53 protein-coding genes (1 of these 53 running past the window's edge) are annotated in these 56348 nt (G+C 64.3%); 9 read left to right on the top strand and 44 right to left on the bottom strand.

Annotated elements, in window-relative coordinates; translation table 11 throughout:
• The 3 genes from RIN56_09505 to RIN56_09495 form a co-directional block, all read right to left on the bottom strand.
• Positions 1–352, bottom strand: partial view of a GntR family transcriptional regulator gene (locus RIN56_09505; protein MDR7867047.1) — the 5' portion only. It extends 311 nt beyond the left edge of the window; 352 of the gene's 663 nt are visible here — the first part of the coding sequence; the start codon lies at positions 350–352; the stop codon falls past the left edge of the window.
• Between the two features lie 223 nt (positions 353–575).
• A complete protein-coding gene (locus RIN56_09500) occupies positions 576–851 on the bottom strand; it encodes a hypothetical protein (protein ID MDR7867046.1) in 276 nt (91 codons plus the stop codon).
• Between the two features lie 30 nt (positions 852–881).
• Positions 882–1040: a hypothetical protein gene (locus tag RIN56_09495; GenBank protein ID MDR7867045.1), complete on the bottom strand. Its 159-nt coding sequence runs from the start codon at positions 1038–1040 to the stop codon at positions 882–884.
• A gap of 374 nt (positions 1041–1414) precedes the next feature.
• Here RIN56_09495 and RIN56_09490 point away from each other — a divergent pair, with 374 nt between their 5' ends.
• Both RIN56_09490 and RIN56_09485 read left to right on the top strand, forming a co-directional pair.
• Entirely contained in the window at positions 1415–1714 is a 300-nt protein-coding gene (locus RIN56_09490; GenBank protein MDR7867044.1) for a zinc-ribbon domain containing protein, read from the top strand.
• A gap of 155 nt (positions 1715–1869) precedes the next feature.
• Positions 1870–3342 carry a DEAD/DEAH box helicase gene (locus RIN56_09485; GenBank protein MDR7867043.1) on the top strand — a complete coding sequence of 491 codons (1473 nt, stop codon included), beginning with the start codon at positions 1870–1872 and terminating at the stop codon, positions 3340–3342.
• A 294-nt stretch (positions 3343–3636) separates the two neighbouring features.
• On the opposite strand, the gene RIN56_09480 is transcribed toward RIN56_09485, so the two are convergent.
• From RIN56_09480 to RIN56_09380, 21 genes are all read right to left on the bottom strand, one after another.
• Positions 3637–3984, bottom strand: coding sequence for a cupin domain-containing protein (locus RIN56_09480; GenBank protein ID MDR7867042.1), 348 nt, complete (start codon positions 3982–3984; stop codon positions 3637–3639).
• A gap of 63 nt (positions 3985–4047) precedes the next feature.
• A complete protein-coding gene (gene hyi / locus RIN56_09475) occupies positions 4048–4833 on the bottom strand; it encodes a hydroxypyruvate isomerase (GenBank protein ID MDR7867041.1) in 786 nt (261 codons plus the stop codon).
• Positions 4834–4864: 31 nt separating this feature from the next.
• Positions 4865–5926: an ABC transporter ATP-binding protein gene (locus tag RIN56_09470; protein MDR7867040.1), complete on the bottom strand. Its 1062-nt coding sequence runs from the start codon at positions 5924–5926 to the stop codon at positions 4865–4867.
• Positions 5923–6627 carry an ABC transporter permease gene (locus tag RIN56_09465; GenBank protein MDR7867039.1) on the bottom strand — a complete coding sequence of 235 codons (705 nt, stop codon included), beginning with the start codon at positions 6625–6627 and terminating at the stop codon, positions 5923–5925. The genes RIN56_09470 and RIN56_09465 overlap by 4 nt, the downstream gene beginning before the upstream one ends.
• A gap of 249 nt (positions 6628–6876) precedes the next feature.
• Positions 6877–7608, bottom strand: coding sequence for a HesA/MoeB/ThiF family protein (locus RIN56_09460; protein ID MDR7867038.1), 732 nt, complete (start codon positions 7606–7608; stop codon positions 6877–6879).
• Position 7609: 1 nt separating this feature from the next.
• Positions 7610–7846 carry a MoaD/ThiS family protein gene (locus tag RIN56_09455; protein MDR7867037.1) on the bottom strand — a complete coding sequence of 79 codons (237 nt, stop codon included), beginning with the start codon at positions 7844–7846 and terminating at the stop codon, positions 7610–7612.
• Between the two features lie 2 nt (positions 7847–7848).
• Positions 7849–8148, bottom strand: a complete 300-nt coding sequence (locus RIN56_09450; protein ID MDR7867036.1) for a MoaD/ThiS family protein — start codon at positions 8146–8148, stop codon at positions 7849–7851.
• 17 nt (positions 8149–8165) lie between these two features.
• Positions 8166–10130: a molybdopterin biosynthesis protein gene (locus RIN56_09445; GenBank protein MDR7867035.1), complete on the bottom strand. Its 1965-nt coding sequence runs from the start codon at positions 10128–10130 to the stop codon at positions 8166–8168.
• Between the two features lie 12 nt (positions 10131–10142).
• Positions 10143–11384, bottom strand: a complete 1242-nt coding sequence (locus RIN56_09440; protein MDR7867034.1) for a molybdopterin molybdotransferase MoeA — start codon at positions 11382–11384, stop codon at positions 10143–10145.
• 81 nt (positions 11385–11465) lie between these two features.
• On the bottom strand, positions 11466–13187 hold the full coding sequence (locus tag RIN56_09435; protein MDR7867033.1) for an aldehyde ferredoxin oxidoreductase C-terminal domain-containing protein: 1722 nt from the start codon (positions 13185–13187) through the stop codon (positions 11466–11468).
• A gap of 207 nt (positions 13188–13394) precedes the next feature.
• A complete protein-coding gene (locus tag RIN56_09430; protein MDR7867032.1) occupies positions 13395–15395 on the bottom strand; it encodes a sigma-54-dependent Fis family transcriptional regulator in 2001 nt (666 codons plus the stop codon).
• Between the two features lie 304 nt (positions 15396–15699).
• Positions 15700–16875: an FAD-dependent oxidoreductase gene (locus RIN56_09425; protein ID MDR7867031.1), complete on the bottom strand. Its 1176-nt coding sequence runs from the start codon at positions 16873–16875 to the stop codon at positions 15700–15702.
• Positions 16872–17171, bottom strand: a complete 300-nt coding sequence (locus RIN56_09420; protein MDR7867030.1) for a (2Fe-2S)-binding protein — start codon at positions 17169–17171, stop codon at positions 16872–16874. Before RIN56_09420 ends, RIN56_09425 begins: the two co-directional genes overlap by 4 nt.
• Positions 17168–17677: a 4Fe-4S binding protein gene (locus RIN56_09415; protein ID MDR7867029.1), complete on the bottom strand. Its 510-nt coding sequence runs from the start codon at positions 17675–17677 to the stop codon at positions 17168–17170. Before RIN56_09415 ends, RIN56_09420 begins: the two co-directional genes overlap by 4 nt.
• Positions 17667–18776 (bottom strand): FAD-dependent oxidoreductase, encoded by a 1110-nt coding sequence (locus tag RIN56_09410; protein MDR7867028.1) that lies wholly within the window; start codon positions 18774–18776, stop codon positions 17667–17669. Before RIN56_09410 ends, RIN56_09415 begins: the two co-directional genes overlap by 11 nt.
• Positions 18773–19090, bottom strand: coding sequence for a (2Fe-2S)-binding protein (locus RIN56_09405; GenBank protein ID MDR7867027.1), 318 nt, complete (start codon positions 19088–19090; stop codon positions 18773–18775). Before RIN56_09405 ends, RIN56_09410 begins: the two co-directional genes overlap by 4 nt.
• 57 nt (positions 19091–19147) lie before the next feature.
• The gene (locus tag RIN56_09400; GenBank protein ID MDR7867026.1) at positions 19148–20596 is read right to left on the bottom strand and encodes a sodium:solute symporter family protein; all 1449 of its coding nucleotides are present in this window, start codon (positions 20594–20596) and stop codon (positions 19148–19150) included.
• Between the two features lie 38 nt (positions 20597–20634).
• On the bottom strand, positions 20635–21426 hold the full coding sequence (locus RIN56_09395; protein MDR7867025.1) for an aspartate/glutamate racemase family protein: 792 nt from the start codon (positions 21424–21426) through the stop codon (positions 20635–20637).
• A 33-nt stretch (positions 21427–21459) separates the two neighbouring features.
• Entirely contained in the window at positions 21460–22353 is an 894-nt protein-coding gene (gene dapA, locus RIN56_09390; GenBank protein MDR7867024.1) for a 4-hydroxy-tetrahydrodipicolinate synthase, read from the bottom strand.
• Between the two features lie 2 nt (positions 22354–22355).
• Positions 22356–23573, bottom strand: coding sequence for an aspartate kinase (locus tag RIN56_09385; GenBank protein ID MDR7867023.1), 1218 nt, complete (start codon positions 23571–23573; stop codon positions 22356–22358).
• 13 nt (positions 23574–23586) lie between these two features.
• The gene (locus RIN56_09380) at positions 23587–24612 is read right to left on the bottom strand and encodes an aspartate-semialdehyde dehydrogenase (GenBank protein MDR7867022.1); all 1026 of its coding nucleotides are present in this window, start codon (positions 24610–24612) and stop codon (positions 23587–23589) included.
• 265 nt (positions 24613–24877) lie between these two features.
• On the opposite strand from RIN56_09380, the gene RIN56_09375 reads away from it, so the two are divergent.
• Positions 24878–26557, top strand: a complete 1680-nt coding sequence (locus tag RIN56_09375) for a sigma 54-interacting transcriptional regulator (protein ID MDR7867021.1) — start codon at positions 24878–24880, stop codon at positions 26555–26557.
• 10 nt (positions 26558–26567) lie between these two features.
• Here RIN56_09375 and RIN56_09370 read toward each other — a convergent pair whose 3' ends face one another.
• The 10 genes from RIN56_09370 to RIN56_09325 form a co-directional block, all read right to left on the bottom strand.
• On the bottom strand, positions 26568–27134 hold the full coding sequence (locus tag RIN56_09370) for a glycerol-3-phosphate responsive antiterminator (protein MDR7867020.1): 567 nt from the start codon (positions 27132–27134) through the stop codon (positions 26568–26570).
• A 42-nt stretch (positions 27135–27176) separates the two neighbouring features.
• Positions 27177–28382: an anaerobic glycerol-3-phosphate dehydrogenase subunit C gene (locus tag RIN56_09365; GenBank protein MDR7867019.1), complete on the bottom strand. Its 1206-nt coding sequence runs from the start codon at positions 28380–28382 to the stop codon at positions 27177–27179.
• Positions 28369–29637, bottom strand: coding sequence for an anaerobic glycerol-3-phosphate dehydrogenase subunit GlpB (gene glpB / locus RIN56_09360; GenBank protein ID MDR7867018.1), 1269 nt, complete (start codon positions 29635–29637; stop codon positions 28369–28371). Before glpB ends, RIN56_09365 begins: the two co-directional genes overlap by 14 nt.
• A complete protein-coding gene (gene glpA / locus RIN56_09355; protein MDR7867017.1) occupies positions 29624–31225 on the bottom strand; it encodes an anaerobic glycerol-3-phosphate dehydrogenase subunit GlpA in 1602 nt (533 codons plus the stop codon). Before glpA ends, glpB begins: the two co-directional genes overlap by 14 nt.
• 108 nt (positions 31226–31333) lie before the next feature.
• The gene (gene glpK / locus RIN56_09350) at positions 31334–32830 is read right to left on the bottom strand and encodes a glycerol kinase GlpK (protein MDR7867016.1); all 1497 of its coding nucleotides are present in this window, start codon (positions 32828–32830) and stop codon (positions 31334–31336) included.
• A 65-nt stretch (positions 32831–32895) separates the two neighbouring features.
• Positions 32896–33621, bottom strand: coding sequence for an MIP/aquaporin family protein (locus RIN56_09345; GenBank protein ID MDR7867015.1), 726 nt, complete (start codon positions 33619–33621; stop codon positions 32896–32898).
• Between the two features lie 313 nt (positions 33622–33934).
• The gene (locus tag RIN56_09340) at positions 33935–35185 is read right to left on the bottom strand and encodes an NAD(P)/FAD-dependent oxidoreductase (protein ID MDR7867014.1); all 1251 of its coding nucleotides are present in this window, start codon (positions 35183–35185) and stop codon (positions 33935–33937) included.
• A complete protein-coding gene (cybH, locus tag RIN56_09335) occupies positions 35172–35870 on the bottom strand; it encodes a Ni/Fe-hydrogenase, b-type cytochrome subunit (protein ID MDR7867013.1) in 699 nt (232 codons plus the stop codon). The genes RIN56_09340 and cybH overlap by 14 nt, the downstream gene beginning before the upstream one ends.
• Positions 35871–35891: 21 nt before the next feature.
• Positions 35892–37778 (bottom strand): nickel-dependent hydrogenase large subunit, encoded by a 1887-nt coding sequence (locus RIN56_09330; protein ID MDR7867012.1) that lies wholly within the window; start codon positions 37776–37778, stop codon positions 35892–35894.
• An 18-nt stretch (positions 37779–37796) separates the two neighbouring features.
• On the bottom strand, positions 37797–38891 hold the full coding sequence (locus RIN56_09325) for a hydrogenase small subunit (GenBank protein MDR7867011.1): 1095 nt from the start codon (positions 38889–38891) through the stop codon (positions 37797–37799).
• Between the two features lie 222 nt (positions 38892–39113).
• Between RIN56_09325 and RIN56_09320 the strand changes: the two genes are divergently transcribed.
• On the top strand, positions 39114–40505 hold the full coding sequence (locus tag RIN56_09320) for an FAD-linked oxidase C-terminal domain-containing protein (GenBank protein MDR7867010.1): 1392 nt from the start codon (positions 39114–39116) through the stop codon (positions 40503–40505).
• Positions 40502–41743 carry a (Fe-S)-binding protein gene (locus RIN56_09315; GenBank protein ID MDR7867009.1) on the top strand — a complete coding sequence of 414 codons (1242 nt, stop codon included), beginning with the start codon at positions 40502–40504 and terminating at the stop codon, positions 41741–41743. The genes RIN56_09320 and RIN56_09315 overlap by 4 nt, the downstream gene beginning before the upstream one ends.
• 42 nt (positions 41744–41785) lie before the next feature.
• Here the strand turns inward: RIN56_09315 and RIN56_09310 are convergent, their stop codons facing one another.
• The 4 genes from RIN56_09310 to RIN56_09295 form a co-directional block, all read right to left on the bottom strand.
• The gene (locus RIN56_09310) at positions 41786–42100 is read right to left on the bottom strand and encodes a hypothetical protein (GenBank protein ID MDR7867008.1); all 315 of its coding nucleotides are present in this window, start codon (positions 42098–42100) and stop codon (positions 41786–41788) included.
• Positions 42093–42386, bottom strand: coding sequence for a NifU family protein (locus RIN56_09305; protein MDR7867007.1), 294 nt, complete (start codon positions 42384–42386; stop codon positions 42093–42095). The genes RIN56_09310 and RIN56_09305 overlap by 8 nt, the downstream gene beginning before the upstream one ends.
• A gap of 25 nt (positions 42387–42411) precedes the next feature.
• The gene (locus tag RIN56_09300; protein MDR7867006.1) at positions 42412–43350 is read right to left on the bottom strand and encodes a helix-turn-helix domain-containing GNAT family N-acetyltransferase; all 939 of its coding nucleotides are present in this window, start codon (positions 43348–43350) and stop codon (positions 42412–42414) included.
• Between the two features lie 185 nt (positions 43351–43535).
• The gene (locus RIN56_09295; protein MDR7867005.1) at positions 43536–44648 is read right to left on the bottom strand and encodes an HD-GYP domain-containing protein; all 1113 of its coding nucleotides are present in this window, start codon (positions 44646–44648) and stop codon (positions 43536–43538) included.
• A gap of 284 nt (positions 44649–44932) precedes the next feature.
• Between RIN56_09295 and RIN56_09290 the strand changes: the two genes are divergently transcribed.
• Positions 44933–45223: a DUF5665 domain-containing protein gene (locus RIN56_09290; GenBank protein MDR7867004.1), complete on the top strand. Its 291-nt coding sequence runs from the start codon at positions 44933–44935 to the stop codon at positions 45221–45223.
• Positions 45224–45255: 32 nt separating this feature from the next.
• Here RIN56_09290 and RIN56_09285 read toward each other — a convergent pair whose 3' ends face one another.
• From RIN56_09285 to RIN56_09270, 4 genes are all read right to left on the bottom strand, one after another.
• The gene (locus tag RIN56_09285) at positions 45256–46206 is read right to left on the bottom strand and encodes a bile acid:sodium symporter (GenBank protein ID MDR7867003.1); all 951 of its coding nucleotides are present in this window, start codon (positions 46204–46206) and stop codon (positions 45256–45258) included.
• Positions 46207–46322: 116 nt separating this feature from the next.
• A complete protein-coding gene (locus tag RIN56_09280; protein ID MDR7867002.1) occupies positions 46323–47852 on the bottom strand; it encodes a sensor domain-containing diguanylate cyclase in 1530 nt (509 codons plus the stop codon).
• Between the two features lie 72 nt (positions 47853–47924).
• Positions 47925–48359: a hypothetical protein gene (locus RIN56_09275; GenBank protein ID MDR7867001.1), complete on the bottom strand. Its 435-nt coding sequence runs from the start codon at positions 48357–48359 to the stop codon at positions 47925–47927.
• A 174-nt stretch (positions 48360–48533) separates the two neighbouring features.
• Entirely contained in the window at positions 48534–49514 is a 981-nt protein-coding gene (locus tag RIN56_09270; GenBank protein ID MDR7867000.1) for an NAD(P)-dependent oxidoreductase, read from the bottom strand.
• Positions 49515–49633: 119 nt separating this feature from the next.
• On the opposite strand from RIN56_09270, the gene RIN56_09265 reads away from it, so the two are divergent.
• Positions 49634–50536 (top strand): LysR substrate-binding domain-containing protein, encoded by a 903-nt coding sequence (locus RIN56_09265; GenBank protein ID MDR7866999.1) that lies wholly within the window; start codon positions 49634–49636, stop codon positions 50534–50536.
• Between the two features lie 46 nt (positions 50537–50582).
• Here RIN56_09265 and RIN56_09260 read toward each other — a convergent pair whose 3' ends face one another.
• Together RIN56_09260 and RIN56_09255 are read right to left on the bottom strand one after the other, a co-directional pair.
• A complete protein-coding gene (locus tag RIN56_09260; protein ID MDR7866998.1) occupies positions 50583–53081 on the bottom strand; it encodes a diguanylate cyclase in 2499 nt (832 codons plus the stop codon).
• 165 nt (positions 53082–53246) lie between these two features.
• Positions 53247–54014 carry a DUF3794 domain-containing protein gene (locus RIN56_09255; protein ID MDR7866997.1) on the bottom strand — a complete coding sequence of 256 codons (768 nt, stop codon included), beginning with the start codon at positions 54012–54014 and terminating at the stop codon, positions 53247–53249.
• 186 nt (positions 54015–54200) lie between these two features.
• On the opposite strand from RIN56_09255, the gene RIN56_09250 reads away from it, so the two are divergent.
• Positions 54201–54692 (top strand): histidine phosphatase family protein, encoded by a 492-nt coding sequence (locus RIN56_09250; protein MDR7866996.1) that lies wholly within the window; start codon positions 54201–54203, stop codon positions 54690–54692.
• A 12-nt stretch (positions 54693–54704) separates the two neighbouring features.
• On the top strand, positions 54705–56225 hold the full coding sequence (locus tag RIN56_09245; protein ID MDR7866995.1) for a CHAD domain-containing protein: 1521 nt from the start codon (positions 54705–54707) through the stop codon (positions 56223–56225).
• The last annotated feature ends 123 nt before the right edge of the window (positions 56226–56348 follow it).

Here is a 56348-nt window from a genome sequence, read left to right as displayed (position 1 = left end):
TGCGGGTGTGTTCGACGATGTTGGCGGCGAGTTTTTCGGCGGTGGCGGTGTCGAAGTTGCGGATTATCTGGCTGGCGTAGTAGGTTTCGAACATCAGCCGGATGTCCCACAGTTCTTCGATCTCGTCCCATTTGATATCCCTGACTTTGTGGCCCCGGCGGGGGGTGCTTTCCACAAGGCCTTCGGTTATCAGTCTGTTGAGAGCCTGTTTGATGGGGGTTTCGCTGATGCGGTATCTTTCGTTGAGTTCACGGGTGATGAGTTTTTGGCCGGGGATCAGAACGCCTTCCGCGATGTCTTTCTTGAGCGCTTTGTAAGCCACGTCGACGAGTGTCTGGGTCGGGTAATGCATTGTTTCCAATCCTTAAAGCCTCCTAAACCGTGTCGCTGAGCGCGAGTTTATATAAGAAGTTTAATTTTTAGATTTAAAATCTAAAATGTATTTCGGTGGTTGTTGCCAATTATCCTGCCTATTTCCCTGAATAGTTCCAATTATTGTGCAATGGCGGCGAGGCGAGCGGGCGATTAGACGCAAAAACAGCCCCGGAAGGGGCTGCCTGTGAACCGAAACTATGTTATTCAGCACGGGGCGAGGTGAACACGTACCGGAAGGTGCCGTTGGCGTTCGCCCGCGCTATGACTTCGACGGTTAGGTCAAGTTTGTCTGCGAGATATTCCTCAAGCGGGCCGAAGACGGCCGGCCCAGGGCCGACGACGAACAGACGGACGCTGGCTACAGGCTTGTATTCGACGTTGGTGGAGACCAATCCCATCTGGGTGACGGCGAATTCTTCCCTGAGGTAGGCTTCCATGGTCTTCAGCTGGTCGATGATGTCGGCGTGGGTTTTCATGCCGGGAACTCCTTTCCGCTCCGAAAACGATTAGCCGAGGTAGCCGCTGAGCTTCGCGTGGGCGATGCAGTCTTCTTTGCTGGGATAGCCAGGGGAGTAGCCGACGATTTTGCCGACGAAGGTTGTCCGTTTCCACCGCCACTGCCCTTTCGAGTCCTGATAGAACCACCAGTTGTCTGTGCTTTTCATTATATCCTCCTGTAATGGTCGGTTGCGACGGTAGTCATGTTTATATTTTACACTATTAAAGCGGCGGGGGCAATGTTTTTCCTCGATTAGCAAATCGAGTATTAATTCTTTATATTATTAGGCTTGCCACCGCTAATTCTTACATTTTTTATTCGAAATCCGCCGGCGTTTACCGGCTCGGCGAGGTTGTTTTCCGCCGCGAGGGCGGCGGCGGAAAATTTTTTCTGGTTTTTCCTTGACTATCGCCCAAAATTAGGTTATAGTTTAAGAGCCCATATAATAGGCTAGGGAAGTTTCATTAGTCCTTCTCAAACGGGAAGCCCGATGAGTTCTCAATTATCTATTTGGGTAAAAATTTTGAGGAGGCTATTGATATGAGTCAAGACAAAAACCTTACCTGCCGCGATTGTGGCGCCGAGTTCGTGTTCACCGCTTCGGAGCAAGATTTCTTCGCCGAGAAAGGCTTCACCAACGAGCCGGGCCGTTGCCCCGAGTGCCGTGCAGCCCGCAAGCAGCAGAACCGTGGCATGAGCCGCGGCGGCAGCTACCAACAGCGCGAAATGCACGACGTTACCTGCGCCGCCTGTGGCGTGCAGACCCAGGTTCCTTTCCGTCCGAGCAGCGACCGTCCGGTTTACTGCCGCGACTGCTTCGCCGCCAACAAGCGTTACTAGGATTTCAAAATCCCCCGCCGTTTGGCGGGGGATTTTTAGTTTTTGTAATCTTTTCGGCCGGAGAATTCCCTGCCGCACGGCAGGGAATTCTCTTTTTTCTGCGGGGAATACTAGCGGTACCTACATAGATACAAGAATATAAGGAGGAAGTTAATTTGGATAGATTTAAAGCACTGGGGATAAGCGACAAGATAGCGAGGGCGCTGAACGAGATGGGGTTCGAGGAGCCGACGCCGATCCAGGTGGAAACGATCCCGGTGCTGATGACCGGCCGGGATCTTGTCGGCCAGGCGCAGACGGGGACGGGAAAAACGGCGGCTTTCGGCATTCCGCTGCTGGAGACGGTGGGCCAGAGCGCCGCGCCTCTCCAGGGGATCGTGCTGACGCCGACGCGCGAGCTCGCCATTCAGGTGGCGGAGGAGCTTAATAAGATCGGGCAGTTCACGGCTGCCCACGCGCTGCCGATATACGGCGGCCAGGATATCGGGCGCCAGATCAAGGCGCTGAAAAGAGGGCCGCAGATTATCGTGGCAACGCCGGGACGGCTAATGGACCATATGGATCGGCGGACGATCAGGCTGAACGATACGCGGATGGTGATTCTCGACGAGGCGGACGAGATGCTGAACATGGGCTTTATCGAGGATATCGAGAAGATCCTGGCGACGATCACCGCCGAGCACCAGACGGTTTTATTTTCGGCGACCATGCCCCGGCAGATTCAGAACCTGGCGCAGCGGTTCCAGCGCGATCCGGCGCTGATCAGCGTGAAAAATAAGGAGGTTACCGCGCCGCTGACCGAGCAGCGGTATGTGGAGCTGCACGACCGCGAGAAGTTCGATGTGCTGTGCCGCCTGCTCGATATTCAGGATCCCGAGTTGTCGATCGTTTTCGGGCGGACGAAACGCCGCGTGGACGAGCTGGCCGAGGCGCTGAAGAAGCGCGGTTATTCGGCGGAGGGCATCCACGGCGATTTGACGCAGACGAAGCGGGATATGGTGCTGCGCCAGTTCCGCGAGGGGATAACCGATATTCTGGTGGCGACCGATGTCGCTGCCCGCGGCCTGGATGTGAGCGGCGTGAGCCATGTGTATAATTTCGATATCCCCCAGGACGCGGAGAGTTATGTGCACCGCATCGGCCGCACCGGCCGGGCCGGACAGACGGGGATGGCGGTGACGTTCGTCATCCCCCGCGAGCTCGATCATCTCCGCTCCATCGAGTATACGACGCGGCGCAAGATCGCCAAGATGGCCGTCCCGACGCTTACGGACGCGATGGCGGGCCAGCAGCGCCTGGCTGTTGAGCGGCTGCTGCAGCAGGTGGAGGAAGGCGGCGCCGAGCAGTACCGCGGCCGGGCCGAGGAGCTTTTAGGGGAGCTGGATTCGGTGTCGCTGCTGGCGGCGGCGCTGAAGATGCTGACGAAGGAGCCGGTGACGACGCCGGTGAAGATCACGGAGGAGGCGCCTTTAAGGCCGCGGTATGGCGGCAACCAGCGGCGTTCGGGCGGCGGGTTCGCGCCGCGGGCGAAGGCCGGCCCCGGCGGCTTTATGCCGAAGGTGAAGGCCGGCGCGGGCGGGTTTATGCCGAAGGCAAAGGCCGGCGGCGAGAAGGCGTGGAAGTATTAAAACAACGTATTGCCGCGGCCGTTCAGAAGTGCCCAGATGCAAGGCGCACCGGAGGCTGACACCACCGTTTCCTCCGCGACAATGTTTAGACGCGTTGTTTGCACAGGATCGGTTTAACAGCATCGCGCGTACACGAACGTACGCTGAGGATGGCAGCCGAGGAGCAAGTGCGCTAGTTCTTAGCGCGTAAGCGCTTAGAACTGCGGCCTGCCCCTTGCGGGTACGCCGCAGATGGGCGCTGCTGGACGGCCGACATGAGAAGAACCGCAACCGGGAGGTTGCGGTCCTTTTGTGTTAGCTGAACAGTATCAGGGCGACGAGTTCGAGGGTGGTGTCGCCGGTGTTGGCGATGGCGTGGCTTTCGCCGTCTTTGGTGAGGACGACGTCGCCGGGGCCGACGAGGGTTTCGGCGCCGTTGTCGTTGACGGTGCCCTGGCCGCGGAGGATGTAGTAGACCTCCATTTCGCCGGTATGGGTGTGGAGGCCCAGGGAGCAGCCCGGCTCGAGGGCGGTGATGGAGAATAATCTGCCCTTACCCTGGAAGTCGTCCTTCTCGATTATTCTGGTGAACTTGACCTCGCCGTTGCCGCCGAAGCGGTTGGCAAATACTTCGCTGGGCAGACTCCCGTTGCGTTTGATCATATTATCGCCCTCCCCGGATGTTTTCGCGCTGTTTTATTTCTCCGTCGCGGCGGCTTTTCCTGCTCATAGCGTGTAGCCGAACTGTTTTAGCCACCCGAGGGAGGCCGCGGTGTCGGGGCTGGGGATGTATTCGAGGCCGATGTGGCCTTCATAGCCAAGGGCGTCGAGTTCGGCAAAGATGGCGGGGTAGTCGATTTCCCCCGTGCCCGGCTGGTGACGGCCGGGGTTGTCGGCGATCTGGATATGGCCGATGCGGGCGATATGGCTGCGCAGGGTGCTGATAAGCCCGCCTTCTTCCCGCTGGGCATGGTAGATGTCGTACTGGAGGAAGACGTTGGGCATGGCTACTTCTGCGATGAGTTCTAGTACCTGGGAGGTTTTGTTGAGGAGGAAGCCGGGCATGTCGAAGCGGTTGATGGCTTCGACGACGAGGCTGAGGCCGTTGGCGTGGAAGGCTTCGGCGGCGTAGCGCACGTTGGCGGCGAGCGTCTGCCGGTGCTCGGCTTCGCTGTGGCCTTTTACCATGATGCCGGCCAGGCAGTTGACCCGCGGCACGCCTAAAGCGCAGGCGTATTCGACGGCTTTGCCCACCCCGGCCCGGAATTCCGCACTTCTACCGGGGACGGCGGCAATGCCGCGCTCGCCTGAAGCCCAGTCGCCGGGCGGCAGGTTGAAGAGGACCTGGCTGAGGCCATTGGTCTGGAGGCGCTCTTTGAGGGCGGCCGGGCTGTAGTCGTAGGGGAAGTGGTATTCGACGGCGGTGAAGCCGGCCGCGCGGGCGAGGGCAAAGCGCTCCGGGAACGGGACTTCGGTGAAGAGGAAGCTTAAGTTGGCGGCGAATTTCGGCACGGTACTCCCCCACTTCTGTAGACAGATCAGATTAAACTATATGGGCATCCGCAGGGTCGAAGGCAAGTTTTACGGTATCGCTTTCGGGGGCAAAGGCGCGCGGTACGCGGGCGCAGAGGGTTAGTTCGCCGGCGCGGACGAACAGTTTGCCGGCGCCGATGCCGGGCAACAGGCGCTGGACGCGGCCTTCGACGGCGACCCACGGCACGGTGGAGGCGGCGAGGCGGTCGTCCCAGAGTTGGAGGGCGTCGCCGGGGAGGCAGCAGGCGGAGACCGGCCCGCTGACGGCGGCGGGATAAGGGAAGCGCAGGCCGCCGGCGAGGGTGACGCAGGTCTCTTCTCCCACCCTTTCGAGCCGGCAGGGGAGGATGTTGTCCATGCCGACGAGGCGGGCGATCTGTTCGTTGGCGGGGCGGCGCAGGACGGTTTCCGGCCTGTCGTCCTGGACGATGCGGCCGGCTTCCATGACGACGGCCCGTTCGGCGAAGTGGAGGACGTCGGCGAAGCTGTGGCTGACGAGGATGACGGTCATGCCTCTTGTTTCGGCCAGGTGGCGGATTTCGCCGATGAGTTCGTTCCTGGTCGCCGGGTCGAGGGCGGAGAAGGGTTCGTCGAGGAGGAGGAGGTCGGGGTCGACGGCGAGGGCACGGGCGAGCGAGACGCGCTGGGCTTCGCCGCCGGACAGGGATCTGGCCCGCCGTTCTCCGAGATGGTCGCAGCGGAAGTCGGCGAGGGCGCGGCGGACGCGGGCTGTGATGTCATGAGGCCCGATTCCCCTGATTTTGAGAGGCCAGGCGACGTTGGCGAAGACGGTGTCGTCGAGGAGGAGGGCGTCCTGGAAGAGCATGGCGCAGCGGCGGCGCAGGGCGGTTTTGTCGGCGCGGCGGGCGTCCTGCCCGAAGAGGGCGATGGCACCGCGGTGGGGATGGAGAAGGTTTATGACCTGGAGGAGGGTGCTTTTGCCGGCGCCGTTGGGGCCGACGAGGGCGACGAGTTCGCCGCGGCTGACGGCGAGGCGGTCGATGTCGAGGACGCGTTTGCGGGGGCCGCGGTCGAAGGTGACGTTTTCAAGGGAAACGAGGATTTCGGTCATCGCCCTTCCCCCTTTCCGCTGTGCTGGAGGTATGTGAGCAGAGCGACGACGCTGTAGGCGACGAAGAGAAGGACGAAGGCGATGGCGATGGCGATGTCGTAGTTGCCTTTGCCGACTTCCATGACGGTGGCGGTGGTGAGGACTCTGGTCTGGCCTTTGATGTTGCCGCCGACCATCATCGAGGCGCCGACTTCGGAGACGACGCCGCCGAAGCCGGCGATGACGGCGGCCATGAGGCCGAGTTTTGCTTCGCGGATGAGCTGCCAGTTGACCTGCCAGCCGGTCGCTCCGAGGGAGAGGAGCTGAAGGCGGAGTTTGGGGCTCAAGCTGCCGATGGCGGCGAAGGAGAGGCCGGCGATGATGGGGCTGGCGATGACGGCCTGGGCGATGATGATGGCCCAGGGGGTGTACATGAGGCCGAGGGCGCCGAGGGGACCGTAGCGCCACAGGAGCAGGCTGACGAACAGGCCGACGACGACCGGCGGCAGGCCCATGGAGAAGTTGACGAGGCTGACGAGGAGGCGTTTGCCGGGGAATTCCCTGAGGGCCAGCCACAGGCCGACCGGCAGGCCGATGAGGACGCTGATGACGGTCGCCAATCCCGATACCCTGAGGGTGAGGAAGATGACGTCATATAGTTCGCTGTCGCCGCCCGCGAGCAGGGAGAAGGCCTGCCCGAGGCCCTGCCAGATGTCGTGCATAGGCGCTCCTTGGTGTTGTCTTTGTTGTTCCGGCGGTCTGCCGGGGCCTGTAGGGAAAACTCAGGCTGGCTAGAAAGGTCCAGATGCAAGGCGCACCGCAGGCTGACACCGGAAGCGTACACGAACGTACGCTGAGGATGGCAGCCGAGGAGCAAGTGCGCCACTCTTGGCGCTTCAGCGCTTAGAGGGGCGGCCTGCCCCTTGCGGGTACGCCGCAGATGGGCCTTTATCGACAGCCGGGGCCGGCGGTCAGCCGAGGGTGAAGATTTCGAAGAGGTTAAGCTCGGTGTCGAAGTAGAGCAGTTGGCGGCTTAGCGGCCGGCCGACGCCGGTGAGGAGTTTGACGACTTCCTGCACCTGGAGCGAGGCGGCGAGGGCCGGGGTGGCGGCCGGGTTGCCGAGGGCGTTTTCGATGCCTTTGGCCTGGCCGGCGCACAGTTTGTAGATTCTGTCGAGTCCGGGGTCGCCGGGGAGGATGGTGGCGATCTGGCCGGTGAAGCCGGCGATGGCGCCATGGACGAGGGGGATGCCGAGGTCGCGGGCGGTTTGGCCGAGCAGCAGCCGGGTGGCGATGTTGTCGAGGGCGTCGACGACGATGTCGATGCCGGCGAGGAGGCCGGCGGCGTTGTCGGCGTCGAGCATGCGGGGCACGGCGTCGACGGCGACGTCGCTGTTGATGGCCGCGACCCGCGCGGCGGCGGCGATTGCTTTATTCGCGCCGAGGTTGTTTTCGGCGGCCAGGAGCTGGCGGTTGAGGTTGTGGGCGGCGAAGGCGTCGCCGTCGATGACTTTGAGGTACCCTATCCCCTGCCTGGCAAGCAGTTCGACGATGGTGCCGCCGAGGCCGCCGGCGCCGACGACGGCGACTTTGGCTTCAAGCAGGCGCGCCTGGCCGGCGGCGCCGATGGTGCCGATGTTGCGCAGGTAGCGTTCGGGCACCTGGCCGGCGGCGAGCATGGCGAGCGTTTCTGCGCGGCCCATGTCAGCCACCGCCCAGCGGCGGGAAGAGGCCGAGGCGGTCGCCGTCCCTTAGTGTCTGGCCGAGTTCGGCGGCAACGCCGTTGACCATTATCATGCGGACATCGGCGGGGTCGATTTTGATGAGGCCCAGCACCTGGGCGACGGTGGCGCCGTCGGGGATGTCGAGGGGGACGACGCCGTCGGGCGAGGCCGGGACCGCCTGGCGCAGGGTGGCGTATAGACGTATTTCGAGCCGCATGGCTATTCTCCTTCGCCAGGCAGTTTGCGTTTGAAGCCGAGCAGCACGCGGTACGGGCCGGGGATGCCTGGCGGCGCGAGGGCCACGCGGTCGCCGGGGTTGACGACGGCGACGGGCGGCAGGGAGACTTTGCCGTTGATGAAGATGCCTTCGACTTGCTCGACGGGGATGTCGAGCATGGCGAGGAGTTCGTAGCCGCTGGTGGGGCCGTCGAGGCCGACCTGGCGGGGGTTGTCCCAGCCGCGTTCGCGGAAGGTGTCGGCGAGGCCCATGAAGGCCCTGAGCTCGATTGTGCCTGTCATCAGTATCCCTCCTTGGGTTATCGGCGGTCCGGCACTCCGCCGGCGCCGGCGGCGATTATCCGGCCTGCGCCCTCCAGGTCGTAGCCGCCGAGGGCTTCGATCTCGCGGCGGAATTCATCGCTGCGCAGGATGTCGATGATGTACTGGCCGCGCGCGTCGTCGGCGGCGAAGTTGAGGATGAGGTCGTATTGTTCCTGGGCGACGGGGATGAAGTCGAGGCCGAGGGCGAGGGCGGCTGCCTGGACGCCGAGGCCGGCGTCGGCCGCGCCGGCGGCGACTGAGGCCGCGACGGCCATGTGGGTGCCGACTTCTTTTTCGTAGCCGGCGATCGCCTCCGGGTCGATGCCGGCCTGGCCGAGGCGGTAGTCGAGCAGCATGCGCGTGCCTGAGCCGCGCTGCCTGTTGACGAAGACGACGCCGGGGCCGGCGAGGTCGGCGAGGTCGGTTATGCCCCGCGGGTTGCCGGCGGGGACGATGAGGCCCTGCTGGCGCATGGCCATGTGGACTAGCCGCCAGTCGCCGCCGGGAAGGAATTTTGCGACCTGGGAGATGTTGTATTCCCCGGTGGCGGCGTCGAGGAGGTGGATGCCGGCGATATGGGCTTCGTTGTTGCGGATGGCCATCATGCCGCCCATGCTGCCGACGTTGGCGCAGGCGAGGGAGAGGTTGCCCGACCGGCGGCGGAGGTGGACGCCGAGGATGTCGAGGGCCATGTCGTGGCTGCCGACGGCCAGGATGGTGTCGGCGGCCCGGACGCGGCCGAGCGGCGTCACGGGCAGGACGGCGCCGGCGGCGAGGCCGGTGCTGGCTTCGTCGACGACGATGAGGCCCTGGGCTTTTGTAAGGGAGGATATGAGGCCGGCGCCCCGCGCCTGGGGAGCGGCGACCGTTTTGCCGCGTATGCTGCCGAGCGATACTCTGATGTATTCTTCGACGCCGATGGCGGAGGCGACTTGTTTGACGAGGGCGGCTTCGACGGGGGTCGGCTCGGGGACGGGCAGTTTCTGCCGGGCGAGCAGGATGTCGCGGACGAAAAGTTCGGCGGTGAGCATGGCGGAGACGGGGTAGCCGGGCAGGCCGATCACCGGTTTGCCCTGGCAGAGGGCGAGGACGACGGGTTTGCCGGGTTTGATGGCTACGCCGTGGACGAGGACTTCGCCCAGCTCGGCGAGGACGTCGGCGGTGTAGTCTTCGCGGCCGGCGGAGGTGCCGGCGTTGATGACGACCATGTCGCAGGTCTGGAGGCTGGCGAAGACGGTTTGTTTGATGGCCTGGCCGTTGTCGCGGACGATGGGCAGGCGGACGGGCTCGCCGCCCCAGGAGAGGACGGCGGCCGCAAGCATGTGGGAGTTGACGTCGAGGATGGCGCCGGGCCTGAGTTCGGCGCTGGTGGCGACGAGTTCGTCGCCGGTGGGTATTACGGCGACGCGGGGTTTTCTGACGACTTCGATCGTTTCCAGGCCGGCGGCGAGCAGGGCGGCGATGTCGACCGGGGTGATGACGCGGTGTTCGGGGACGACCATCTCCTGGGCGACGATGTCTTCGCCGATGATGCGGACGTGCTGCCAGGGAGAGGCGGCGGCGGTGATCTCGGCCGCAGCGCCGTCGATGTGGACATCTTCGATCATTATGACGGCGTTTGTGCCGGCCGGCATGGCGTCGCCGGTGTCGACCATGTAGCAGCCGCCGGGTGCGAAGGGCTTGGCGGCGCTGAGCAGGGTGAGGCGGCGAGGGGCGGTCTCTTGGGCGCCGAAGGTGTCGGGGGCCCAGACGGCGATGCCGTCCATGGCGGCGCCGTTGTAGTGGGGCACGGAGTTTTTGGCGTAGACCGAGGAGGCGGTGACTCTGCCGAGGGCGGCGTCAACGGCGATTGTTTCGGTGGGTGGCGCGGCGAAGCAGCCGCCGGCTTCGAGGCTTTGCCGCCAGAGTTCCTGCGCCTGCCGGCGCGATAGGCAGTTGAGGTAGGCTTTGTTTTTGCGCATGTTCCCTCCCGGTTACTCCGCGGTCCGGATGAGCGTCACTTCGACGGCGTCGCCGCCGTAGAGGCCGCTCTTGTCGGCCGGGATATGGATAACGCCGTCGGCTTGGGCGATGGTGCTGATGAGCCCCGATTTGCCGAGGATGGGTTCGGCGCTGTATTGTCCGTGTTGTTTGTCGAGGCGGACGTTGACGAAGTCGTCGCGTCCGGGCGAGGAGGCGATGTTGCGGGCGAGGCTGGCGGGAAGGCCCGGCGGGCCGCCGCCAGTGCGGCCGAGGAGCAGGTGGACGGCCGGTTTGACGAGCTGATCGCAGACGGTCATGGCGGCCACGGGGTGGCCGGGGAGGCCGAAGACGGGTACGCTGCCGACCATGCCGAAGACGGTGGGGCGGCCGGGTTTGACGGCGACGCCGTGGATGAGGACGCCGGGCGCGCCTAATGAGCCGATGGCTTTGACGGTGTAGTCGCGCGCCCCGACGGAGCTGCCGCCGGAGATGACGACCATGCGGTGGGCGGCGACGGCCTGGGAGAGGACGGCAAGAAAGTCTTCGTAGTTGTCTTTTACGATGCCCAGCCGGACGACGCGGCAACCGGCCTGGGTGAGCATGGCGGCGAGGGCGTAGGAGTTGACGTCTCTTATCTGGCCGCCGGCGGGGGCGCAGTGGATGTCGACGAGTTCGTCGCCGCTGGAGATGACGGCTACGGCCGGCTGCTCGCGGACGGGAACGCGGGCGATGCCGCAGGCGGCGAGAATGCCGATGTGCTGGGGGGCGATGAGCTGGCCGGCGACGAGGATGACGGCGCCGGCGGCGATGTCTTCGCCTCTGGCGACGACGTTTTCGCCGGGGACGGCGACTTTGAGGATGAGCAGGGTGTCGGCGTCGGGCCGGTCGGTGTGCTCGACCATGACGACGGCGTCGGCGCCGGGCGGCAGCATACCGCCGGTGGGGATGGCCACGGCCTGGCCGGGGCGAAGGGCGGCGTCGGCCGCGTCGCCCATGGCGATTTCGCCGACGACGGCGAGGAGGGCGGGAACGGTTTCGCTCGCGCCGAAGGTGTCGGCGCTGCGGACGGCAAAGCCGTCGACGCTGGAGCGGCTGAAGGGGGGCTGGTCTTCAAGGGCTGCGATGTCAGCGGCGGCCACCCGGCCGAGGGCAGCGGGCAGATCGACGGTTTCCCGGCCGGTTTCGAGCCCCGCCAGGCTGGCGGCGATTTTTTCGCGCGCTGCGGCGAGCGGCATGTATTGGAAAAAGTCCACGGCTGACTCACCCCGTCATTGTCTTATTTAGAAACGACCCGGCCGGGGTTAACCCGGCCAGGTCGGTCTCCGCGTTTATTGTCAGAAGTTGAATACGGTGTCGAGGTCTTTTTTGGGGATGTCGAAGACGACGTTGTGGGGCGGCAGCGGCTCTTTGCGGAAGAACTCGGGCAGGTCGTCGTCGCCCGCGCCGATGCCGGCGCCGGCGTTGAAGGCGCGCTCGTCGCGCAGCACTTGTTTGCCCATTTCGAGGTAGTCGCCGGCGGTCTTGTTCCAGCCGAAGCGGGCGTTGCACATTTCGACGATGCCGTCGAGGGCTTCGGGGATGTCGAGGACGGCGAAGGCTACGAACAGGCAGAGGGCGGTGCTGTCGATGAAGGCGGTCGCGATCTGGAGGTTGCGGGACAGGTCGACCTGGCCTTCGGGTTTGAGCGGGTCGACTTTGCCGCCGACGCTGAGGATGTTGGCGGTGACGGAGTAGCCGGCGGTGTGGTCGGCGCCCATGGTGGTGGTGGCGTAGGTGACGCCGACGCCTTTGACGGCGCGCGGGTCGTAGGCGGGGATGGCCTGGCCCTTGACGGTGGGCACGCGGCGCACGCCGTAGGTTTTGCCGGTCAGTTCGGCGCCGCCGCCGAGGATGCGGCCGAGCGGGGTGGCTTTGCCGACTTCTTTGATGAGCTCGATGGCCGCCTTGCCGTCGCCGAATTTGGCTACGCCGCCTTCCATGGCCACGCCGATGGTTACGCCCATTTCGATGGTGTCGACGCCGATGTCGTCGCACAGTCTGTTCATGATGGCGATGTCGTCGAGGTTGTCGACGCCGAGGTCGGCGCCGAGCGACCAGCAGCTTTCGTATTCAAGGCCGCCGGTGACGACTTCGCCTTTTTTGTTTTTGTAGATGTTGGAGCAGCGGATGATGCAGCCGGGCGAGCAGGCGTGACCGGTTTTGCCGCCGCGCTCTTTGGCGGTGGCGTTGAGCGTCTCGCCGCCGATGTTGTTGGCGCCTTCGAAGCGGCCGCTGCTGAAGTTGCGGGTGGGCAGGCCGCCGGCTTCGCTGAGGATGTTGACGAGGACGTCGGTGCCGTAGGTGGGCAGGCCCTGACTGGTGACGGGGTGGGTCAGGAGGGCGTTGGCCAGTTTTTTGGCGCCGGCCCGGAAGGCGGCTTCGTCGGCGAAGGGGACCATTTTGGTGCCGCTGTCGTCGGCGACGATGGCTTTAACGTTTTTGCTGCCCATGACGGCGCCGAGGCCGCCGCGGCCGGCCTGGCGCGTGGGGGCGCCTTCCATGTCGGTGAAGCCGACGCAGGCCGAGGCCATTTTGTTTTCGCCGGCGGTGCCGATACAGCCGATGGCGACTTTTTCGCCGTATTTCTGCTGGAGTTTGGCGACGGTGTCGTAGATGTCGAGGCCTTTGAGTTCGGGCATTTCCTCGACGACGAGGCCGGCGGCCGATACTTTGAGGACATAGGCGGTGTCTTTGGAGGCAAGGCCTTCGACGATGATGCCGCGGATGCCGAGGCGGCCGAGTTTGTTGCCCATGGCGCCGCCGACGTTGCTTTCCTTGATGGTGCCGGTCAGCGGGCTTTTGGCGCCGAGCGACATGCGGCCGGCGTTGGGGGCGCCGGTGCCCGAAAGCAGGCCGGTGACGAAGACGAGTTTGTTGCTGGCTCCCAGCGGGTGGGCCTGGGGATCTACTTCGGCGCTGACGATGCGGGAACTGAGGGCCCTGCCGCCCAGCCCCTCGTATTGCGCGCCGTCGTCTTTGCTCACCGCCAGGGTGGCCATGTTGACCCGGTAAAACATGCAATCTCCTCCTTGTTGATTACCTTAACTCCGCGTGTTGGCTAACGCTGGTCGTCCGTTTTAATAAATGCAAGAGCCGTGCCAATCCGCGGGCGTGGTAACAGACGCCGCCCCATCCGGCGAAGAGGGTGTTTTAAGTCAAAAGTGTTCTATTTGTGTAACAATATTGTCATTTTATCGATACACTAATGTGACACATTTGTGCCATTAATTGTCGATAGCGTACTGCCGCATTTTGCGGTAGAGGGTATTGCGGGAGATGCCGAGCTCCCTGGCGGCGAGGCTTACGTTGCCGCCGCTCGAGGACAGGAGGAGCAAGATGCGCTGCCGTTCGGTCTCGCCCGCCAGTTGCCGCCGCTGCTCGCGGCCGAGGTCGGCCAGCAGGGCTGCGGGAAAGAGCTGCTGGTGGGAGGCGTCGGGTAGACCGTATATTTCGTCCGGCAGGTTGGCGGGGGTTATCTTGCCCCCTTCGGCCAGGCTGACCGCCCGCTCGACGACGTTCTGGAGTTCGCGGACGTTGCCCGGCCAGTTGTAGCGCTGGAGGATGCCCATGACCTCGGGCTCGACGAGGTAGCTGCAGCCGCGGTCGCGGCCGATCTTGTCGAGGAAGTGCCTGAAGAGGAGCGGGATGTCGCGGACATGGGCGCGCAGCGGCGGGATGCCGATGGAGATGACGTTGAGACGGTAGTAGAGGTCCTGGCGGAAGCGGCCTTTTTCGACTTCCTGGAGGAGGTTCTGGTTGGTGGCGCAGATGATGCGCACGTTGACGGGGATTACTTTGTCGCTGCCGATGCGGGTGACTTTTTTCTCCTGGAGGACGCGCAGGAGGGCGATCTGCTGCTCGAGCGGCATGTCGCCGATTTCGTCGAGGAAGAGGGTGCCGCCGGAAGCGAGCTCGAATTTGCCCGATTTGCCGCTCCGTTTGGCCCCGGTGAAGGCGCCTTCGACGTAGCCGAACAGTTCGCTGCCGATGAGTTCGCGGGGGATGACGCCGCAGTTGAGGGCGACGAAAGGGCCGCTATGCTGCTCGCTGCGGTTGTGGATGGCCTGGGCGAAGATTTCCTTGCCGGTGCCGCTCTCGCCCTGGAGGAGGATGTTGGAGGAGGTGGTGGCGGCGAGCTTGGCCATGCGGACGGCTTCGAGGATTTCGACGCTTTCGCCGACGATGTCGCTGAACTGGAGGGTGGCGTGGTAGCCGCTGTAGCGGTTTACAAGGTTTTGGATCTGCTTGATCGGCCGCAGGATGATGACGCCGCCGATGATTTTTTCCTGCTCGTCGGTGACCGCCTCGCCGGAGGCGAAGCAGTGGAACATGCCTTTTTTGCCGTCGACCATGAGTTCGGCGTCTTCGAACGGTTCGCGGGCGCTGAGCATGCGCCGCGGCAGGCCGGCGTTGCCGCCGAAGAGTTTTTCGATGTTGATGCCGAGCACTTCGCGCCCGCTTTTGTCGAGGATTTTCTTGGCCGCCGGGTTGACTTGGCTGACGACGCCGCGCTCGTCGACCATGAGCACGCCGTCGGACATGGTGTTGAAGATGTTGGTGAGCCGGTTGTTGGCGAGGGCCAGCTCGCGGTTTTTCTGGCGGATGGCGAGCTGGGCGTTGATGGCTTCGGCGGCGGCGACGACCATGCCGAGGGTGTGGAGGTGGGAGGCGTAGGAGGCGCCGGACATGTCGAGGATGCCGACCATCCGTCCGTCGGCGTCGAAGATGGGCGCCGAGGAGCAGGTGAGGCAGTGGTGCTTCTGGCAGTAGTGCTCGGCGCCGGAGACCTGGATGGGCTCGCGGAGAACGAGGGCGGTGCCGATGGCGTTGGTGCCAGCTTCTTCCTCCCGCCAGCTGGCGCCGCGGAAAAAGTTGTTGGTCATCGGGCCGCCGAGGGTGTCCTCGTCGGCGAATATTTCCATTATGTAGCCGCGCTCGTCGGTGAGGACGACGACGAAACCGGAGCCGGCGACGAATTTGTAGAGGTTGGCCATGAAGGGTTTGGCGATTCTGATGAGTTCCTGTTTTTCGGCGAGCAGCGCTGCCATGGCTTCGCTGTCGAGGCGGCTGTGGAGTGCGTTGTCATAGGGGTTGACGCTGGCCCGGGCGCAGCGGGCCCAGGAGTCGACGATCCGGGGGCGGATGGCGGGGAGCTGCTTTTTGCCGGTGGTGAAGTCCTGCCAGGCGGGAAGCGCTACGTCCCGGAAGTTGTTTGCCGCTGTCATCTTGATCCCTCCGTCGCTGATAAGATTTCGCCGCTCCCCTCCTCTTCCCTGCCGCCTTGTCCCCTTTTTTGCGTACGGGAGATGTAAATATGTGGTGGCCGCAACGGCCGTTCCTCTTTGATGTGCCGCGGCCGTTCAGAAAGCCCCAGATGCAAGGCGCACCGGAAGAGCGCGCCGCGACGCGTACTTTGGGCGTACGCTAGCAAGCGCTCTGAGGAGCAACGCCGCAGATGGGGCTTTATCAACGGCCGACAAAGAAAAGTTATCCCCCGGTTGGCCGGGGGATGACTTTTCGGTATTGCAACTAAACCTGTTGGAAGCGGCTGAGGGTCAGCTGCCGCAAGCGTTTGTCGGTTTCGGCGCCGGCGATGTAGGCGGCGATCATTTTGCCGGTTATCGGCGCGAGGGCGATGCCGTCGCCTTCGTGGCCGGCCGCCATGACGAAACCTTCGAGCCCTTCGACGGGGCCGAGGATGGGCATGCCGTCGGGGGTGTAGGGCCTGAGGCCGGCAAAGGTGCGGATGACGTGGACTTTGGCGAGGAAGGGCAGGATGCTGACGGCGTGCCGCAGGACGGCGGCGGTGGCTTCGGGGGTGACGGCGGTGTCGTAGCCGACGAATTCCCTGGTGCCGCCGATGAGCAGCGTGCCTTCGGCGGTCTGCCCGGCCGCCAGCCCTACGCCGAGGTCGGCGGCTTCGGGGTCTTCGCTGCGGATCATTTCGGGGTTGTATTTGGCGACGATGTAGCGGGCGCTCCAGATTTCCCCGTGGACCATGGGGGGCATGGGTTCGGTGACGATTATCTGGCCGCGCCGCGGTTTGATGGGCAGCTCGATGCCGGCCATGCTGCCGATGGCGGGAGCGAACACGCCGGCGGCGTTGACGACGACGCCGGCCCTGATATCCCCTGCCTGGGTGACGACCCCTTCCACCCTGCCGTTGTTGACCAGCAGACCGCGCACTTCCGCGCCGGTTCTGATGTCGGCGCCGCCGCGGCGCGCGGCGCGGGCAAAGGCGAAGGTGAGTTTGAGGGGGCTGACTTCGGCGTCGGCGGGGCTGTAGGTGGCGGCGATGACGGACGGCGCGAAGGCCGGCTGGCGCCTGCGAGCTTCGTCGCCGCCGAGGATTTCGACGGGCAGGCCATGGTTTTTCTGGCGCTCGACGAATTTTTCCATGATGGCCATCTGGCGTTCGTTTTCGATGGCGATCATGCCGCCGTAGCGGTGGTAGTCGAGGTCGGCGCCGAGTTCTTCGCCGAGGGCGGGGAACATGGCCGAACTTTCCAGCGCGAGGTCGAGGTGCAGGCCGGGGTTCTTGGACTGCATGCTGATCGCTTTGTCGCAGGCCCCGGAGGTGCCGGCGCAGATGTCGCCGCGCTCCAGGAGAACGGACTTGAGACCCAGTTTTGTGAGGTAGTAGGCGATGGAGGCGCCGATGACCCCGCCGCCGATGACGATTACGTCTGCGGTGCGTTCGTTCATTTGTTTTCCTCCCGGCATTTGCAGCCTGCCGACCCGCCGCCGGGGCTAAGGAGCGCTTCGACGGTGACGGGGCGCACGGGCGGGCGGACGGAGGATGTTTCTATCTCGGCAGGATTTTGGCCGGTTTCGGCGGCGATAAGGCCGACGATGAGGCGGCGGCAGGTCCGGCCCTGGCAGAGGCCCATGCCGGCTCCGGTGCGTCTTTTGACGCCGGTGACGGTGGTGGCGCCTTCGGCGATGGCCTGGCGGATTTCGTCTTCGTTTACTTCTTCGCAGCGGCAGATGTGTTTGCTCATGCTCCGTCCCTCCCTTCGACGCTGATTGCCCTGACGGTGTTGAGCAGTTCTTTGGGGACGCGGACGGTGACGACGGCGGTGTGGTCCTGGGTTTTCGAGGCCAGCACTTTTTCGACGGCGCCGGCGCCGACGCGGCGGCCGGTGCGGTCGAGCGCGTTGACGGCGTCGCCGGGCTCGGGCAGCGGCCAGGCTTCGTAGGGCAGTTGGACGGTGCCTTCGTCGCCGGGACGGGAGGCGTCGACGACGAAGATGGCGAGCCCCGGGCACCTGGCGATGCAGACGCCGCAGCCGATGCATTTGGCGGCGTCGAGTACGGGCAGCGAGGTGATGGGCAGGCCGACGGTGATGGCGCGGACGGGGCAGGCTTCCTCGCAGGGGTTGCAGGGGATGTCCTGCACGCATTCGATGACGGCTACCGGGCCTTTGGCCATTCGTTCGTGCGAGGGCAGGCAGGCCGCGAGTTCGTCGGCCGAGAGGTAGCCGCAGGTGGCGAGGTTAGCTGACATGCGCTCCCCTCCCTTCGGCGGTTATCTGCTCTTTGGCGTCACGGCGGGCTTGCCCGAAGCGGCCCGTCCTGAGGGCGTTGAGCCTCGCCCACACAGCTTGTTTGAGGGCTGCGGCCTCTTGCGGGGCGACGCGGCCGAGGGCTTCGGCGGCGGCGATGCCGGCGAGGCGCCCTTCTTCCATGGCGCTGCTGGCTTCTTCGACGCCGGTGATGTCGCCGGCGACGTAGATGCCGGCGGCGGTTGTTTCCATGTTGTCGTCGTGGACTGGCAGGTGGCCGCCGAGCTTCGGGATGTAGGTGAATTTGCAGCCGCACATGAGGGCGAGCTCGGCCAGCGGGGTGAGGCCGACGGCGATGGCGACGCAGCCGACGGCGACGTCGCGTTCGCTGCCGGGCACGGGCCGGAAGCGGTCGTCGAGGGCGACGAGGGTGACCCCTTCGACGCGGTCGACGCCATGGACGCATTTTACGGTGTGGCCGGTGAGGATGGGGACGCCCAGCCGGGAGATTTTGGCGGCGTGGACGCCGTAGCCGCCGATGGCGGGGGCGGCTTCGACGAGGGCCGCGACCTGGCCGCCGGCCTGGCGGATCTGGTAGCTGACGATGAGGCCGACGTTGCCGCTGCCGATCATGATTGTCTTTTCCGCGGGCAGCACCCGGTGGAGGTTGACCATGGTCTGGACGGCGCCGGCGCTCATGACGCCGGGCAGGGTGCAGCCGGGGAAGGCGAGGGCGTTTTCGGAGGCGCCGGTGGCGAGGATTATTTTTTTCGGGTTGAGGAGCAGGCGTCGCTGGTCGGCGGTGATGACGGCCACGCGACGATCGGGGTAGATGGCGTAGACGACGGCGCCGAGTTCGATGCGGGCGCCGAGCCGGGCGGTTTCCGCGAGCAGCGAGTCGCCGATGGCGTAGCCGCGGACGCCGGCCCGGTGGTCTTTGGAACCGAAGAATTTGTGGATCTGTTTGAAGAGCTGGCCGCCGGGACGGTCGTTTTCGTCGAGGACGAGGACGGCGGCTCCCAGCCTGGCCGCTTCGGCGGCGGCCGACAGGCCGGCCGGACCGGCGCCGATGACGATAATGTCTGTGTCTGCCTGGGTCATTCTTTCGCCTCCCGTGCCGCCTGAGCGTCCTGGGTGGCGATTTTCATGCCGGCGCGCACCGGGGTTACGCAGGTGCGGACGTTGGCCTGGCCGTCAACGGTCATGACGCAGTCGGTGCAGCGGCCGATGCCGCAGAATACGCCGCGCGGTTCGCCGCTCTTGCGGGTGTGGCGCAGTTTGAGCCGGCCGGCGGCGATGATGGCGGCGGCGATGGGTTCGCCTTCGCGAGCGGGGATGGGTTCGCCGTCGACTTCGATGAATACCGGCGGTTGTTCTTCAAGGGGTCCGAGGATGGGGTGCCGGAGGATTCTCATGTGTTCACCTCTTGTTGGCCGCAAGGGGGGGGATGGCCCCCCCACGCGGCGGTCGTGTTAGTTGCTGACGCTTTGGGGCGCGTCTTTTCCGGTGTCGCGGGTGAGCATGGATACCACGACGATGAGGACGATGGCGGCGCCGAGGGCGATGAGCACCCGGTTGGGCCCGAGGGCGGTCACCTGGGTGAGGACGGAGCCGACGACGAGGCCGACGCGGGCGCCCCACGGGGTGACTTTACAGTTTTTGCGGCCCATCTGGAGCGGCTCGCTGCTGCGCTCGCGCCACAGGAAGCCGACGAGGAGCAGCGGCACGAGGCCGCCGCCGGCCATAGCGTAGGCTTTGGCGAAGAGGCCGAGGATGGTGGAGGCCTGAATCGCCGCCCAGCAGGCGAAGACACCGACGACGACGGTGAGGCCTTTGGCAAGTTTGACGAGGGTCTGGTCGTCGAGGTCGGGCCGGAAGGGCTTGATGAGGTCGTTGACAATGAGGACGGTGGCCGAGTTGAGGTTGGAGTCGGCGGAGGACATGCCAGCGGCGAGGATGAGGGTGAAGACCATCGCCGACAGCCACACCGGCATATAGTGGGTAAGCATCCAGGGAATGGCGTCGTCGGCCTTGAGGTTGGGGTTGAGGGTGAGGATGATCATGCCGACGAGGCAGGTGAGGAGAACCATGATGAGGGCGGCGCAGCCGCTGAACAGCAGGCCGGTGCGGGCGGTGCTGGCGTTTTTGGCAGCGAAGCAGCGCTGCCAGTAAATTTGGGCGGAGAGCACGCCGACGGTGGCGGTGACGAAGTTTACGACCATGGTCATGGGGTTGACCTTGTTGAAGCTCCACAGATCGCCTTTACCCATGGCGGTCAGCCTGTTGCCCAGTTCGGTGAAGCTCCAGTTGACTGGCTCGAAGGCGAAAAAGTAGAAGGCGACGCCGAGGACGAGAACGAGGACGCCCTGGAAAAGGTCGGTCCAGACGACGGAGTGGATGCCGCCGATGGCGGTGTAGATGATGAAGACGGCGGAGAAGAAGATGATGATGGGCAGCGGGTCGGCCCCGGTGGCGATGTTGAAGATGGCCCCGAAGGCTTTGCCCTGGCCGCCCACCCAGGCGATCATGATGCAGCAGGCGAGAATGGCGGCGATGGCCCGCGTCCATTTGTCGCGGACGAAGAGGTCGTCGGCCATTTCGGCGACGGTGTTGTAGGTGAAGCGGCCGGCGATGCCGGCGAACAGCAGGGCGAAGAGGATCTTGGAGCCTTGTTCGCCGAGGATGAAGGCCATCCACGGCAGGCCGAGGGTGTAGCCCCGCCCGGCGTGGCCGACGAAGTTGCCGACGCCCATGATGGTGGCGAATTCGGTGAAGAGGATGAGGTAGAGGGGGAAACTGCCGCCGCCGATGGCGTACTGGGAGAAGGATTCGCCGGCTTTGCCCTGGACCCGCCAGGAAATCCAGAGGAAAAAGCCGCAGAGCACGATGGTAATAATCCACAAAGAAGTGCCGAGATCCATATACCTACCTCCTTTTTTTGGGTAACCCTACCAAAATATTATTGTTTATCGGTATTATATATGTCAGCCGGAAGGCTGCCGGCGGGAAGGGGCTCGGCGGGGTTCTGCCAGGCGTCGGCGGCGTCCGCCGGTCCGCGGGCGAATGCGAGGGAGCCGATGAGCGACAGGATGTCGTATACCGGCCGGCCCGAGATGCGGGCGAAGATGCGCCGGAAGGGCGGCAGGTTGGTGCATTCGAGGACGAGCGCGCCGGCGTCGGGGAACCTGTCCCTGATCTCGCGGGCGGCTTCTTCCATTTCGTTTTGCAGGGCGGCGACGTCGAGGGTGGTCTTCTGGCGGACGAAGGTGGTGTAGAATTCCTCTTTGTCTTCGAGGCCGAAGATTATATGACGGTCGCTGTCGATGCCGGCGCCGGCCAGATGGCGGGGCGAAAGGCGCTCGCTGTTGGCGGTGACGATGACGATCTTTTGCGCCGACCCGAGCGTTTTTTCGACCGCAGGTACCTGCAACAGGCTGGAGGTGAGCACGGGAATGTCGACGGCCGCCGCCAGCTCGCGCTGGAAGACGGCGAGGAAGCCACAGCTGGTGGTGACGGCTTTGACGCCTTCGGCTGCGAGTTCCCGCGCCCCTTCGACGAAGGCGGCCAGCAGCCGACTGTCGTTCTGCTCGACAACCCTGGACGGCAGGGCGCCGCGGACTACTTTGTAGCGGACGGGGAAGGGGAAGGTGCGGGCGTTGCCGATGTCGCCCACCAGACGGGGGAAGACGGTATCGAGCATGAGGATGCCGATATCCTGCCCGTAGTTGGTGTATCCTCCGGTGAGCTGCATTGGCCCATCCTCCCTTTTTTCGCTCCTGACGGGTTATGTATTGACCGGCAGGTCGAGCTTGCGCATTTCGGCGCGGATTTTGTCCAGGTCGGCCGCGCCGGGGGCGACAAGCGGCAGGCGGACGTCGCCGGCCGCGAGGCCGAGCATGTTGACGGCGGCTTTGACCGGGGTGGGGTTGGTGGCGATGAACATGGCGCGGAAGACCGGGATCAGCTTTAGGTGCAGTTCCCTGGCCCGGGCAAGGTCGCCGGCGAAGAAGGCGGCTATCATGGCTTTGATTTCGCGGCCGACGATGTGGCCGGCGACGCTGATGACGCCGCAGCCGCCGACGGCGAGCGCCGGCAGGGTGAGGGCGTCGTCGCCGGAGTAGAGGTCAAAGCCTTCAGGGGCAATGCGGATTATTTCGCTCATTTGCTCCAAATTCCCGCTGGCTTCTTTGACGGCGACGATATTTTTTATCGCCGCCAGTCTTAGCACCGTTTCCGGCAGCAGGTTGACGCTGGTGCGGCCGGGGACGTTGTAGACGATGAGCGGCAGGTCGGGGGCGGCGGCGGCGGCGGCGGCGAAGTGCCTGAAGAGGCCTTCCTGGGAGGGTTTGTTGTAGTAGGGGGCGACAAGCATCGCGCCGTGCAGGCCGATGCGGGCGGCTTCCCTGGTCAGGTGGATGGACGTGGCGGTGTCGTTTGTGCCGGTGCCGCCGACGACATAGGCCCGGTCGCCAACGGCCGCCAGTACGACTTCAAAAAGTTTGAGCCGTTCCTGGTCGGTGAGGGTGGCGGCTTCGCCGGTGCTGCCGGCGACTACCAGGCCGTCGTTGCCGTGGTCGACGAGGTAGGCGGCCAATTCGGCGGCCTTGTCGTAGTCTACGGCCATGTTTTTGTCGAAGGGGGTGACCATCGCGGTGAGTACTTGTCCGAATTTACTCATAATCATTCTCCTTTGCCTCGTTGCCCGAGCACGCCGGCGTGCAGGGCCCTGAGCGCCGCTACGAGGTCGGCCGTCGCCACGATGCCGGATACGGCGTACGGACCGGTGTAGGTCTGCAGGACGCCGATCTTGGCCTGACGGAGCAGGTCGACGAACATGTTGACGACGGCCGCCGCCGGGGCCGAGCAGCCGATGAGCGATATTTTGGCGCAGTCTTCCGCCTTGGCGGCGACACTCAGACCTGCGGCCGCGGCCTGGGCGGCGGCGAGCTCGATGTCGGCCTGGGCGGCGATGATTTCGACGCCCTGCGGGGTTAGGTTGATGAGGTCGGCATCAAGGCCGGTGGCGGCCAGACGGCCAAGCACAGCCGCGCCCGCCCCCCCTTTTCCCCAGGTGAGCCTGATGACGCCGTAGCCGTTTTTGTGGGCCAGGCCGACGGCTACGCGGCCCCGCAGGCGCTCGATGGTGCCGTCGCGGTCGCCTGTCACGAGGGTGCCGTCGGCGTCGCCGGCGGTGCTTTTGATCCTGAGCGGCAGGCCGTGGCGGAGGGCTATTTCGACGGCGCGGGGATGGATGACCTTGGCTCCCTGGATGGCGAGCTGGTAAGCTTCTTCGTAGGAGATGACGGGGATGGTGCCGGCTTCGGGAACGACCCGCGGGTCGGCGGTCATGATGCCGTCGACGTCGGTGTATATCTCGGCCGCCTCGGCTTTGACGGCCGCCGCGAGAGCGGCGGCGCTCGTGTCGCTGCCACCGCGGCCGAGGGTGGTGATCTCGCCGTTTTCGCTGGCGCCCTGGAAGCCGGCGACGACGACGATCCTGCCGGCGGCGAGGTGGTCGGTTACGCCCCTGGGGTCGATGCGGATTATTTGGGCGTCGCCGTGGGCGGGGGTGGTGATGATGCCCGCCTGCTGGCCGGTGAGGAATACGGCTTCCAGGCCGGCTTTTTTGAGGGCGCCGACGACGATCACCCCGGCGACGATTTCGCCGCAGGCCATGATGAGGTCTTGTTCGCGCTTGCCGATGGCGGAGCATTCCTCTTTGGCCAGGGTGAGGAGGGTGTCGGTGGCGTAGGGTTCCCCGGCCCGCCCCAGGGCGGAGACGACGACAAGCGGCGCATAGCCGGCCGCCTTGGCGGCGGTGATCTTCGCCACGACCTGTTGGCGGCGCTCGGCGGTGCCGACGGATGTGCCGCCGAATTTCTGGACGAGTATCCGCATGGGGTTCACCCTCCTAGACGAGACGTCGGGCGATGAGTTGCTCGGCGATCTGGATGGCGTTAAGGGCGGCGCCTTTGCGGATCTGGTCGCCGACCACCCAGATGTTGAGCCCGGCCGGTATGGTGCGGTCTTCGCGGATGCGGCCGACGAACACTTCGTCGCGGCCGGCGGTAAAGGCCGGCATGGGATAGATCTGGCGGTCGGGTTCGTCGAGGACGGACACGCCGGGGGCGGCGACCAGTATCCGCCGCGCTTCTTCAACCGATAGTTTGCGCCCGGTTTCGAGGTTGAGGAATTCGGAGTGGCTGCGCAGGACGGGGGCTCTTACCGTGGTGGCGGTGATGGGCAGCGACGGCAGGTGCATGATTTTGCGCGTTTCGAGCACCAGTTTCATTTCTTCTTTGGTGTAGCCCTCGTCTTCGAAGATGTCGATCTGGGGAATGAGGTTGAAGGCGATGGGGTAGTGCGCACCGAGGGCGGCCACGGGCAGGATGGCTGCCGAGGGCTGGCGGCCGTCCAAAAGTTCGCGCAGTTGGCCGTTAAGTTCGTCGACGGCCGCTTTGCCGGCCCCTGAGACGGCCTGGCAGGTGGAGACGATGACCCGTTTGAGTTCGGCGTGCTGGTGGATGGGGTTGATGGCCAGGGCCATGATGATGGTGGAGCAGTTGGGGTTGGCGATGATGCCGTTGTGCTTGTCGAGGTCGCCGATGTTGACTTCGGGCACGACCAGCGGCACGTTCGTGTCGAGGCGGAAGGCGCTGCTGTTGTCGATGACGACCGCGCCCGCTTTGACCGCTTCCGGCGCCAGGACCTTGCTGATGGGGCCGCCGGCGAAGAAGGCGATCTGGATGTCGCGGAAGGCTTCGGGTGTGGCTTCCTCGACGATGTGGTCTTCGCCCCGGAATGTGATGGTCGTGCCCACCTCCAGGGCCAGCAGCTTCAGCTTGCCGATGGGAAAGTCGCGGCTGGCGAGGATGTCGAGCAGTTCGGCGCCGACCGCTCCTGTCGCCCCCAAGATGGCTACATTGAATTTCTCCATTCGTATCCCCCTTTGTACCCGCAGTATTGAATTGAAAAGACCGCGCTTTTTTTATTACGCAATATCCGTGCCAGGGGCGGCGAGCCCTTATACCGCGGGCGTCGGGGCGAGAACAGGCCAGACGGTATTATTTCAAATATTGAAAAAAAAGCCCCGCAGCCGCCGCAGTTGGCCATTTGTCATAATTACGTTTTCTGAAAATCGGAAGGTATTTTCTGTCTCGGCGGCAAAGTATTAAGGAAAATATTTCTTGCCGGAGGTTGTCATGCCACTTAAGGTCGGGATTGTCGGTTCGGAACGGCAGTGTCTGCTGCTGCTTGATTTGTTGGCCGCCCAGGACGAGCTGAGCGTGTGCGCCGCTCTGCCGCTGCCGCGCGAGGCGCTGTCCGCAAAGCGGTTCGGACCGCATCGCGCCCTGATGGCCGCGTCGTGGGACGATCTGGCCGGCCGGGGACCGGAGGCGGTTTTCAGCTTCGTGCCGCTGTCCGAGCTGCCCGCGGGCTGGCCGCCGGCCGGCGTGGAGCTGATCGGCTTCCATACCGCCCACGCGGTGAGCAGCTTGCTGAGTTTTCTGTCCCGCCAGCTGACCCAGTGCGAGGAGCAGCGGGTGAAGTATCTCAGCGCCCTGAACGCTGTCACGGAGGGCATCCAGATCATGAATGAGGCGGGGATCATCGAGTATATCAATCCGGCCTTTTCGACGATCACAGGCATCCATCCGGCAGAGCGGATCGGGACGAATGTTTTTCAGGTTTCCCCGGACGGCGCGGCGGCGCGCGTGCTGCTGTCCGGCAAGGCGGCCAGGGGGGTCCGCAATCAGGCGGTGGGGTCGTGCGCCGATGTTATTTCCAACGGGGCGCCGATTTTCATGGCCGGGACGCTGCGCGGGGCGGTGGTCGCCTTCCAGGAGGTGACCGATATCATGCGCCTGTCGGAGGAGCTGAGCACCACCAAGGAGCTGGTCGAGTCGCTGAGCCGCGAGCTGGGGGCGGCCAAATACACGTTCGCGGATATGATCGGCGCCAACCGCAAGGTGCTGGAGGCGATAAATTTAAGCAAGCGGGCGGCGAAGAACGATTCGACGGTGCTGATAACCGGCGACAGCGGCACCGGCAAGGAGATCGCGGCCAACGCTATCCACCACGCCAGTCCCCGCTGGAATAAACCGTTCATCACCGTGAATTGCGCCTCAATCCCCGAGTCGCTGCTGGAGAGCGAGCTGTTCGGCCACGAGAAGGGGGCGTTTACGGGCGCCCATAAGGCCAAGGCGGGCAAGTTCGAGCTGGCGAACGGCGGGACGATCTTCCTCGACGAGATCGGCGATCTGAGTTTCAGCACCCAGGCCAAGCTGCTGAGGGTGCTGCAGGAAAAGGAGGTCGAGCGGATCGGCAGCAATCAGCGCCAGGCGGTGAACGTGAAGATCCTCGCCGCTACGAACAGGAACCTGCAGCGCATGGTGGCCAAGGGGTTGTTCCGCGAGGATCTCTATTACCGGCTGCAGGTGATTAACGTCACCCTGCCCCCGCTGCGGGACCGCAAGGACGATATCCCGCTGCTTGTCGACCACATCCTCCGCCGGGTGTGCCAGGAGTCGGGGCGGCCGACCCTGCGGATGAGCGCGGCCTGCCTCGAGCTGCTGACGGCCCATTCGTGGCCGGGCAATATCCGCGAGCTGCAGAATGTGCTGACGCGGGCGGTGATGTTGTGCGACGGCGACAGCCTTCATCCCGGCAACTTCCGGTTTATGTCCAGCAACGCGCCGGCGGAGGCGCTGCCCGGCGACGAGCCGATCCTCCCGCTGCACGAACTGGAGAAGAATATGGTCGTCAGGGCGCTGAAGAAGTACGGCTGGTCGACGGCCGGAAAAAAAAGCGCCGCCCAGGAGCTTGGTATCGCTCTGGGGACGCTGTATTACAAGATCAAGCAGTATCAGCTCGGCAAGTGACGCCGACCGGCTAGACCCAGAGGTCGCGCCGGCTGGTGCTGACGGCGTAGACGCCGTTGCCGATGGCGTAGGCCACGTCGTCGGCTGTGCGGATGAGGCCGCCGGCGAGGACGGGGATGTCGGTCTCGCGGATGATCTCATGGACGATCGCCGCCGGGACGAGGGCGGGGAGGATTTCGACCGCGTCGGGTTTGAAGCCTTTAAGCATGTGTATCCCTGTGCGCAGCGAATCGGAGTCCATGAGGAAGAGGCGCTGGATGACGAGCAGGCCTTCTTCGCGGGCGATTTTGCCGAGGTGGGGCTTGGTGGTGATGAGGGCCGTCAGGCCGGCGCGGGCGAGGAATCTGATGCCCGACTTGTCTTTGCCGATCCCTTCGAACAGGTCGAGGTGGACGATGAGCTGCTTTTTGCATTCCTGGCCGCGGCGCACCAGCCGCGGCAGTTCGTTTATGTCGCCGAAAAGGACGATGACGGACGGGGAGCTTGTGCGCATCGCCGCCTCGAAGTCTTCGCCGGACCGGGCCGCGGGAATGACGGCCCCTTTTTTTGTCAGGGCGGCGATTGTCATTCGCGTCATGCTTTGCACCCCTCTCTTACCGCATGTGCGGGTCAACGGGGGTTACAGTTTATACTCCGGTTCGTAGGCTTTTCTTATGACTGATATCGGGTGCAGTACCTTTGCCCCCGTGCCGTGGGCGATCTGCAGCCGGCACGTCCCGCAGTCGGCGAGGACGGCGTCGGCCGGTTGGGCCTTTATTTTCGCGAACAGTTCCCGGCCGATGGCCATGGAGATGTCGTAGCGGTCGGCTTTGAAGCCGTAGCTGCCGGCGATGCCGCAGCAGCCGGCGTCGAGATCGGCGACGGTCACGCCGGGCAGGGCGGCGAGCAGTTCGAGGGCCGGCCGGCCGATGCCCTGGGCGCGCAGGTGGCAGGAGGCGTGGTAGAGATATTGGCCGCCGACAGGCGTGAAGGCGGTGTTGAGGCGCCCCCGGTCGTGAAGTTCGAGAAGGAATTCCATAGCGTCGTAGGTGCGGGCGGCGACTTCGCTCGCGCCTTCGGCGCCGAGCAGTTCGTCGTACTCCTGCTGGATCATCAGGCCGCAGCTGGTGCAGGCGGTGAGGATGGGGACGCCCTGGCGGGCGTAATCGGCGAGGGCGGCGAGGTTGCGCTTCGCGGCCGCCGCCGCTTCTTCGAGGTAGCCGCCGGTGACGAGCGGCACGCCGCAGCAGGCGAGGCCGGGCGGGACGATGACCTGGTGGCGGTTGGCCTGGAGGACGGCGATGAGGTCGAGCCCAACCTGGGGGTCGTTGTAGTTTATGAAGCAGCCGGGGAAGAAGACGACTTTGTCGGCAAAGGGCTGTTGGCGCAGTTTACCGTACTGCCTGAGGAAGGTGCGGGGGGCGTAGCGGGGCAGCGGCCGGCTGCCGGAGATGCCGATGGCTTTGAGCATCTGGCGGGTGACGGGGTTGGCCATGCCGAGGTTGGTGAGGGGCTGACCGGGCATGGCGAGTTTGGCCATGTGCTCGCCGTGGGCGAGGATCCAGTCGCGCAGGCGGCGGCCGTGCTTTTTGACGTGCTCGGCCCTGGCCCGCATGTTGAGCGCCGCCACCGGCACGCCGGAGGGGCAGGTGATGTCGCAGTTTTTGCAGTTGGTGCAGTAGGCAAGGGCGGCGTCGGTGGGCGCGCCTGCTTTGCGGAAGCGTTCGGCGGCCGGGCCGGCCATTTTGGGGCCGGGGAAATCGCGCACGACGGCGGTGACCGGGCAGAGGGCGGTGCAGGCGGCGCACGTGGTGCAGGCGTCGATGTTATTATTACACGTTTTCACGGCTATTCCTCCCCGCCGCCACGCCGGCTTTGTAACCGCTGACGAGGGCGACGCCGTTGCCGGATTTTTCGTAGCTGTAGTCGCAGCCGGCCAGGATGGCGCCGGCGAAACGGACATTGTCGAGAAGGGGCCGGCCGGTGGCGTCCACGGGCCTGAGCTCGCCGTCGGTCGCGACGCCGAAGGTGGCGAAGGGCTGCGGGCCGGACGCGAGCAGGCGGGGCTGGCTCCAGGCCTGCTGGTCGGCGGGGACGGCCAGGGGCAGTTTGAAGACGCTTTCGCGCGCGGCGCCGGCGAAGCTTTCGAGGCCGCCGCCGAGGAAGCCGCCGGTGGCAAAGACGAAGGAGCGGGCCCGGTAGCTGCGCTCGCGCCCCTGGCGGCCGGTGACGATCGCCTGGCAGCGGTCATCCGCTGCTTCGGCCCGGATGACTGCGGCGTGTTCGAGGATGGCGACGCCCTGTCGCCTGAGGTGGGCGAGCAGCAGCGCGCGCAGGCGGAGGCCGGTGACGGCGGGCGGGGCGCCGGCGATTTCGACGAGCCGGCAGCCGGAGGCGGCCTCCAGGTCTTCCCACGCCGCGCAGCCGGGCTGCGTGCCCAGGACAGGCGGCATGATTACGAACCGACCGGAGGGAAGGCGCTTTTTCAGCTGGGCGGCGCACGCCGCGCGGCCGGCTTCGCTGTCGAGCCAGCGGGCGACGTCGAGGGCGGTGGCGTCGCGGCCGCCGGTGAAGCCGCAGTCGATGGCGACGACACTGTAGTGTTTGTTGTAGCCGGGGCGGCTGGCGAGCCCCTGGGCGATCATTTCCGGCCGGTAGTCTTTGAGGCCGGCGAAGCCGAGGATGACGATGCCGTCGGCGGCCGACACCCCGACGGTGTCCATTGTCCTGGGCACCAGGCAGGCGGGTTTGAGTGTGCCGGCGGCGGTGGGCAGCCAGCGGTTGGCCGCAAGCGAGCCGCAGTACGGGTAGCCGCCCTCCTCGCACAGGGCGAGGAACCAGTCCGCCGCCTCCCGGACGGCCGGCAAGCCGAGTTTGCCGTAGGGGTGGCTTTCCGGCAGGGCGGCGATCGCCGCCGCCAGGTCGGTTACCGGCCGGCCGTCGGGGCCGTAGCCGAGGATGTCGATCGTGCCGCCGCCGATGGTGAGGGCGCCCGCGCCTTTGGCAGCCAGCAGCACCCGCGCGCCTTCGCCGGCGGCCGCGGCCGCGGCGGCGAGGCCGGCCAGGCCGGCGCCGACGACGATTACGTCATATTCCTTCATCGTTCATCGCTCCATCTATATTGAGACTCGCGCCGTATATGCCGCGGAGCAGTTCTTCTTCTCTGAGCTGTTTGCCCCACAGGACGGGCCGGATGCCCGACCAGCGTTCCTCGAGGAAGTCGCGGAGCAGTTCGGCCGCGCCTTTGTCGGTCAGGCCGGCGGCACAGACGGCGCCGACGCTGCGGAAGCCGCAGAACGCCCCCTGGCAGGTGCCCATCCCCAGCCGCGTCCGGCGGCGGATGTCGCTGAGGCCGTGGGTGGTGGCGCGGGCGGCGATTTCTTTGATTTCCCCCAGGGTGACGAGTTCGCATTCGCAGATCAGCGCCCGGTCGGCGATGTCGTCTTCGAGCCTCCGGACGACGGCCCCGAAGGCGTCGCCCAGCCTGGCGGCCGCCAGTTCGGCCCCGCCGGCGGGGAAGTATTTCTGCGCCGCGGCCAGCAGGCCGGGGTCAGGGTCGGCGACGAGCGGCTCGTCGGCGGTGCGGCAGGGTGCGTCGATGCCGAGGCGTTCGCAGGCGAGGTCGGCCGCTTTTTCGGCCATCAGCCGGTAGGTGGTGAGTTTGCCGCCGACGACGGTGATGAGGCCGTCAATGCCTTCGGCGCGGTGGTCGATGACGGCGAAGCTGCGGGAGGCGGCGCGGCCTTCGGCGGCGCTGTAGAGGGGGCGCGTGCCGGCGAAGGCGCGGAGGATGCGGTAGTCGGCCAGGTTTGCGAACAGGTCCTGACCGATGCGCAACAGTTTGAGGACTTCATCGCTGCGGGGGGCGGTGTCGTCGGGCCGGTCGGCGGCGACGGAGGTGGTGCCGAGGATGGTGATCGAGCCGTGGGGCACGAAGATATCGCCGTCCGACGGCGGGCGGAGGCGGTTGATGATGCGGCTGGTGAAGCGGTGGTTGAAGGCGACGAGGGTGCCGCGGTCGGGTTTGACGTGGACCTCGGCGCCGGCGAGGGCGGCGACTTTGCCGACCCACGAGCCGGCGGCGTTGATGACCAGGTCGCACGGTATGATTCGCGTCTCGCCGCTGAGGACGTCGCGGACGGTGACGCCCGTGACCTTGGCTGCGTCGCGCTCGATGCCGACCGCTTCGGTGTAGGTGAGGACTTCGCCGCCGTGGCGGGTGGCGGCGGCGGCGTTCTGCCAGCAGAGCCGGAAGCCGTCGATGGCGGCGTCGGGGACGCGATAGGCGGCGGCGATGCGCGGGGTGAGGTTGGGTTCGAGCCGCACCGCCTCCTCAGGGGCTACAGCCGCGGCCGGCAGGCCGAGCGCGCGGCAGGCGGCGAGCCACTGCTGTTCGAAGGCGGCGTCGTCTTCGGGCAGGCGGACGAAGAAGCCTTCGGTGTCTTCGACGCACTGGTTGGCGATTTTTCGCAGGATCCGGTTTTCGGCGATGCATTCCGCCGCCGATTCCGGGTCTTTGACGACATAGCGGCCGCCGCTGTGGAGCAGGCCGTGAAAGCGCGAACTGGTGCCGTAGGCGAGGTCGCGCTGCTCGATCAGCACGGCTTTGACGCCCCGCATCGCCAGGTCGCGCAGGATGCCTGCGCCGGTTGCTCCGCCGCCGATGATGACGGCCTGCGTTTTGGTCATGTTTCTCCCACTCCCGGTGTCATTAATTATTGAAAAAAAGGTAGAGAAGTCCCTTTGTCCTCGCGGCGCAAAGGGACTTCTCTTATACTCCAGCCCCTGTTTATGCTGTTATTCTTCCCAGTCGAGAGCCCGTGTGACCGCTTTGCGCCAGCCTTTGTAGAGTTTGGCGCTCCGCTCGCCGTCCATCTGGGGCGCGAAGCGGGTGTCGAGCTTCCAGTTGCTGACGAGGCTGTCGCGGCCGTTCCACACGCCGGTGGCGAGACCGGCCAGGTAGGCGGCGCCGAGGGCGGTGGTTTCGGTGACCTGGGGACGGTCGACAGGCACGCCGAGGATGTCGGCCTGGAACTGCATGAGGACGTTGTTGCCGACGGCGCCGCCGTCTACCTTGAGCGCCTGCAGGCTGATGTCGGAGTCGGCCTCCATAGCGCTGAGGACGTCTTTGGTCTGGTAGGCCATGGCGTCGAGGGTGGCGCGGATGACGTGGGCTTTGGTGCTGCCGCGGGTGAGGCCGAGGATGGCGCCGCGGGCCTTCATGTCCCAGTAGGGGGCGCCGAGGCCGACAAAGCCGGGTACGACGTAAACGCCTTCGGCGTCCTTGACTTTTCTGGCGTAGTATTCGGAGTCGGCGGCGGTCTCGATGAGCTTGAGGCTGTCGCGCAGCCACTGGACGGCCGCGCCGGCGATGAAGATGCTGCCTTCGAGGGCGTATTCGACTTTGCCGTCCAGGCCCCAGGCGATGGTGGTCAGCAGGCCGTTCTTGGACTCGATGACCTTCTCGCCGGTGTTCATGAGCATGAAGCAGCCGGTGCCGTAGGTGTTTTTGGCCATGCCGGGCTGGAAGCAGGTCTGGCCGAAGAGGGCGGCCTGCTGGTCGCCGGCGGCGCCGGCGATCGGCACGGCGGCGCCGAAGAAGACGCCGGCGTCGGTGAAGCCGTAGACCTCGCTGGAGGGGCGCACGGCCGGCAGCATGGCGGCCGGGACGGTGAGCTCGGCAAGGATTTCTTCATCCCATTTGAGGTCGCGGATGTTGTACATGAGGGTCCGCGAGGCGTTGGAGTAGTCGGTGACGTGGACGTTGCCGGCGGTCAGTTTCCAGATGAGCCAGGTGTCGATGGTGCCGAAGAGCAGGTCGCCGTTTTCGGCCTTCTCCCTGGCGCCGGGCACGTTGTCGAGGATCCATTTGACCTTGGTGCCGGAGAAGTAGGCGTCGATGACGAGGCCGGTTTTGTGGCGGAAGGTGTCCGCCAGGCCTTTGGCCTTGAGGGCGTCGCAGATTTCCATCGTTTGGCGGGATTGCCACACGATGGCGTTGTAAACGGGCTTGCCGGTCGTTTTGTCCCACACGACCGTCGTTTCCCGCTGGTTGGTTATGCCGATGGCGGCGATGTCGCCGGGGCTGATGCCCGCTTTGGCGACGGCTTCGGCGGCCACGCCGATCTGGGTGCCCCAGATTTCGTCGGCGTCATGCTCGACCCAGCCCGGTTTGGGGAATATCTGGGTGAATTCCTTCTGGGCGACGGCGACGATGTCGGACGCGTCGTCGAAGATGATGGCCCGCGAGCTGGTCGTGCCCTGGTCGAGAGCCAGCACGTATTTTTTACTCATTCTGCTCTACCTCCCATTGTATGCCATTGACAGGCTTCCGGTCAACATTTGGCGATTTTTGTCCGCTAGATCAGGCCGACCGCTTTGCCGATGAAGTAGGCGAGGCCGCCGCCGATGAGCGGGCCGACGACAGGCACCCAGGAGTATTCCCAGTCCGAGCCGCCCTTGCCGGCGATGGGCAGGACGAAGTGGGCAAGACGCGGGCCGAGGTCGCGGGCGGGGTTGATGGCGTAGCCGGTCGGCCCGCCGAGGCTGACGCCGATGCCCCAGACGAGGAAGCCGACCAGGAAGGGGCCGAAGCCGGGGGCGATGCCGCCGACGCCTTTGGAAAAGATGGCGAAGATGGGGATTATGAGGGCCAGTGTGCCGATGATCTCGCACAGCAAGTTGGCTGGATAGTTGCGGATGGCCGGGCCGGTGCAGAAGATGCCCAGCTTGGCGCCTTTGTCGTCGCTGACTTCCCAGTGGGGCAGGAAGGCCAGCCAGACGATGATGCCGCCCACGAAACCGCCGGCGAGTTCGGCGAGCATGGTGACGACGGCGTGGGAGGCGCTGTAGACGCCCAGCATCGTTTTGGCGAGGGTGACGGCCGGGTTGAGGTCGGCCTGGGGGGCGCCGGTGGCGATGGCGGTGAAGACGCCCATGACGACGCCAACGGCCCAGCCGAGGGTTATCGTCAGCCAGCCCGCGCCCTCGGCCTTGGATTTTTTCAGCAGTACGTTGGCGACAACACCGGAACCAAATACAATCAGGACCATGGTGCCGAGGAATTCACCCAACAGGTTTGTCATGCATTTTCTCCTCCTTGTTATTTCTCCGCGGTGTTACTCTTTCCCCTCTCCTCTCCCCTGTCGCCCCCTCCCTCCTTGTCCTTTTGCGGGAAAATTAAAAAGCCCGAATAACCCTGACGTGCAGGGGGTTTTCGGACTCTCTCCATCTCTCGTCCACGCTGTGCGGTTAGTACAACTTATTCGCCCGGCGGCGAATTATGCGCGGACAGGTAAATTATTATTTTCACTTTAACGGGGGAAAGAATGCGTCGCAGAGGGATTTTCCGGCAGGCAGAATGATGGTAGGCGGACTTTCTATGGAGCGAAAGAATGTCTAAATTCGCAAAATAAGTCTTATTGCTCTTTCATAAAAGAAATAGTCCCACGCCCAGTTGATCGTGACGATGAAGCGGTTGCGGAAGCCGACCAGGCGGATGAGGTGGATGGCCAGCCACAGCAGCCAGGCGGTGAAGCCGGCGAAGCGCCAGCGGCCGACGGTGGCCACGGCCGAGCTGCGCCCAATGGTCGCGAGGGTGCCTGGGTCGCGGTAGTCGAGAGCGGCCGGCTGCCTGCCGGCCGCGAGGGCGGCGATGTTGGCGGCGGCGAGGGAGGCCTGCTGGACGGCGACAGGGGCGATCATCGGCAGTGGTTGGCCGTCCTGCTCGCGGCAGGCGGCGTCGCCGGCGACGAAGACCTCGGGGTGGTCGGAAAGCTGGAGGGTTTCGGCGACGATGGCCCGCCCGAGGCGGTCGGTGGGAACGCCGAGGGTGGCTATGAGGGCGGCGGCCTTGACCCCGGCCGCCCAGACGAGGGTGCGGGCGGGGATGGCGGCGCCGTCGGCGAGGGTTATCGTACGGCCGTCGAAGCCGGCCACCCGGGCGTGGAACCGGGTTTCGACCCGCTTTTTCCTGAGTTCGCGGGCGGCGAAGGCCGCCAGGGGCGCAGGCAGGGCGAGCAGCAGGCGGTCGCCGCCTTCGAGGAGGATGAGCGTCACTTCGGCGAAGTCGAGCTCGGGATAGTCTTTGCTGAGGACGAGGTGGACGAGCTCGGCCAGCCCGCCGGCGCTTTCGACGCCTGTGGCCCCGCCGCCGGCGACGACGAAGGTCAGAAGCTCGCGCCTTATGGCGGGGTTTTCTTCCTGGGAGGCGAGCTCGAACATGTGGAGGATGTGGTTGCGGAGGGTGAGGGCGTCGGTGAGGTTTTTGAGGCCGACGGCGTTGGCGGCGACCGAGTCGAGGCCGAAGAAACTGGTCTCGGCGCCGACAGCCAGCAGCAGGTAGTCGTAGCATATCGCGCCGCCGTCGGTGAGGACGCGGCGGCCGGCGAGGTCGACGCCGCAGACGTCGGCCATGCGGAAGACGATGTTGTCGTGGCCGCGGAGGATGGCGCGGAGGGGGTAGCTGATGTCCTCGGGGCCGAGGCCGGCGGTGGCGACCTGGTAGAGGAGAGGCTGGAAGAGGTGGTAGTTGTTGCGGTCGAGGAGGACGACGCTGAGCGGTTTGCCGCTCAGGTCCTTGGCGGCCTGCAGGCCGGCGAAGCCGCCGCCGACGATGAGGACGACGGGGTCGGCGCTATTTGAGGTCATCGAGGTCCTCCGGCTGTTCGCGGTAGAATTTGACCCCGGAGATGATGCCGGAGACTTCGCCGCCCTTCTCCATCCAGTCGGCGCGGGTGGCCATGTAGATGTGGACGATGGCGAACAGGACGATGAACCAGGAGACATAGTGGTGGATAAGATGGACGAAGTATTCGCCGTACAGGAGGTGGTTGAGGGGGCCGAGGATTTTCGCCGCCAGCGAGGCCGGGTTGACCATGACGTAGAGGGCGAAGCCGGTGAGGAGCTGGATGAGCAGCATGACGTAGACGGCGAGGTAGCTGGTGCGGGCCAGCGAGTTGCGCAGGTACGGCCGGTGCTGGGGGCGGAGGAACATGTAGTGGAGGGTGGTGTCGGCAAGCCCTTCCCAGTAGCCCCTGGTCCAAAAGCGCGGCAGCAGGCGGTCGCCTTTGCTGATGAGCCAGCCGTAGACGCGCAGGATGCAGGACGCCAGCAGCAGGTAGCCGGCGACGAAGTGGTAGAGGCGCATCATTTCCATGGAGAAGACCCTCTTGACGGCGGCAGTGGGCTCGATGCCCTGGGCGCCGATGAAGAAGGGGTCGCCGATGTAGAGGCCGGTGAAGAAGAGGACGCCGACGGCAACCACCGTCACCCAGTGGAAGAGGCGGGTGGCGCCGCTGAAGACGTAGTATTCGCGCAGTTTTCCATCGTGCATGGCTTCCGGTCCGCGCCGGTCTCAGGCGTACTGGTCGGTGCGGACTACGGCCACCTCCTCCCCGTCGGCGTTATAGAGATGGGTGGCGCAGGCCAGGCAGGGGTCGAAGGAGTGGATGACTTTGAGTATTTCCAGCGGCTTGTCGGCCACCTTGACCCTGGTGGCGAGCAGGGCGGCTTCGTAGGGGCCGTGCCCGGCGGCGTCGTCGCGCGGGCAGGCGTTCCAGGTGGAGGGGACGACGGCCTGGTAGTTGGCGATGCGGGCGTTTTTGATCGTCACCCAGTGGCCGAGGGCACCCCGCGGCGCTTCGTGGATGCCGACGCCTTGGGCTTCTTTCGGCCAGGCGGCGGGGTCGAATTTGGCGGTGTTGGCGACGGCGGTGTCGCCGTTCCGGATGTTTTTGACGAGCTTGTCCATGAAGTATTTGCCGATATAGGCGCTGACCTGGGCTTCAAGCCCCCGGCAGGCGGTGCGGCCGAGCATGGTGGGCATCCAGACGTGGGGCGGCAGGCCGAGCACGGCGGACACGGCGTCGATCTGGTCGACGATCATCTTTTCCACCCAGGTGGGCTGCAGCAGCCCCTGCTTTACTTTGGTATAGACGATGATGTAGCGGGCCAGGGGGCCGACTTCGGCGAGGCGGCCGCGCCATTTGGGCGTCTTGACCCACGAGTATTTGCCGGTTTCGTCGAGGAATTTCCAGTCGGTCCTCGTTCCTTCCTTGGGCCCGGTGAACTGGGGTTTGGTGACGCCGCTCCAGGGGTGGAGGTCGCCCGGCTGGGGGTAGGAATACCAGGCGTGGGTGACGCCTTCGGCGACAATGGCCGGGTCGGCGAGATCGGCGCCGGCGAGGTCGTGGTATTTGGCCACCGCCACGCCCTGGGCGAAGTTTTCGACGACGCCGTTGGATCTTAAGAGCAGGTTTTTGTAATAGTCGTTGTTGGCGATGCCACCGTAGGTTTCATCGGGGTATTCGCCGCAGCCGAGGACGACCTTGCCGGCGATGCCGCCGCCGTCGGTCATGCCTTTCTGGGCGTAGATGTGGCCGATGGCGAGGAGGTCGGGCAGGTAGTAGTAGTTGACGGCCTCGATGCCGAAGTTGATGGAGGTGTCGGCGACGGCCAGCCGCTGGCTGTTGACGGGGGCGTTCATGTCGCTCATGGAGATGGCGCAGGGCATGCCGCCGACGAGGTAGTGGGGATGGGGGTTTTTGCCGCCGAAGATGAGGTGGGCGTCGACGAGTTCGCGCTGCCGGTCAAGCATGTTGAGGTAGTGGGAAACAGCGAGGAGGTGGACCTCGGGCGGCAGCAGGGCGTAGTCGGGGTGGTCCCACCAGTGGGCGGCGAACAGGCCGAGCTGGCCGCTTTCGACGATGCGCCGCACCTTGGCCTGGATGTCGCGGAAGTAGGCGACGGTGGCCCGCGGCGGGTTGTGGGGGAAGGCGGCGGTGTCGAGCTCGACGGGGCCGGCAAGCGGCAGGCGGTATTTTTCGAGGATGGCGTTCTGAAGGACGCCGGTGGCCGCGGGGTCGGCCTTGAGGGCTGCCACCGGGCTGACCCAGTCGAGGGCGTGAAGGTGGTAGAAGTGGATGATGTGGTCCTGCACGGTTTGGGTGGCGGCGATGATGTTGCGGATGTAGTTGGCGTTGCGGGGGATGGCGATGCCGAGGGCGTCCTCAACGGCCCGTACTGAGGCGAGGGCGTGGACGGTGGTGCATACGCCGCAGAAGCGCTGGGCGTAGAGCCAGGCGTCGCGGGGGTCGCGGTTTTGGAGGACGAGCTCGAGGCCGCGCCAGGCGGTGCCGCTGGAGAGCGCCTCGGTGACCCGGCCGCCGGCCTCGTCGACGACGGCTTCGATGCGCAGGTGCCCCTCGATACGGTTCATCGGGTCGACGACAATTCGTTTCATTGTTTCCTCCCCTCCTCCCTATTCATCGTCTTTGCCTTCGCGGCGATCCTTTTCCTTATGCCGCCGGTGCTGGGCGACCGACAGCAGGCCGTGGGCGGCGACGCCGGCCAGGGTGGCGCCGGCGGCGACCAGGCCGATGGTGTCGGCGGTGGCGACGGTGTTGGGCAGGTTGATGTTGGGCAGGCGCTGGTAGAAGGGGTCGGTGTCCCAGAAGTTGTCGGCCGCGCAGGCGACACAGGGGGCGCCGGACTGGATGGGGTAGGACAGGCCGTTCCACCACCGCATCGAGCCGCACTGGTTGTAGGCGACCGGCCCGCGGCAGCCGACTTTGTACAGGCACCAGCCGGCCTTGGCGCCTTTGTCGTCGAAGTTCTCGACAAACATGCCGGAGTCGAAGAAGGCCCGGCGGTAACAGGTGTCGTGGATGCGGTTGCCGAAGAACTGCAGCGGCCGCCGTTTGCTGTCGAGAGGCGGGACACCGAACAGCACGTAGTGCATGATGGCGCCGGTGAGCACCTCGGGGATGGGCGGGCAGCCGGGGATGTTGATGAGCGGCGCGCTGCCGATGATTTCGCTGACAGCCACCGAGCCGGTGGGGTTGGGGCGGGCGGCCTGGATGCCGCCCCAGGCGGCGCAGCTGCCGATGGCGACGACGGCGGCGGCGCTCTGGGCGGCGGCCCTGAGTTTGGCGGCAATGGGCTTGCCGCCCACCATGCAGCTGACGCCGCCGTCGGCGACGGGCACGGCGCCTTCGAAGAGCAGCAGGTATTTGCCGGGGTATTGGGCGATTATTTCGTGGTGGTGGCGCTCGAGCGCTTCGCCGGCGGCGGCGCCGAGAACCTCCATGTCTTCGAGGGAGATGAGGTTGAGGACGATGTCGGACGCCAGCGGCTTCTGGGAGCGGATGAAGGCCTCGTCGCAGCCGGTGCATTCGTGGCCGTGCAGCCAGATGACCGGCGGCAGAGGCTTGGTTTCGGCCGCCGCGACGACGGCGGGCAGCGCCGCCGGCGGCAGGCCGAACGCGCCGGTAAGGGCGGCGCAGGTTTTGAGGAAGTCGCGGCGGCTGACGGACCGCCGCTTGAGCAGCGCCCATAGTGTTTCGCCGATGTGCATGATGTGACCGCCTTTCCTGGGATTTTCGCCGCGGTCGCCGCAGCGGCCTGAAGTTGCCGTGCGGGGGCGACCCCCGTGACGATAGTTTTCCCGGCAGGTGTAAATCTACACAGCGTCGAATTAAAACAACAGTTATTGTTTGCCAATTGTAGTATAATTGGTAGTGAAACGTATTTTGTCCGTGGCATTGTCCATAAATAACCACTTACAGGAGGAATTGGCATGATCCCATCTAACGTGGCCGACCAACTCCGGCGCATCGCCGGCAATGAGAACGTCTTCACCGAACCGGAAGACCTCACCTGTTATTCTTACGATTCCACCCACCTTTCGGCGCTGCCCGACGTCGTGGTCGCACCGCTGACGACGGCCGAGATCAGCGAAATCATCAAGCTGGCCAACGCCGAGCGCATCCCGGTCATCCCCCGCGGCGGCGGCACCTGTCTCTCGGGCGGCACCATCCCGGTCGCGGGCGGTATTGTCCTCGCCATGCACCGCATGAACAAGATCCTTGAAATCGACAGCGATAACCTAACGGCGACCGTCCAGCCTGGCGTCATTACCGCCACTTTTCACCAGGCGGTGGAGAAGGAAGGGCTTATGTACCCGCCCGATCCGCAGAGCATGTTCATGTCGACGATGGGCGGCAATGTGGCTGAAAACGCTGGCGGACCGCGCGGTGTGAAATACGGCGTGACCAAGGACTATGTGCTCGGCCTGGAGGTCGTCACCCCGACCGGCGGCATTATGCGGGTCGGCGGCAAGACGATCAAGAATGTGAGCGGTTACGATCTTATGCGCCTGTTCACCGGCTCGGAAGGGACGCTGGGCGTCATAACCGAGATCACGCTGCGGCTGGTGCCGGCGCCTGAGGCGAAACGGACGCTGTTCGCGCTGTTCAATACGCTCGACGACGCCGCCGAGGCGGTTTCGAGCATTATCAAAAACCGTATCATCCCCACTACCCTGGAGCTGATGGATCATAAAATCATGGAGCTGATCGAGTCCTTCAAGCCGGTCGGTTTTCCGATGGATGTCGAAGGCGCCATCCTCATCGAGGTGGACGGCAGCGAACACGATGTCAACACGCAGATCGCCAAGGTGGCCGACATCTGCACCGCGTGCCGCTCGCGCGAGGTGAAGGTGGCGAAGGACGCGGCGGAGGCCGCCCAGCTATGGGCCGGCCGCCGGTCGGCGTTCGGGGCGCTGTGCGCAAACTCGCGCACGGTGTTCGTCGAGGACGCCACGGTGCCGCGCAGCAAGGTGCCCGATATCGTCAAGCGCATCCAGGAGATCGCCAAGAAGTACGACCTGGTCATCCCCATTCTCGGTCATACCGGCGACGGCAACATGCACCCCAACATCCTGACCGACGAGCGCAACGCCGAAGAGATGAAACGGGTCGACGCCGCGATCGACGAGATGTTCGAGGCCGCGCTGGCTTTGGGCGGCACGCTTTCGGGCGAGCACGGCATCGGCCTGATCAAGCAGAAATATATGCCGTGGCAGTTCGGCGAAGAGGGCCTGGCGTTTATGCGCAGCATCAAGAAGGCTGTCGATCCGAACAACATCCTCAACCCGGGCAAGATGGCCCTCCCGGAGAAGGGTGAATGACCATGAAAACGCTGAAAGAGATGCGGGAAGAGTCCGAAAAGTGTCTGCGCTGCGGTCTCTGCCAGGTGGTATGCCCGATTTATAATGTACTGGGAAGCGAGCCGGCCGTGGCCCGCGCCAAGGTTCGCCTAGCCCGCGAGCTGGCGGGCGGCAACCTCAAGGTGACGCCGCGGATGAAAAAGATCATGTCGCTGTGCCTGAACTGCAAGGCGTGCGTGGCCAACTGCCCGTCGCAGGTGCATACCGACAAGCTGGTGCTGGCGGCGCGGGCGCAGATCAAGGACGAGGACGGGCTTCCCTTCCTCCTCGGCGCCGCCCTCAAGCAGTTTCTGCCCAACAATAACCTGCAGGGCGTGGCCGCCAAGGCATCTTACCTGTACCAAAACCTCGGGTTGCAGCAGGCGATGCGCGGCTGCGGCCTGATCAAGGCGGTGTCCGCCGATCTTGCCAATATGGAAGCGGTAATGCCGAAGTTTGCGCCCCGCACCTTCCGGGCCGAGCTTGAAAATATGAAGCTCAAGCGGGGCGGCAAAATCAAGGTGGCTTACTTCCTGAGCTGCATGACCAACATGGTCAACACGGGGCTGGGCAAAGCGGTGGTCGACGTGCTGGAACGCCACGGCTGCGATGTATATATTCCGCCGGAAGTGCAGTGCTGCGGGACGCCGCAGCTGGCGTACGGCGACGTGGAAACCGCTGCCGAGCTGGCGAAGAACAATGCCAGGCTGCTGGCGGCGACGGGCGCGGACTATATCCTGACCGACTGCGGGACGTGCGGCGATATGCTGCGGAATTACGAGGAGCTGGTCCCGGAAGCCGCCGGCTTTACCGCGAAGGTGATGGACATCAGCGAATTCCTCGTCGACAAGCTGGGCGTGAAGCCCGGCGACAAGCCGGTGGAGGCGGTGGTGACTTACCACGATTCCTGCCATCTCAACCGCGGCCAGAAGGTCAACAGCCAACCGCGGGCAATCCTCAAGGCCATTCCGGGGCTGACGCTGAAGGAGATGGCCGAGGCCGACCGCTGCTGCGGCGGCGCCGGCTCGTTCGCGATGACCAACTATGAACTGTCGATGAAGGTCCTCGACCGGAAGATGAACAACATCAAGGCGGTTAACCCCGATATGGTGGCCGCCGGCTGCCCGGCGTGCAAGATGCAGCTGGAGCACGGGCTTGAGCGCCATAATATGAAGGTGCCGGTTGTTCACCCGATAGAGCTGCTGGCAAGAACGTACTGATGACAGAAAGGCCCGCAACCATAATGGTTGCGGGCCTTTTTCCTACTTTAAATCCAGGTACCGTTTCACTTTTGTAAAAACTACATCCGTTATCTCCGCCTCCGATACCGCCACGGCGTCGACGGCGGCGGCGGCGACGGCGATGCCGGGGATGCCGGCCGGAGCGTCGGCGCGGGCGCAGTCGGCGGTGCAGCCGCTGAGGAAGATGAGAAGGTCGGCGTCGCGGCGGTTGTAGCTGATTTCACAGCGTTCGGCGGCCAGCCGGCGGGCGAGTTCGCCGGCCAGGCGGCCGCGGTCGATGCCGGGGTTGCAGCCGCCGCAGAATATGATGCTGACGCGGCGGGCCGGATCAGCCATCCTTGCTCTCCCGCCCTTTGCGGAGGATGGCGAGCGCCTGGCGGATAAGGTCTTCGTCGGCCTGGAAGACGGGGACGATTTCGCGGACTTCGGGCGCGGCCTCCCGGAGGGCGGCGGCGACGACGTCGGTGAGGGTCTGCTGAGCGCCGGGGCAGGTGGCGCAGGCGCCGGTCAGCCTGACCTTGAGGATGCCGTCGGCGGTAAGTTCGACAAGTTCGATGTCGCCGCCGTGGGCGCGGAGCGCCGGGCGAACTTTTGCGGCGATGATTTCGTTGAGTTTATCCATGGGCGCCTCCTCGATTTCGGGCTGGTTATTGCTCCGCGTCTTCGCTCAGGGTGAGGTCCCAGCGCTGCTCGGTGAGTTTGTCGCGCCAGGTGGTGTTCTCGGTTTCCTCGGTAAGGCGGAAGCCGAAGCTCTCGTAAAGGTGGCAGGCGGCGTCGAGTCCGCGGAAGGTCCAGAGGAAGACGTGGTTAAAGCCGCGTTGCCGGCAGTAGCCGATGGCGACGTTCATGAGGCGGCGGCCGAGGCCGCTGCCGCGGAAGGCGGGCTCGATGAGGAACCAGCGGAGCTGGCCGGTGGCCGGGCCGGCGGCGACGATGGCGATGCAACCGACGACTTGGCCGGCGGCTTCGGCGACCCAAATCTCGCCGTCGGCGCCGCCGGCGAAAAATTTGGCCATGCCGGCGATGACATAGCTTTCGAAGACTTTGTCGAGGCCGTATTCCTGCTCGTAGAGGATGCCGTGGCGATGGGATATGTAGCCGGCGTCGCCCGCCCGGTAAGGACGGATGACGATTTCGGCCTGCGGCTGGGGCTGGCGGGACAGGATGGCCCGGATGCCGGACATGTGGGCGACGAGCTGCTGCTGTTCGTCGACGCTGAGGCCGGCGAGAAGGTCGACGATTTCGCGGGTGGAGGCGTCGGAGATTGCCGTCATGACGCTCTTGCCTTTGTCGGTCAGGGACAGCAGCTGGACGCGCCCGTCGGCCGGGGCCTTGGCGGTGGCCAGCAGTTTCTCGCGCCTGAAACGCCGGAGAATGCGGCTAAGGTAGCCTGGGTCGATTTCCAGCAGCCGGGTAAGGTCGGTGGCGGTGTATTGGCCGGCCATGAGCAGCTCAAGCAGCACACGCGCCTCGGCCAGCGAATAGGGGCTGTCGAGGATGGTTTTGTTGACGAGGCCGATGATGTTGGTGTAAAAACGGTTGAATTCCCTGATTTTGGCGGCCCGCTGCAGGGTGGCGTCCTGCATAGGTCAACCCCTCCTTCACGTGTCTTTTGCCACCAAAATATCATATTTATTTGACTTAGTCAAGTAATTTACCGGGGTAAGGTTGCGGTGAGCGCGCCGGGATGCTGCGCCTCCGCCGGGAGTACTCCCACAAAAAAAGCACGACGTTTTCGCCGTGCTTGGTTTCGTGATGCCATCCCCCGCCCTCACCCGTGCGGGAGGCTGGCGGCGAAGGCGCGCAGTTCGAAGAGTTCGTGTTCTTTGTATACTTTGGTTATGAAGGCGGTCAGGTTTACGGTGAGGTCGAAATCCGCACTGTTTTCGACGACCGCGCCGGCGGCGTCGAGGATTATTTTGACGACCGGCCGGGCCTGGAGCCTGGGCTGAACGCGGGCGACGACCGCGGTTTCGCCGCCGCTGAGCTGAACGACGGTGCCGATGGGATAGATGGCGACGTTGGCGAGGAAGATGTCGAGGATGGTTTTGTCGATGTATCTGTCGCCAAGGGTCATCATTATTTCGTAGGCTTCGTGGGGCAGCATGCCTTTGCGGTAGGGACGGTCGGCGATGAGGGCGTCGAAGATGTCGGCGACGGCGACGATACGGGCGTATTCGTGGATTTCTTCGCCTTTGAGACGGCGCGGGTAGCCGGTGCCGTCAAAGCGTTCGTGATGCTGGAAGGCGACGTGGGCGGCGAGGGTAGATATCTCCCGCCGTTTGCGGACTATTTCGAAGCCTGCGTTGGCGTGCCTCTGCATGGCTGCGGATTCGGTGGAGGTGAGGTTGCCGACTTTGAGGATGACTTCCTTGGGAACGGTGAGCATGCCGATGTCGTGGAGGAGGGCGCCGAGGGCGAGGTCGATGAGTTTTGCTTCGTTGTAGTCGAGGTTGAGGGCGATAAGGACGGAGATTATGGCGACGTTGACCGAGTGGGCGTAGACGTAGTCCTGATAGGTGCGCAGGTCGAAGGTGTGGATCATGGATTCGCGGTTGCCGATGATCTCCGCTACCGTATTTTTTACTTCGCTGCGCAGGGCCAGGGTGTCGAGTTCGCCGCTTTTCTGGTAGTCGGCGAAGGCTGTCTGGAGCTCCTGGATGAGCTTGACCCTTGTATCCTCGCGCACGAGTTCGGGAACGTCGATAGCTTCGAAAAGCGGGTTCTGTATGTAGATCGAGCCGATGCCCAGGTTGTTGAGTTTTCTGATGCTGGCGTCGGTTAGGACCATACCGTTTCTGACGAGCAGCCGGCCGTCGGCGCCGCGCACGTTACTGGCGACGGTCATGCCGGGCTGTAAGACGGCGAGTGATACGCGCTGCATACTGCACCCCTATCTGCTTGAGTACGGGTGCGGCAGGCGATACCGGGCTGCGACCCGTGCGGACGGCGATAAATGAGACTATAAGAAAATTTTATTACTTTTGCCAACAAACTGCCAGGGACTTAGGTCCTAAAAAACCGGGAAGAAAGTCCCTTCCCCATGCCCCCGGGAGTGCGCCTCGCTTCCTCCCCGCCTGCTGGAGCCGGCCGTTGCGAAGGAATAACGGTCCCGGGCGACGAATACATTTTATGAAAAAGCCCCGGCGGGCACCGACGGAGGGAAGCATGAGCAGTCACGGCCCGGAGAAGGAGCCGTCCGCCGAGCATCTGCGGCGGCTGGTCGAACGCCTGGAGGCGATGCGGATCGCCGATTACCTGGAACTGCTGGAAAAGCCGCGCCGGCTGGTGGTGACTAATTTTATCGCCGGCATCGCCCGCGGCCTGGGGTTCGCGATCGGGACGACGGTCGTTTTCGCGGTCGTGATCGAGGTGCTGAGGCGGCTTATCCTGATAAATATCCCGCTGATCAGCGATTATCTGGTGGATATCATCCGCCTGATCGAACTGCGAAAATAGTTTAAGAAAAAAGGCGCCTGGAAGGGCGCCTTTTATTGTTTGGGTTTGGCCAGGCGGTTGAAGATCGGCGGCACGAGCGAGGCGAGGGGCTGCTGGAAGAGTATGAAGAGGGTTATGGGCACGGCGACGGCTGGCGGGAAATGGGCTATGGCAAGCACGAGCCCGGAGCTGATGTTGCGTATGCCGATGCTGTAGACCATGGCGACGGTGATGTCGCTGGGCCGCCCCTTGACGGCGAAGGAGCCGAGATAGCCGAGAAAATAGCTGGCGACGACGATGGCGAAGGTGATGAGGACCATTTTCAGCATCGCCGGGCTCCAGTTTACTGCGGGCGCGACGAGGGCGGCGTTGAGGAAGATGACTCCGTAGAAGGTCGATTTGGCGGTAATGCCGCCGATGCCTTTGGCGAACGCGACGGCTTTTTCTTTGAGGAGGTCGTGGAGGGCCATGCCGACGAGGCTGGGGATGGTTATCATCCACAGAAGCTGCAACGCCATTTCTTTGTAGTCGATGTGGATGGCCTGGCCGACGGTGACGAGGAAGAAGGCGGGCAGGAAAAAGGGCACAAGCACGGTGTCTAAAGCCAGGGTGACGAGCGCTACCGGCACGTTGCCCTTGGCGATGGAGGTCCAGATGACGGAGGTCACGCCGACAGGCACTGAGGCGGCGACGAGATAACCGGTGCGGACGCTGATGTCGTCGGGATAGAAGGTGTAGCCCATCAGCCAGGCCATCAGCGGCGAGACCAGGTGGGCGAGGCAGAGGGTCCACAGGGGGACCCACGGTTTGCTGAGCACTTTGCCGAACTGCATGAGGCTGGTTTCCAGCGCGGTGACGAAGGTGGCGTAGCCGAACAGGGCGATGAGGGCCAGGCGGAGCGTGGGCGAGTCGGCGACGGTCGAGTTGAAGCCGATCAGGAGCGCCCCGAGCACTCCCAGGTACATTTTTTTTCCCAGCCAGGCGTTGAGTTTGTAAAAGTTCATGTGGCAGTTTTCCTTTTGCGCTATTGTCGGCCCGACGGCCGCGGCGTGCATGTTCTAAGGTTATAGTATGTACGGGGAGCGGATTTTGCCGTTGTGAATGTATTCCAGCCGCCCGCTCAGTCGTTAATGAAGATGGTGATGTCGCGACCCATCTGCTTGGCCTGGTAGAGGGCCTTGTCGGCGGAGGCGAGGAGACGTTCGCCAATGCCTTCGCCGGCTCTGTCGCGGCTCTGCATGGTGGCGCCGCCGATGCTGACCGTGACGTTGATGCAGCCTTTGCCGATCTGGAATTGACGTTCCGATACCCTGAGGCGCAGACGCTCGGCGACGGATACCGCCTGGACGCGGTCGGTGTCGGGGAGAATGACGGCGAATTCCTCGCCGCCGTAGCGGGCGGCCAGGTCGACATTGCGGAAGCTTTCTTTGATGATGGCGCCGAGCTGCTCTAGCACGGCGTCGCCCGCCGGGTGCCCGTGAAGGTCGTTGATCGCTTTGAAGAAGTCGACGTCGATCATGAGCAGGCTGAGGGGTTTGGCGGTGCGCCGCATTTTTTTGATTTCGCGGTCGAGGACGTAATCGAACATCCGCCGGTTGGACAGGCCGGTGAGCAGGTCGTAGAAGCTTATCCGCTGGATGTTGGCGTAGATGTCTTTGCGGCCGAGGAGCATTGTGACGTGGCCGACGGTCCGTTCGATGAATTTTTCCAGGGCGGCCGGGTCGGCGGATTTGTCGATCTGCCGCCAGTAGAATACGATCAGGCCCTGCAGGTTTTCCCGGTAGGCGATCGGCACGGTGTAGAGCAGTTTTGCGGCGCCGGCGCCGCCCTGGCGGAAGGTCTGCTTGACGATCAGGCCTTTGTGCCCGTCTTCGGGGTTGGGCAGCAGCTTCTGCAGCTGTTCTTTGCCGTAGAGGGTCTTGAGGCGACCGATGTCGGCCATGGTGAAGCCGCGGGCCATGACTTCCTGGAGCTGGCTGTCGGGGAGCGCGGGCTCGACGCCGAATACGGCGATGCCGTCGACGCCCAAGACGGAGGCGAAGGTTTCGCCGACTTTGTAGAACAGGCTGCCGAGCGAAGCCTGTTCAAGTTTGAGGGCTTCGATGAGGAAGTCGTTCTCGGCGATGCGGTATTTTGCCTCCCGCTCGCAGTCGGCGCGCTCGATGATGGCCGCCGCCTGTCGGGCAAACAGCGCCAGCAGGTCGGCGTCGAGGTCGGAAAAATGGTCGGGCTGGTCGGCGAAGGCTTCAAGTACGCCGATTACGCCCTGGGCGGTGACGATGGGGACGCCGACCAGGGACAGCAGGCCGAGGCGGGCAACGCCGGGACGCAGGCGGTAGTTGTACTGGGAAAGGTCGTGAACGGCGATGGGCTGGCCGCTAAGGTAGCTGCTGCCCATAAATTTTTTTTCGAGCGATACGTCACCGGGGTCGACATTGCTGCGCCAGGCGACCGCCCGGAATGTCTCGGTGGCGGCTTCGTAGCGGCTTAGGAAAAGATGGTCGCAGCCGACTGCCGCCTGGGCTTCCTGGACGAGAAGGTCGAGGGCGTCCCGCGTTTTGGCGCCTGTTGCGATGGCCATGCTGAGGCCCTTGATGAACCGCGCGAGGTCGATCGGGGCGCGGTTGGTTTGTTTTTGGTCGTCGTTCATACACAACATCTCCGCTCTGAAGGCATCGGCCGCCGCCGGACGCAGACGGCAAAAACCGGCGGTATTCGCCGGTTAGTATTTCTTGTGCCACATAACCTGATAGGCGCTGGTCGGATAGGTGTCGTCGCGTTTGATCTGGACGGTCTCATCTTTGTCGGCGGTTTTTATGCTGACTCCTTTGGCGCCGGACATGATCGTGACTCCAGGCAGGATTACGCGCTCGTTGCTCTGCTTTTTGAGCGTGTAGGAGTATTCGACGGCGGCGGCCGGTGCGGGCGTGAAAGCTTCGGGTTTGTCCGCCAGCTTCATCTGGCCGCTCCGGTTGGCGGCCGGGGCGGGCGACGGGCTTTCGGCGACAGGCTGCGCTGGCGGGACGGCGGCCGGCGTGGCGGCGGGCGGCGCTGGCGGCGGGCCCTGCACGGCGAAGAAACCGGCCTGGACGAGGAGGAAAGCGGTGGTGACGAGGGTCAGTACGATGGCCAGCTGCCAGAGCGTTTTTTTAGCCATGCTATTGTCCTTCCGTGGAAACCAGGTTTTGGGGTTATATTCGCCGCGCGCGGCGTGACTCCCTCCCGCCGGCGGCTTTTTCCCGCGGCGAAAATGACGGAGCCGCCGACAATGCCCGCGAAAGGGCTTGTAGGCGGCCTGGGGAACGGGAGCAACGCCGCAGGTGGCGCCTTATCAACGACCGGCGTATATCTGCGGGTTGACGCAGGTGAGCGGCTTGCCCCCCTTGAGGACGGCGATGATGTTTTGGGCCGCGAGAGCTGCCATGGCGTCGCGCGTTTCGACGGTGGCGTTGCCGAGGTGGGGGCAGAGGATGACGTTGTCGAGTTCTTCGAGGCCGGGGGTAATTTGGGGCTCGAATTCGTAGACGTCGAGGGCGGCGCCGGCGATGGCGCCTGCGCGCAGCGCTGCGAGGAGGGCTTGTTCGTCGATGAGCGGCCCGCGGGCGGCGTTGATGATGTAGGCGGTGCTCTTCATGGCGGCCAGTTGGGGAGCGCCGATCATATGACGCATGGATGGGTCGTAGCTCACGTGGAAGGTGAGGAAGTCGGCGGCGCGGATGACGTCCTCAAGGGGCAGGTACTCGACGCCGAGTTCGGCTTCCTGGGCCGGGCTGAGCCTGGTGCGAGAGTGGTAGACGACGCGCATGTCGAAGCCTTTGGCGCGTTTGACGACGGCTTTGCCGATGTTGCCCAGGCCGACGACGCCGAGCGTTTTGCCGCTGACTTCGACGCCGAGGTGGTAGAGGGGCGCCCAGCCGGTAAATTTGCCGGCGCGGGTGTTTTTGTCGCCTTCGACGATGCGGCGGGCGATGGCGATGATGAGGCCCCAGGTGAGGTCGGCGGTGGCGGCGGTGGAGACGGCCGGGGTGTTGGTGACGGGGATGCTGCGGGCGGTGGCGGCGGCGAGGTCGATGTTGTTGAAGCCGGCCCCGTAGTTGGCGATGATTTTGAGGTTGGGGTTGGAGTTGATGACGGCGGCGTCGATGCCGTCGGACAGGAGCGGCAGCAGGGCGTCGCAGCCGGCGAGGCCGGCGATGATTTCTTCCCTGGTGAGGAGCGTAAGGCTGTCGTGCATGGTGACTTGAAACTCGGCGGCGAGCATGTCGTAGGCCACACGAGGAACTTTTCCGGAGATGAATACTTTTTGCTGCATATTTTATCCCTCCTTGCGGGTCTATCTTATCGTATTTTCTCCTATAGGTAAAATTCATATTCCGAATGTTTTCTATGCGCTTAATTTATAATACAATAGAAGGGTAAGGAGGCGAGGTTATGGATATACGTCATCTCGAATATTTTCTCGAGGTCGTCAGGCAGGGCAGCTTTAGTAAAGCCGCCGCCAGGCTCCATGTCACCCAGCCGTCGATCAGCAAGATGATCAAGTCGCTGGAGGAGGATCTGTCGGTTACGCTGTTTCACCGCAACACCAAGCAGGTGGAGCTGACCGACGCCGGTCAGGCGCTCTTGGAACAGGCCCAGCAGATTGTCGGTCTTTTCCAGAACCTGACGGTGGAGCTCGATAACGTGACCAGCCTGCGCAAAGGACGGCTGCGGATCGGCATGCCGCCGATCGCCGCTTCGACCGTTTTCCCCCGCGCGCTGGGGGAGTTCAACCGGGCGTATCCGAGTATCGGGATCGAGCTGTACGAATACGGGTCGAAGAAGATCGAGGAGGCGGTGCTTGACGGCACGCTGGATACGGGGGTGGTCTGCACGCCGCCGGCGAAGACCGCCCTGCTGGCCGTGTATTCTTGCATCCGCGACCCGCTGCGGGTGATCGTCCATCCGAGCCACCGCCTGGCAGGCCAACCGGCCGTCGATTTTACGGCGCTGGCGGACGAGTCTTTCGTGCTGTACCGCGAGGATTTCAGTCTCCACGACCATATCCGCCAGCGTTGCGGCCAGGCGGGCTTTGCGCCGCGGGTGATCTGCCAGACCTCGCAGCGGGAGTTCATGACCGGGATGGTGGCCGCCAACCTCGGGATCGCTTTGCTGCCGGGTTCGATCTGCGACGGGCTTGATCCGGCGGCGATCGTTTCCGTGCCGCTGGCCGGTCCGCCGTTATGCCTGGAGCTGGCGGTGATCCGCCGCCGCGACCGTTATCTGTCGTTCGCCGCCCGCCAGTGGCTGACGTTCACGGCGGAGTTTCTCGGCCTGGAGCCGGCGGGAATATGAAAAGCGAAAACCGGGGGTTTGGCCCCGGTTTTTTCTTGTTTGCGGGTTATTTCCCGTCCTGCTTAGGAGTGAAAAGGCCGATGAATTTTTCCGCGAGGACGGGGTCGAACATGGCGCCTTTGCCGGCGGCGATTTCCCGCAGCGCTTCTTGGGTCGAGATCGCCTGGCGGTAGGGGCGGTCCTGGGTCATGGCGTCGAAGGCGTCGGCGATGAGGAGGATGCGGCATTCGACGGGTATTTCTTCGCCCCTGAGGCCGAGCGGGTAGCCGCCGCCGTTCCACCACTCGTGGTGTTTGAGGATCCAGTCGGCGATGTGGTGGAAGTCGGGCGAGGCGACTGCGATGCGATAGCCGATCTCGCTGTGGCGGCGCATGATTTTTGTTTCGGCTTCACTCAGGCGCCCGGGCTTGAAGAGGATGTTGTCGGGGATGCCGACTTTGCCGATGTCGTGGAATTGGGCCAGCAGGCGCAGGTCGCCGATCCGCCGCTCGGGGATGCCGACAACTCTGGCGAGGTTTTCGACGTGTTCCTGCAGGCGGTCGGCGTGGCCCTCGGTGATGAAGTCGCGGGCGTGCAGCGCTTCGGTTAGGGTTTTGACGAGGGCGCTGCGGGCGCTGCTGCTGCGGTGAAGTTTTTCCCGGTACATGCTGCTGTCCGCTTCGCGATAAGCTTCGTCCATGCTGCCGCGGGCGGGCCCGCGGATGGCGTACCCCAGCGAGACGCTGAGCACGTACTCCCGGCTGTTGATGTTGTCGGCGGCGATGGCGGCCATTATGCCGTCGACAATGTCCTGCAGGCTGGCTTCGTCGGTGGCGGGGAGAAGTACGGCGAATTCGTCGCCGCCGATCCGGCAGAGGACGGCGTTGTCGGGCACTTTGTCCTTGATGATGCGGGCCGCCTGCAGGAGCAGGTCGTCGCCCACGGCGTGCCCCAGGGTGTCGTTGACGAGTTTGAGGCCGTCGATATCGCTGATGATGATGCCGGCCGTCGGGTAATCCCCTGTGTCGAGACGCTGCATTTCCTGCTCGAAGTACCGGCGGTTGTACATGTCGGTGAGGAGGTCGTGGGTGCTGGCGTAGGTGAGCCGCCGTTCCGATTCCTTGCGCTCGGAGATGTCCCGGTAGATTATGTAGCCGCCCACCTGTTTGCCCATTACGACGATCGGGTAGCCGAGGACGAAGATGTCGAACAATTGCCCGTCCTTGCGTCTGCGGACGGTCTCCTTCTCGACTACTCTGTTGTTGAGCACGCTGCTACTGATTTCGATCCCTTCTTCGCGCAGTTCGTCCGGTACGACGAGATCGTTGATGTAGCTGCCTTGGGCCTCGGCGAAGGTGTAGCCGAACAGGCGGACGAAGTTTTGGTTGACTCTCACGATCCGGTCGGCGGCATCGATGATGGCGATGCTCTCCGGGGAGTTTTCGAACAGCTGCTCGAAGTACTCCTTCTGGAGGGCGAGTTCGTGCTGCGAGGCCTGTTCCTGCCTGATGAGTTTTTCGAGTGTGGTTACCATGGCGGTGAACCGGTCGCTGATTTCGGCGAATTCCGCGGCGGAGGAATCGTGCCAGCGGGCGGAGAAGTCGCCTTTTTGCACCCTGGCCATCGCCCCCACAAGGCCGCGCATTCTGGAGGCGATGCCGCTGGCGACGGTTACGCCGATGAGGAGGGCGAGAAAGACCGCCGCCGCCCCCACGCCTACCGTCCTGTCTTTTATCGGCGCCAGTTCTTTGCGGATGTTATCCTGGGGAATGAAGCCGACGAGCTTCCACCCCGTCTGGGGGATGGTGATGTAGCTGACGAAGGCGTTGCCGTTCTCGTGGGGACGAAGGATGACCCCTTTGGGCTTGTTTTTTATTTCCCAGAACCAGAATTCATCGGTTACGGTGGTCCCCAGCGCAGCCGGATTGGGATGGGACATTACGAGGCCGCCCTGGTCGACAAGGATGGCGTAGCCGCCCTGTTCGAAATAGATCTTGTTGACGACGTTGGCCAGTGATTGCAGGGAGATGTCGACGCCGAGCACGCCGGCAACGTGTCCGTCGACCGTTACCGTCCGCGCGGCGCTGATGATCGGCTTGAAGGTGATGGCATCGAGGTAGACGCCGCTCCATACGGTGTGTCCGGGGTTGTCCACCGCTTTTATGTACCAGGGGCGCTTGCGGGGATCGAAATCATCGGCCGGCAAGGTGTTGGACGAGACGATGAAGCGACCGTCGGCGGTGCCGATGAAGACAGCCGGCAGACTGTGGTGTAAACGCCTGAACTGGTCCCATTCGGCCGTGAGCGAACCGGGGTTGGACAGGGAATGTGCCTGGCCGCTTTCGAGGTTGAGGGCGAAGGTGTCGATAGCTGTCCCGACGTCGGAGAGGAAGTTTTCGATGAAGAAGACTCTGGCGTTCTCCATTGCCTCCAGGCTGTGGTCTTTGGCTTTGTCGAGGAGGATGTCTTCGGTTTTCTGATAGGACAGCACGCCGAGAACGATTATGGGGAGAACAATGAGCGCAACGAAAGCGGCAATCATCTGAGCCCTGATGCTGAATATCACTTTTTCGCCCCCGTGCCCTTCTGCGCAAATATTGTCGCAATATGTCTCACAAGGCTTATTTTATCACGTCGGGGGGCCTGCGGGAATAGTCAATCGTATTAACTGCTGCGGGCTTATGGACGGTCTGAAGGGCCCCTCGCCAAGCGGGGCCCTCCTGTGTACGCCTTATCCTTTCGGCTTTACCGGCAGGCCGGGATATTGCCCTGGGTAGATTATTATTTCGCGGTCGGTCATGACCTTGGCGACGACCCTGAGGACGACGGCGACGTTGAAGTGCCGGAACCCTTTGTCGTCATGATGGTCGCTCGGGGCGCATTTCGGCTTGCACCACGGGTGGCCGTGGTCATGGTCCCAGTGGTCGTCATACCCGCAGTTGTCGTCGTCGCAGTGGTCGTGATGGCCGTGACCGCAGTTGTCGTCGTCGCAGTGGTCGTGATGGCCGTGACCGCAGTTGTCGTCGTCGCAGTGGTCGTGGGTCATGCCTTTGCCGTAATGGTATTTGCCGCGGTGATGGTGGTGGTGATGCGGGCAGTCGTAGTCGACGTACTCGACCATGACGCTGGCATCGGCGTCCATGCCGCACATAGCGCCCCAGATGGGGACGTCGGCGGTGAATCTGACGCGGCGCACTTCCACGGCGTGGACGGGCTGGTCGGGCAGACAGGCTACATAGATGGCCTTGATTTCGAAGTCGCCGCAGACGATGACTTTGTTGTGAATAATGTCGACGTCGTGTATGCACAGTTTTTTGATGAATACGTCGATGACTTGTTCGATCGCCGGTTTCCGGCGCGGAACACGGACGCAGATGTCGAGCGTGCACTGGGTTTCTCCCTCGCCGACCAGTTGCCGGACGACGATGCTTTGCGGCCCGGCCTGCGCGCCCAGCACGCACTTGCCGAGGACGGGTTTGGGTTTATATAAGTAGTTCACGGTTTCCCCCCCCTTTTTCGGTGTTCAGATTATTATATGAGGCGAAGGGGGGCGGCGTGAGAGACCGGCCTGCCGCCGGCGCATTTGTGCGGCTTGTTTATTGTCGCGCGGGTATCATGCTATAATATGTTTATTGATATTATTCGCTGCCGGCGCTTGCCGGTGAATATAGGACGGAGGCAGGCTATGGAGCTGGTTTTGCTTAGACACGCGAAGGCCGAGGAGGATTCGGCCGCTCTTCCCGACGAGCGGCGCGAGCTGGTGCCGAAGGGACGCAAACGCGCTTTGGCGGTGGCCATGGGGCTTGAGCGGCTGCTGCCTGCCGGGGGGCGGGTCGAAATTTGGACGAGTCCGGCGCTACGGGCGCGTCAGACGGCCGATATTATCGCCGATTATCTAGGCGCGGCTATGGTGAAGGAGCATGCGGCCATTTACGCCGGCAGTTTGGAGAGCCTCATCGCCGAGTGGGCCGGCGCGGCCGAGGAGCGGACGGTGATCGTCGTGGGCCATGAACCTTATCTGGGTATCTGGGCGCGGCAGTTGGCCGATGTGACGCTGCCGTTCAAGAAGTGCGCGGCGGCCGGGTTTACGCTCGCTGCGCCCGATTTTGCCACAGGCACGCTGCGGTGGTTCGCCGGGCCGAAGGTTTTGTCGTCGCTGGGCGACAATAAGGATTAGGGGGTATAGGCCATGCCAGGTTTGGATACCGAGGTGGAACTGAAGCTGCGCTTGCTGGCGCCCGAGGCCTGGGCAGGGGTTTTCGCGGCCCCGGCCGTGGCGGCGCTGCTGCTGACGCCTCCCGAGGACGAACACTTGGAGTCATGGTATTTCGATACGGCGGAGGGCGACTTGCAGGAGGCCGGTCTGGCTTATCGCATCCGCCTGGAGGGCGACCGGTGGGTGGCGACGGTGAAGGCGGACGGGTCGTCCGCCGGCGGTTTGCATGAGCGGCGGGAATGGAACGTGACTGTCGACGGGCCGGAGCCCAGTTACGATTATTTCCGCGCGACCGAGGCCGGCCCGCTTTTGACGGCGGCAGGCGGCGGTGCGCCTTTGACGCCGCGGTTCAGCACTGTTTTCGACCGGCGGCGGGCAGATGTGGCCGTGGGCGACAGCCGCATCGAGGTGGCTGCCGACCGGGGAACGATCCTGGCCGGCGGCCGGGAAGAGGCGATTGCCGAGGTGGAGCTGGAGCTGAAGGATGGGGCGGCGGCGGCGGTGCTCGCGCTGGGCGCGGAGCTCGCCCGCCAGCTCCCGTTGGCGGTGGAGCCGCGCAGCAAGTATTACCGCGCTCTGGTGCTGGCCGGCCTTGACGAAGGCTTCGGGCCGGTGGCGACGCCGCCGCTCGATCCGGAGGACGCTGTCGTGCCGGCTGTGAGGAGCCTTGTCGCCGGTCAGATCCATACGGTTTTGACCGCCTACGCGTTTTTCGCGGCCAACGATAAGAACGCCGAGGCGCTGCACCTGCTGCGCGTCGAGCTGCGCCGCCTGCGTTCGCTGGCCGCGTTCGCAAAGCCGCTGGCCGACCCGGCGGAATACGAGGCGTGGCAATCCGAGCTGCGCGCCTTGAGCAGGGCGACCCACGATCTGCGTGAGGCCGACGTGATCGGCGATGCGTGGCGGGAGATGCTCGCCGCGCGCGCTGCGCTCGCCCCGCCGCCCTGGCTGGAGATGCTGCTGGCGACCGAGCGGGATAAGCTGCTGGCGGAGCTCAATGCCAATCTGGGACAGGGACGCGTGACAGGTACGCTGCTGGCTTTCTGGGCATGGCTGGCCGATGAGAGGTCGCTGCGGGCGAGCGATCTGACGCTGGAGGATTTCGCCGTTTCGCGCCTGGGCGGCTGGCTGGAGGAGATGCGGATGGCGGGCAAGGATATCGGCCTGGCGGACACGGCTGCCCTCCACCGGCTGCGGATTGAGGGGAAAAAGCTCCGTTATGTGCTGGAGAGCCTGCCTTTTAATGACCGGCGCACGAGGCTGCTCGTCGCCCGGCTGCGGCGGCTGCAGGACTGCCTGGGACAGGTGCACGACGCCGTGCTGGTCGACGCGGCGATGGGCCGCTGGATGAGCGAACACGCCAGCCGGATCGTCCACCGCGACGCGGGGATGCTGATGGGCTGGATGACGCGGCTGAACGTTGAGGCGGGCGGGGAGTTTGCGGCCGCCTGGAAGCGGTTCCGGCGGGCGGCGAAGCGCTGGCAAAAGGAATAGCAGGACAGATATGAAAAGAACCGGCTTATGGACTGAACCCCGAAAAATGGACATTGAGCAAAAGAGCCTCCTGTTGTAGGATGACTACGACAGGAGGCTCTTTCATGGGAAAACATTTCGGTA

This window comes from Sporomusaceae bacterium (assembly GCA_031460455.1).
GTDB lineage: Bacteria > Bacillota > Negativicutes > Sporomusales > UBA7701 > Anaeroselena.
The sequence above is the reverse complement of the archived record's forward strand: the minus strand, read 5'-3'. Positions and strand labels throughout refer to the sequence as shown.

Bases quoted from the DNA above. Each gene is read 5' to 3' on its own strand.
- RIN56_09345 (MDR7867015.1), bottom strand. From the start codon at position 33,621: ATGACAAACCTGTTGGGTGAATTCCTCGGCACCATGGTCCTGATTGTA.
- RIN56_09425 (MDR7867031.1), bottom strand. From the start codon at position 16,875: ATGAACGAACGCACCGCAGACGTAATCGTCATCGGCGGCGGGGTCATC.
- glpB (MDR7867018.1), bottom strand. From the start codon at position 29,637: ATGAAGGAATATGACGTAATCGTCGTCGGCGCCGGCCTGGCCGGCCTC.
- RIN56_09460 (MDR7867038.1), bottom strand. From the start codon at position 7,608: ATGGGCCGCGCAGAAACGCTCGCCATGCTCGCCGCCGGCCAGGTGCCC.
- RIN56_09415 (MDR7867029.1), bottom strand. From the start codon at position 17,677: ATGTCAGCTAACCTCGCCACCTGCGGCTACCTCTCGGCCGACGAACTC.
- RIN56_09370 (MDR7867020.1), bottom strand. From the start codon at position 27,134: ATGACGCGAATGACAATCGCCGCCCTGACAAAAAAAGGGGCCGTCATT.
- RIN56_09320 (MDR7867010.1), top strand. From the start codon at position 39,114: ATGATCCCATCTAACGTGGCCGACCAACTCCGGCGCATCGCCGGCAAT.
- RIN56_09380 (MDR7867022.1), bottom strand. From the start codon at position 24,612: ATGGAGAAATTCAATGTAGCCATCTTGGGGGCGACAGGAGCGGTCGGC.
- RIN56_09470 (MDR7867040.1), bottom strand. From the start codon at position 5,926: ATGACCGAAATCCTCGTTTCCCTTGAAAACGTCACCTTCGACCGCGGC.
- RIN56_09305 (MDR7867007.1), bottom strand. From the start codon at position 42,386: ATGGATAAACTCAACGAAATCATCGCCGCAAAAGTTCGCCCGGCGCTC.
- RIN56_09420 (MDR7867030.1), bottom strand. From the start codon at position 17,171: ATGAGCAAACACATCTGCCGCTGCGAAGAAGTAAACGAAGACGAAATC.
- RIN56_09410 (MDR7867028.1), bottom strand. From the start codon at position 18,776: ATGACCCAGGCAGACACAGACATTATCGTCATCGGCGCCGGTCCGGCC.
- RIN56_09250 (MDR7866996.1), top strand. From the start codon at position 54,201: ATGGAGCTGGTTTTGCTTAGACACGCGAAGGCCGAGGAGGATTCGGCC.
- glpA (MDR7867017.1), bottom strand. From the start codon at position 31,225: ATGACCAAAACGCAGGCCGTCATCATCGGCGGCGGAGCAACCGGCGCA.
- RIN56_09395 (MDR7867025.1), bottom strand. From the start codon at position 21,426: ATGCAGCTCACCGGAGGATACACCAACTACGGGCAGGATATCGGCATC.
- RIN56_09400 (MDR7867026.1), bottom strand. From the start codon at position 20,596: ATGGATCTCGGCACTTCTTTGTGGATTATTACCATCGTGCTCTGCGGC.
- RIN56_09445 (MDR7867035.1), bottom strand. From the start codon at position 10,130: ATGCGCAAAAACAAAGCCTACCTCAACTGCCTATCGCGCCGGCAGGCG.
- RIN56_09430 (MDR7867032.1), bottom strand. From the start codon at position 15,395: ATGACAGCGGCAAACAACTTCCGGGACGTAGCGCTTCCCGCCTGGCAG.
- RIN56_09315 (MDR7867009.1), top strand. From the start codon at position 40,502: ATGACCATGAAAACGCTGAAAGAGATGCGGGAAGAGTCCGAAAAGTGT.
- RIN56_09450 (MDR7867036.1), bottom strand. From the start codon at position 8,148: ATGACAGGCACAATCGAGCTCAGGGCCTTCATGGGCCTCGCCGACACC.
- RIN56_09495 (MDR7867045.1), bottom strand. From the start codon at position 1,040: ATGAAAAGCACAGACAACTGGTGGTTCTATCAGGACTCGAAAGGGCAG.
- RIN56_09275 (MDR7867001.1), bottom strand. From the start codon at position 48,359: ATGGCTAAAAAAACGCTCTGGCAGCTGGCCATCGTACTGACCCTCGTC.
- RIN56_09300 (MDR7867006.1), bottom strand. From the start codon at position 43,350: ATGCAGGACGCCACCCTGCAGCGGGCCGCCAAAATCAGGGAATTCAAC.
- RIN56_09435 (MDR7867033.1), bottom strand. From the start codon at position 13,187: ATGTTTTACCGGGTCAACATGGCCACCCTGGCGGTGAGCAAAGACGAC.
- RIN56_09330 (MDR7867012.1), bottom strand. From the start codon at position 37,778: ATGAAACGAATTGTCGTCGACCCGATGAACCGTATCGAGGGGCACCTG.
- RIN56_09245 (MDR7866995.1), top strand. From the start codon at position 54,705: ATGCCAGGTTTGGATACCGAGGTGGAACTGAAGCTGCGCTTGCTGGCG.
- cybH (MDR7867013.1), bottom strand. From the start codon at position 35,870: ATGCACGATGGAAAACTGCGCGAATACTACGTCTTCAGCGGCGCCACC.
- RIN56_09310 (MDR7867008.1), bottom strand. From the start codon at position 42,100: ATGGCTGATCCGGCCCGCCGCGTCAGCATCATATTCTGCGGCGGCTGC.
- RIN56_09290 (MDR7867004.1), top strand. From the start codon at position 44,933: ATGAGCAGTCACGGCCCGGAGAAGGAGCCGTCCGCCGAGCATCTGCGG.
- RIN56_09480 (MDR7867042.1), bottom strand. From the start codon at position 3,984: ATGATCAAACGCAACGGGAGTCTGCCCAGCGAAGTATTTGCCAACCGC.
- RIN56_09385 (MDR7867023.1), bottom strand. From the start codon at position 23,573: ATGCGGATACTCGTCCAGAAATTCGGCGGCACATCCGTCGGCACCGCC.
- RIN56_09500 (MDR7867046.1), bottom strand. From the start codon at position 851: ATGAAAACCCACGCCGACATCATCGACCAGCTGAAGACCATGGAAGCC.
- RIN56_09285 (MDR7867003.1), bottom strand. From the start codon at position 46,206: ATGAACTTTTACAAACTCAACGCCTGGCTGGGAAAAAAAATGTACCTG.
- RIN56_09375 (MDR7867021.1), top strand. From the start codon at position 24,878: ATGCCACTTAAGGTCGGGATTGTCGGTTCGGAACGGCAGTGTCTGCTG.
- RIN56_09295 (MDR7867005.1), bottom strand. From the start codon at position 44,648: ATGCAGCGCGTATCACTCGCCGTCTTACAGCCCGGCATGACCGTCGCC.
- RIN56_09270 (MDR7867000.1), bottom strand. From the start codon at position 49,514: ATGCAGCAAAAAGTATTCATCTCCGGAAAAGTTCCTCGTGTGGCCTAC.
- RIN56_09405 (MDR7867027.1), bottom strand. From the start codon at position 19,090: ATGAGAATCCTCCGGCACCCCATCCTCGGACCCCTTGAAGAACAACCG.
- glpK (MDR7867016.1), bottom strand. From the start codon at position 32,830: ATGAGTAAAAAATACGTGCTGGCTCTCGACCAGGGCACGACCAGCTCG.
- RIN56_09465 (MDR7867039.1), bottom strand. From the start codon at position 6,627: ATGCACGACATCTGGCAGGGCCTCGGGCAGGCCTTCTCCCTGCTCGCG.
- RIN56_09490 (MDR7867044.1), top strand. From the start codon at position 1,415: ATGAGTCAAGACAAAAACCTTACCTGCCGCGATTGTGGCGCCGAGTTC.
- dapA (MDR7867024.1), bottom strand. From the start codon at position 22,353: ATGAGTAAATTCGGACAAGTACTCACCGCGATGGTCACCCCCTTCGAC.
- RIN56_09265 (MDR7866999.1), top strand. From the start codon at position 49,634: ATGGATATACGTCATCTCGAATATTTTCTCGAGGTCGTCAGGCAGGGC.
- RIN56_09280 (MDR7867002.1), bottom strand. From the start codon at position 47,852: ATGAACGACGACCAAAAACAAACCAACCGCGCCCCGATCGACCTCGCG.
- RIN56_09455 (MDR7867037.1), bottom strand. From the start codon at position 7,846: ATGCGGCTCGAAATACGTCTATACGCCACCCTGCGCCAGGCGGTCCCG.
- RIN56_09325 (MDR7867011.1), bottom strand. From the start codon at position 38,891: ATGCACATCGGCGAAACACTATGGGCGCTGCTCAAGCGGCGGTCCGTC.
- RIN56_09340 (MDR7867014.1), bottom strand. From the start codon at position 35,185: ATGACCTCAAATAGCGCCGACCCCGTCGTCCTCATCGTCGGCGGCGGC.